The following is a 55,499-nucleotide window of genomic DNA, read 5'->3' as shown; positions in this document are numbered from 1 at the left end:
CCATCACATCCTCAAGCCGCGCCGGATCGCCTAGCGCAATCACCGATCCATCGCTTTCGGCATCAAGCGGGTTGCCCTGCCAATCGCTCATAATACCGCCAGCGCCCTCAACCACGGGGACCAATGCCGCGTAATCGTGGAGCTTGAGGCCGCTTTCCATCACGAGGTCGATCTGGCCGCTCGCCAAAAGCGCGTAATTGTAGCAATCGCCGCCATAGATCGGGAAAGGCATTTTGGGGTAGGCGTTAGTGACCACATTCAGCCATGCGTCCGCCTCTCCTGCGCTAAAGCAATGGGGCGACGTGGTGGCCATGCTCATGCCCTCTACCGCGCGGCACGGACGGGTCTTCACCGCCTTACCGTTGAGGGTCGTCACCTCGCCCACGCGCCCTGCCCAGCGTTCACGCTGGATCGGCTGGTCGATAATGCCCAGCACCGGCCAGCCATCCTGCATTAGAGCAATCAGAGTGCCGAAAATCGCTCGGCCTGCGACAAAGCTTTGCGTGCCATCGATGGGATCGAGCACCCATTGGCGGCCTGCGCCTTCGTTGGTGCGACCGTATTCTTCGCCAATAATGCCATCATCGGGGCGTTCTTCCTCGATCATCTTGCGCATGACCGCCTCGGCACCGCGGTCCGCCTCGGTAACGGCAGAGGAGTCATCTTTCGTTTCCGCCTCCCAATCGCCACGAAACAGCGGTCGGATAACGGAACCGGCGGCATCAGCGAGGCGGTTTGCGAAGTGTAGATCGGCTGGAGTCATGGGCGTTCTTTAGCGATCTTGCCAGTAATCAAAAGCCCGCTTTTGATGGAACGCAACATAGGCCTTCGCCTCGGCGCCCTCCCAATCGAGTGGCCAGGCCAGCCCGGTTTCTTTGGCCATTTCATCTGCAAGATGCGAGCGGTTTACAAACCAGCCCTGCCCCGGGAGCCCGTCGGACTGGCGCACAACCAGGACCGCCAAATCTGGCTCCCCATCCAGACGGCCATCTTGATCGATTGTATCGAGCGCAGCGCAAAGCGCCCTCATCTTGGGCCGCGTGAAGCGGTAACCGAGCAGTTGCAGCATCTGAGAGTAGGTGAGCGCATTACCAGCGCGCGCTGCGCCAATGAGGATTTCCCGGACTTCAGCCCGGTCGAACATCAGTCAAACAGGCTCGAGACGGAGCTTTCATCGGCAATCCGGCGGATTGCTTCGCCTACCAGCGGGGCGATTGGCAGCGCTCGGATTTTGTCCGAAGATTCGGCGGCCTCGGTCAGCTGGATCGAATCGGAGATAACAAGCTCCTTCAATTTCGAGCCGTCGATGCGAGCCACCGCGCCGCCTGAAAGGACGCCGTGGGTGATGTAGGCTGCGACAGACTTTGCACCGTTTTCGAGCAGCGCTTCGGCTGCGTTGCACAGAGTGCCGCCTGAATCGACGATGTCGTCAATCAGAATGCAGTGTCGGCCAGAAACATCGCCGATGATGTTCATGACCTCGGATTCTCCGGGGCGGTCGCGGCGTTTATCGACGATGGCCAGAGGGGCATTGTCGAGGCGTTTGGCAAGAGCCCGTGCGCGGACAACACCGCCTACGTCTGGAGAAATGACCATCAAATCATGATCGCCATACCGCGCCTGAATATCGGCGGCCATAACGGGCGCTGCGTAGAGGTTGTCTGTCGGGATATCGAAGAAACCCTGAATCTGCCCTGCGTGCAGGTCCACGGCAAGCACACGGTCAGCGCCAGCCTCTGTGATCAGGTTTGCAACCAGCTTTGCCGAGATTGGCGTGCGGGGGCCGGGCTTGCGGTCCTGACGCGCATATCCGAAGTAAGGGATCACAGCCGTAATCCGCTTGGCCGACGCGCGCCTTAGCGCATCGATGCAGATGAGAAGCTCCATCAGATTGTCATTGGCGGGATATCCGGTCGGTTGCACCAGGAACATGTCCTGTCCGCGCACATTCTCGTGAATTTCAACGAAGATCTCTTCGTCGGCAAACCGGCGAACGCTCGCATCGGTCAAAGGGATTTCGAGATAGGCCGCAATGGCCCGGGCGAGCGGCAGGTTCGAATTGCCGGACATGATCTTCATGTATGCGAATCCCCGTGTGTATGATGGTGTCACCCGCCTACTGGAGCGTCATTGAATTGCAACATGCGAGATGGGGCTTGTCGTCAACCAAGTGACAGCAGAAGAGCAATTACTCATCGTAAACGAATATCACCTGATCGGCATCATCGACCCTGATCCACACCTGATAGTAGCCCGCTTCGCGCTCGCCGCGTTTGTTCGCAACGGGCTTTGGAAGGCCAGTGCGCGCGTCAATCCATTGCAAACGCACTTCGCCATCAACCGCGATCCTCCGGCCACCTAGACGTTGAATCATTGTGAACATGTTGAGGTCGAAATTCGTGTCCTGGCGGCAGCCCTTCACATCAATTCGCCCCGGCGTAAAATCGCGGGTCTTGCAAACAGTTGCGCGGCGCAGGAGATTGTAGAGCGCGTCCGGCTCAATCGCGATGGTGAGCGTGCCAAAGCGCGCATAGTCGGTCCGCGAGCTTACGAAAAAGAGCTGCTCCAACGAGCCACTAATGCTTTGCCCGCCCCCTTTGATGTCGAGTAGGAACCGCCCGGCGCGCGCCTCGCCCTCGCCTGCCTCGAAGGCCATTTTCAAAGCTTCGCTGGGAGTGATGCAGCCTCCCTCGCAATCGGGCGAATGCTCCAAAGCAACTTTCAACGGGGCGTCTTGCGCGGCAAGTTCTGCCAAGCGGGCGTCAAACAAGGGGTCCGCCAACAATCTGGCGTTCTCGGCGCCAAGCATTGTGCTTTGCGCGAGGAATAGCGATGCCAGGAATACGCGGGCAGCAGACAAGGGAAAGGTCCGTTAGGTGTTTGCAAAGTCGGTCAAGCTTTCGCGCCCAAATAATGAACCCGCGCTGACCACAACAGCTCGCCCCTCTGACTTAACGTCGATTTAGGATCCAAGCTGCATAAGACCGAGCACACGCAAGGAGGACACGTCATGCGAACCATTACAATTCCTGCAACCATCGCCCTGACCTATATACTTGCGGCATGTGGTCCTCAAAGCCCTGAGGAAGTGCGCTTGGCCGGCATCGCCAAATGCGAACGCCAGTTTGGCCAGATGGCGCCTAACCCATCGCAGGGCAACGCCATGTGCACCTGCCTGGTAGACAGTCTGGCTGAACAAGGTTTGGAAATCACCGATATGCTTGGTCCGAACCGCGCACAGGTCGAAAGCACGACCCGCAGCTGCGCGGCCCGTGCAGGGATTTCAATTCCGGGTTAGAAATAAACTTGGCGCCGAGCAGGACTTTCCGGGTAAGTCTCAAAGCCGGCTATCGCAATCACCCCCTATGCGGCGTGATCCGGTGTTCGCCCCGGATCCAGCGCACTGTGCCGCTCGACGCGCGCATCACTACGCTGTCGGTGGTCATAATAGTCGCGCCGGTCGATTTCTTGCGCTTCTTGACACCTTCCAGAAGCGATCCGTCCGTCACACCTGTCGCAGCAAAGATGCAGTCCGACTTCGCAAGCTCTTCCAGCTTGTAGATCTTGTTGAGGTCAGTGATGCCCCATTTTTTGGCACGCGATCTTTCATCGTCATTGCGGAAAAGCAGGCGACCGTTGAACTGGCCACCGACGCATCGCAATGCAGCAGCGGCAAGAACGCCTTCTGGCGCGCCGCCCTGTCCCATGTAGATGTCGATGGTAGTGTCCTGGTCCGTCACAGCGATCACGCCTGCGACATCGCCATCACCGATCAAATGCACGCCGCAACCAATGCCGCGAAGCTCAGCGATGAGGTCGGCATGGCGCGGACGGTCGAGGACACAGACATTGATCTCGGAGGGCTTCACGCCCTTTGCTGCTGCCACCGATTCGACATTTTCCGTAGGCGTTTTGGCAAGGTCGATCACATCGGCTGGAAAGCCCGGACCAACCGCAAGCTTGTCCATGTAAACATCAGGCGCATTGAGAAGGCCGCCCTTCTCTGACGCGGCCAGAACGGCCAGAGCATTGGGGCCAGCTTTTGCCGTGATGGTGGTCCCTTCAAGAGGGTCCAATGCGATATCAATCTGGGGACCTTTGCCCGGCGCGCCGCCCACTTTCTCTCCGATGTATAGCATAGGCGCTTCGTCGCGCTCACCCTCACCGATGACCACCGTGCCATCCATATAAAGCGTATCGAACGCACGGCGCATGGCCTCAACCGCGGCTGCATCCGCAGCTTTCTCATCGCCGCGACCAATCAATTGCGCAGCAGCAACAGCGGCCGCTTCGGTCACGCGGACCATTTCAAGGACGAGCACACGGTCAATCGCGTTTTCGTCATCACCCTCTTTTGCGGCCAGAACATCTGTGTCAGAAGCTTGCGGGAGATTTGGAGTGTTCATGGGGAATTCAGTCCTTATGCGCCCATTAGATTGATCGGGGCCTTAATGTCCTTTTCGCGCTTAGCCATGAGGACACAGGCTTGTCGAGCACTGCAATGCAAAATCCGGAAAATGTGAGGCCCCTGAACCGGGTCAGCGCGGTGCGCTTTGGCGCGCTTTATTTGGGTGCATGCTTCGCTATTCTTGCAAGTCCTCTGGCAGCGCAGGATGAAGCCGGTGATACGGCGCAAGGCGAAGAAGCCGAAGAAGCTGCAGCTCCCGCTCCCCCTGAACCACAAGAGCGCCGCGTCCTTGACCTGATGATTACCAAGCCGCGCAGCCAGTCCGATCAATTGCTGATCGAGGACTGCGAGGAAGAAGCCGATGCCGCGCGCATTGCCAACGAGATTGTCGTGTGCCGCCAGTTGGGCGAAGACACAGACGGATCGTGGAACAAGGAAGAGTTCGAGCGTAGCTATGCGGAGCGAACCCAAGGCGAAAAGCCGGTTGATGTCGCCGGTGGCGGCATCTTCAAGGGCCCCGCAACGGTTGGGGGCCTTTGCGTAATCCCGCCTTGCCCGGGCGAAGCGGCGCTTATCATCGATATTGAAGCCTTGCCCGAAGCACCCGAAGGGTCGGATGCGGACCGGATTGCGCGGGGGCTTCCTCCATTGGGCAAGGATGAGGATTTGACCCCCGAAGAAATCCAGCGGCGCCGGCGCGCAGCAGGATTGGATGCACCCAAGCTCCCCGGTCAGTGACATTGCAGGCTAGAATAGCCCTCACAACCCTATCAGCATGTTTGCTGAGCGCGCAGGCAACAGCCCAAGACAGTCCGTTAACAACCGACCCCACAGAGGATCGCGTGCAGCTGGACTTATCACTGCCGGCCGATCGCGCTTCTCCAGACGAGCAATGCGAAGCGCAAATGGATGCAGCTCGTCTTGCAGGCGAAATTGTTGTCTGCCGCAGCTTGGGCGAAGTTACCGACGGATCATGGAACGCGAAGGCTTTCGAGCGCAGATATGCTCAGCGAACCCAAGGTCCAAAGGCTCCAAACGTGGATGGCAGCGGGCTTATCCTGCCAACCGAAGGCTCGATCTTCATGGTGACCTTCACCACCAGATTCGGCGAGGTTCGCGATCCGCCGATCATGGTCGACTTCGACGCTCTGCCCGAGGCGCCTGAAGGATCGGATGCGGATCGAATTGCGCGAGGGCTTCCTCCTCTGGGCGCAAACTAAGCAATAATCGGCAGGACCAGCGGCTCACCTGTAAGGCTGTCCGAGCCATCCAGCAATTCCACGGCGCGCGCGACACTGGCCTCGGGGCCTTCGTGGGTGACCATCGCGACCAGGACTTCGCCGTCGGCATTGCCGCGGCCCTGTTGGATAAGGCTCTCAATCGAGACGTCTGCATCGCGCATTGCAGCAGTAATCTCCGCCAATACGCCCGGACGGTCATTGACGGTAAAGCGCAAATAGGTGCGCTCCATACGCCCGCCGGGCTCTGCCGGACCAAGGGCTGCCAATTGGGCGACCGGCATGGAGAACGGCGCGCCCACTTCGCCGCGCGCGATATCGATAAGGTCCGCCACAACCGCGCTCGCGGTGGGGCCATCGCCCGCACCGGCGCCCTGGAATAACAAGCGGCCCGAAAAGTTCCCCTCCGCCACAACGGCGTTGGTGGGTCCATCGACCGGCGCGAGCGGGTGGTTCTTTGCAACAAGGCAAGGCCGCACACGCTGAAGGAGTTTGGGGCCATCGGCGTCATGTTGAACATCTGCCTCCGCGATCAGGCGGATCACAAAGCCCAAGGCGTCTGCCTGGGCGATATCGGCGGCCCGTACGGCCACGATACCGGTGGTCACAACATTGGCGAAATCGAGCTCTACCCCGAAACCGATAGTCGCAAGGATCGCAAGCTTGTGCGCCGCATCCACGCCTTCGATATCGAATGTCGGATCGGCTTCCGCATATCCAAGGGCCTGCGCCTCGACGAGCGTCTCTGCAAAGTCGGCGCCGGTCGATTCCATCGTCGTGAGGATGTAATTGCAGGTGCCGTTCAGAATGCCATAAACCTTGGTAAGCTCGTTTGCGCTAGTACCTTCGCGAAGGCCCTTAACCACCGGAATACCGCCTGCGACCGCCGCTTCAAATTTGAGCGCAAGGCCTCCTGCCTCTGCCGCTTTGGCAAGTTCAAGGCCGTGATGCGCCACCATTGCCTTGTTCGCGGTGACAAGGGCCTTCCCTCCTTTGAACGCTGCACGTGAAAGGGTAAGCGCTGGGCCGTCTGATCCACCGACAAGCTCCACGACCGCATCCACGTCATCGCGCGCGGCGAGAGCGGTCATATCGTCTTCCCAGGCAAAGCCACTTATGTCGACGCCCCGGTCCTTGCCGCGTTCACGGGCACTGACGGCAGTGACCTCGATCGCCCGGCCTGCGCGCGCAGCAATCAGCTCGCGGTTGGTTTCGAGCAAGCGAATAACGCCCGCGCCGACAGTTCCAAGACCAGCGATACCAATGCGAAGAGGTGCAGATTGCGGCGAGTTGTGGCCCAAGGGGACGCTCCGTCTGTGGTGTTCAGCCCGTCAAGGCCAAAAGAGAAGCGCCCCGCTTAAAAGCACCCGCCTGCAGGTCAAGCCCCACACTCACCAGAAAGTTAGTCCGTTAAGTTTCTTGCACCTCGGTAATCGCCCTTGAACAGGGGCCCAGCTCATCCCGCACATAACGGTAATCGGCCTCGGCCAGACGCCGCGCTTCAGGATCGCGGGCGAGATTGGCGCTTGAAGGCAGACGCTCGGGAAGCGAGCACGCAAGGCGGTACCATCGCAAAGTTTCGCGCGAAGGCGCGCGCGCGGCCGAATCGATGATCTCACCCCACGAAACGCCCCAGGTCGCTGGCTGGCCAGGTCGCCTGAGTACTGTGATGGATACAGGTGAGCGATCCTCGGTTGTAACGAAAATCTGGGTTTCCGATTCGCCCACCAATGTTCCCCGTACCGCCAACGCATCACCAATGCCTGTTACGACCGGCGGCACATCACGGCCCGCCAGATCCGATAGAATTGGGCGCAAACGCGCTTCAAGCGCAGGGGAATAATCAAGCATCGCCTGCTTACCTGTTAGCTGGATTGATCCGCGGCGACCTGGAACTGCATAGGCAAACAGCAGCATTTGTCGCTTTTTATATTTGTCCGGCTTGCCCCTCGCATTCAGCGGCACGTCAACAAGGAAGGCGAGCGATTCGCCAACAGCCGAAGACCCGGAGATGAGCGCCAGCGTACGCGCCTCTATGTAAAGCCTTGCAAATCCTGGCTCCAAACCCGGCGCACGCTCGGGCTTGACGACGATTTGGCGGCGAATCTCTGCCCGAATAACCATGTCGCTGCGCTCTGAAAGGTCGACAAGATCGGCATAAGTGGCACGTTCAGCCGCATTGATCGATTCTGGGACAGGCCCTTGCGCAACGGCTGGAACAGCGCCTGCAACCAAGGTTGTCGCCAAAATGGAGGAAGCCGCTAGTCGCTTGAAACAAGGGATTAAATTTCCGTTAACTGTTAGCTTCATCACCAAATCCTACCAAACAAACTCACAACATATTGGAGCATTTCCTATTGCAAGCCCATCGCAATGAATCGCTCCTGAATGGATAAAGCGTTTGATTGCCCGAAAGTTGACCGTTAAAGCGATCCGCTCGTGTTGAGGTTGGGGACAAAGTCAACACGTGGAGCGCCTTTGTGTTTTCGGTCCGTACTGGACCAAAATCGCAAGGTCGGTTGGGACGAATTTTGGCAAGCGCCGCACGGATTGTCGGGCGTAGCTATGTGAAAAATCTTCTCAATCGGAAGTTCAAGATTCTGGGAGTCACTACCTGGGACTGATTCAACGGGTCGCGCATTTTCACAGGCGCGAATCAGAATGCGACCGGTCTCAGGGTGTGAAAATGTGTGTCGGACGCCCCGGTTCGACCAAGACTATGGAGTGAAAGCGACTGGATGGCCTACGCTGACCAACAAATGGGTGGAAGTCGAGTTACTTCCATTATTTTCGTCGCGCTCATCCACGTAGCAGTCGGTTACCTGCTTATTTCCGGACTCGCCATTTCGGCGGTGAAGGAAATCGCCGAGCGGGTTACTGCGGTCAACGTGGAAGAAGAGCCCGAGGAACCCCCTGAGCCAGAGGAGGAGCCTCCTCCCCCTGAAGAGATTGTGGAGCCGCCACCCACCGTGCCTCCGCCACCGTTGCCTGACCTCAATCAGAACAACAATGTCGAGCGTGAACAGGATCCAGACCCTGAGCCACGGCCAACACCGGATCCAACTCCGCGTCCTACCGCAACGCCAACGCCGCAGCCGACACAGGCTCCGTCTCAGGCTCGCGGAGCGTCCACTCGCAACGAGCGTCGTTGGGCAAGCCGTATTCAAGAAAACTATCCTTCGCGTGCTCTTCGCGAAGAAGTTGAAGGTACGGTTGGTGTGAGTGTCGTTGTGACGCCAAATGGCCGAGCAACAAACTGTCAGGTTACCGCGTCAAGCGGCTCCAGTATCCTTGATCAAGCAGCATGTCGCGGAATGGAGCGTTACGCGCGCTTTAACCCGGCGCTTGACCGGGATGGCAACGAGACCACTGGCAGATACTCGACACGGATCACTTACCGTTTGAATTGATCGAATTGATAGCAAGCCCGGTGACGAGAGGGTCCACGGGCTTGCCGATAAAAAACTATTTCAAGAGGATTACTCGCAATGAACCTTTATTATCTTGCTGCGGCAGCTGCCGACACTGAAGCACCAGTCAACGAATTTGGCTTTTGGAAAGCCATGGAAGAAGGCGGCCCTGTCGCTTGGTCGATCCTTGCTGTCATGGTCATCATGTCAGTTGGCTCGTTCTACATCCTGTTCACCAAATACTTCGAACAAGCCAAAGTGATGCGTCAGTACAAAGGCGTGCAAACCGCGTTCTGGCGTACCGCTTCGCTCAAAGAAGGCGCAACCAAGCTTGAGAAGAACTCAGCATGGCGTCAGCTCGCTGACGATGCTGTCACTGCTCAAGACCACCACGCCAAGATGGAAGGCGCTGCAAACGAGATCCACTTCGTAGAAGAAGAACTCGCCCACTCGCAGAACACCATCAACCAGGCTCTGTCTGGCGGTCTTTCCTTCCTCGCATCGGTTGGTGCGACCGCACCGTTTATCGGTCTGCTCGGCACCGTGATCGGTATCTACCGCGCTCTGATCAACATCGGTATCGAAGGTTCTGCTTCGATCGATAAGGTTGCAGGCCCGGTTGGTGAGGCGCTCATCATGACCGCTATTGGTCTGCTTGTGGCTGTGCCTGCTGTGCTTGCCTTTAACTGGCTCCAGTCGCGTAACCGTCGCATCGACGCTTTGATGACCGACTTCTCGAACAACATCGTTGCGTACATCGGTTCGAACGGCGCGGTTAAGCCTGCCGTTAGCGCTGCTGCGCCTGCCAAGAAGCCTGTTGCGAAGCCGGCTGCTGCGCCAGCGAAGAAGTAAGTTTATCCCGGCCCGAACGGCGCAGAACCTCTGCTCTGATCGGGCCGGTAACTTACCCCTTCGTACAAGGCATCTTTTCGGAGTTTTTCGTAATGGTGCCTGAATTGAGAAACGCTCAAATTTGAGCAGATAAGGAATTCACAATGGCGATTTCGATGGGAGGCGGGGATACCCCAATGTCTGACATCAACACCACGCCGCTGGTGGACGTGATGCTGGTTCTCCTCATCATCTTCCTCATCGCGGTTCCGGTGGCGATCCAAACGATCGAACAGCTCGAAATCCCGGTCTTCGAATCCGTTGAGTCCAAGGACAAGGTGGAAAACCTGCAGCTCACCATCAGCACAACTGATGCTGAGGGAAAGACAGCAGGGACCATTCGTTCCGGTTTTACGGGCGCAACACGGGGCGGAGAATGCCGGGTGTATTGGAACAATATCACTCCGGTCGATTCGGAAGAGCTCCGCAAGCAGGCTTTTGACCGCCTCGATGCGATTGTTCAGCGTGCCGGCGGGGTTGATGCGATTTTGGCAGATCCCGAACTGATCCCGCAGGTGCACATCCGGGCAGACGTGGAAGCTCCATGGCGCTGTGTCGCTGGTGCAATCTACAACATTCAGGCAGCGGGCTATCCGACGGTTGGGTTCATCTCCAACCCGGTTGATCCCAACGGCTGATCGGCGATTATAAGGAGTAACTGACATGGGTATGGCTGGAGGTAAACTCGACGGCGAACCGATGATGGATATGAACATGACCCCGCTGATCGACGTTTTGCTCGTTCTGCTGATTATGTTCATCATCACCATTCCGGTGGCGACACACTCGGTTGATATCGACCTTCCATCAGGCGATCCGCCTGATAGCCCGGTTGATATCGATCCGATCAAGAACAAGCTGGTGATCACCGATGATGATCAGCTTCTTTGGAACGGTGACCCGATTACAGAAGGAAACCTGGTCTCATTGCTGGGTCAAACCCTTGCGATGGAAGTCGAACCAGAGCTGCAATATGAGCCATTTGGCCAAGCAAGCTATGACAAATCGGCCAAGACGCTCGACATCATCAAGAAGTCTGGCGTGAGCAAATTCGGTTTTGTCGGAAACGAGAGATATCGGGTGTTTGGCAAGTAACTCGCCTCAACCTGATTGGACGAACAAAAGGGCGCTCGCGGGAAACCGGGGCGCCTTTTTTGTTGTCCCTGAAGACGTTCAGTTGCTCTCCACATACCCGTGTGCGTTAGGCAACCTATTGGTTTTGCTGTAGACTTGAGCTCTGTCCTAACCCTGGAAGGAGAGTAACATGGCTTTCGCGCAAAAACTTACCGCCGATGATCCGGTCAGTTCAATGAACATGACGCCGCTCATTGACGTGTTGCTGGTGCTGCTTGTCATGTTCATCATCACCATCCCCCTTGCGTCGCATTCGATTGATGTGGACCTTCCAAACAGACCCGTCCCGGTCACCAAAACCCCGGATCCGGTAATCAACAAGCTCGTCGTTTCGCAATCCGATGCCATCCTTTGGAATGGCGATCCGGTCTCCAAAGCACAGCTCTCGGCGCTCCTTACCGCTTCAAGGCAAATGGTGCCCGAACCAGAACTCCAATATGAGCCAGAAGCACAGGCGAGTTATCAGACATCGGCAGAGGTCCTGCGCCAGATCAAGCTTTCAGGTGTGACCAAGTTCGGCTTTGTCGGGAATGAGAAATACCGAGCGTTCAATTAAGCAAGGAAATCGCTCGCTCGACAAACTGCTGCGCCAATTGGAGAGTTGGAGCTTTGGTGATGCGCCCGCTCCGGTGGTTCAAGGCCATAAGGACTACTTCATCTTGCGGCCCTTGATTAAGCCACCACTGCGCTCCTGCGGTTTTGGAGATGATCTTACCCGTCTCAGCAGCGTGCAATGACCGCGCTGCGTTCAACTCCGCATTGGTGATCGATTGGGCGCTGGGCCCTTTTCGCAAATCGTCGCGATGCCATTTCAGCTCACCCAAAAGGCCCTTGCGTAAGGTTGCGGCAGGGACATCGGCGAACAATTGGAAGGCAGGAGAACCGAAAAGAACAACACCAGCTTGCCTGCACAGCTTCATATGCACCAGAATATCGCTGGTTGCCCCCTCAATTTCGACTTGCACGCCCCATTCGCGCCCGGTGGACAATGCGAAATCGTAACGGACGGAAGCTGCCGAAGTACGCAAATCATCAAGCGTACACAGTATCAGTTCCAATCCATAAGCAGGCACTGGTAGCATTTCATGGTGCAATCTTGCGGCAAGCTCGCTACGCTTCTCAGTGGAGATCGGCCCCGCCGCCACGCCAAGAATATCAATATCGCTCAACTCTGGTTTGAAGTCGTCCTGCACGAGCGAGCCGTGGAGATATAGAGCGGTCAAATCCTTCTCGAGTATCTCATGATGAACTCGTAAAAGCTCTTCAAGATAGGCCCTAACGCGGGAGGTCGCTTGAATGGCTTTGAAACGCGCATCCATCGCTCAACCCCCCTCCAAAGGCGCATCAATCCGCATCGCCTCGCCCGCCAAGGTCTCCGCCTCTAGCAGCAGTTCGTCATCAACCTCGCCTTGAGGCACCGCCTCGCGCCCGATCATCGTCATCACTGGCACCGCCAAAGGCGACACCCGATCCAACTCTACATGCACCAGCTCGGATTGCGAGCGCTCAAGCAGATCAGCTAGCCTCCCCACATCGGTCATTCGCGCGCGCGCATCTGCCCATGCGGCCTCTAACAACACATGATCGGGCTCATATTTCTTGAGCACGTCGTAGATAAGGTCGGTTGAGAAGGTGACTTGCTTGCCGGTTTTGCGTTTGCCCGGGTGCTGGCGCTCGATCAGGCCACTGATTACCGCAACCTCCCGAAATGCACGGCGCAAAAGGTGACTTTCGGTCACCCAATCGGTGAACTCTTCGGTGAGGATGTCAGGCGACAATAGCGGCTTGGGATCAGTCACCGGCTTCAAGCCCCACACGGCCAGCGTGTAATCATTGGCGACAAATCCTGCGGGCATGAGGCCAAGGCTCTCCATCCGCCGCGTGATCAGCATGCCCAGCGACTGGTTCGCGTTCCATCCTTCAAAAGTGTAATAGGCGGTGTAGTGCTTCTTTGCATGCGGGAAGCTTTCAACCAGCAGCTCTCCGGGCTTTGGCAGGCGGCTGCGATAGTCCTGCACCTCCAGCCATTCGCGCACGTCATCGGGGAACCGCCCCCACCCTGCGCGGTCATCCAGCATCGCTTGCACACGGGTCGCAAGATGTGTGGTAAGAGGCAAACGCAAGCCCCCATAGGAGGGAATCGTCGCCGACTTTTTGGCCGCGCGCACGATCACATCCATGTCTTTAAGCGCTTCCACCTCAAGGCTCATGCCCGCAAAGAAGAAGGTGTCTCCGGCCGAGAGTTGCGCTGCGAAGCGCTCCTCGACCTTGCCCAACTGCCGCCCGTTCTTGAAGCGGACCTGCAGCATCTCGGAATCGACAATAATGCCTGCGTTCATCCGGTGACGCTGCGCCTGATTGGGATGGGTAAGCCGCCAAACCCCCGCCTTATCGCGGGTAATTCGCTTGAACTTGTCATAGGCTTTGAGCGCATAACCACCGCTTTCGACAAAGTGCAGGACCCGCTCAAACGCCGTCTTGTCGAGCCAGGCATAGGCCATTGAGCTACGGATTTCGGCGAGCAGATCGTCCTCGTGGAACGGTCCTGCGCAGGCACAGGCCATCACATGCTGGGCGAGCACATCGAGGCCGCCTGCACGGAAATCCTCGCCGTCGCGCATGCCTTCATCGACCGCGTCTTTGGCGGCCATGGCTTCGAGAAACTCGAACCGATTGCCCGGCACCAGAACCGCGCGGCTTGCTGTGTCGAGCCTGTGCCCTGCCCGCCCGATGCGTTGAAGCAGCCGCGAAGAGCCCTTGGGCGCTCCCATTTGCACCACCAGATCAATGTCACCCCAGTCTACGCCAAGATCGAGGCTTGCAGTGCACACGAGCGCGCGAAGCTCGCCTGCTGCCATGGCGTCTTCGACCTTGCGCCGCGCTTCCTTGGAGAGGCTCCCGTGGTGGACGCCGATAGGCAGGTTTTCCTCATTCACCTCCCACAGGCACTGGAAGATAAACTCAGCCAGAAAGCGTGTGTTGGTGAAGATAAGCGTTGTGCGATTGTCGCGGATCGCCTGCATCAGCTGATCCACAGCCCAGCGTCCCGCATGCCCGCCCCACGGCACGCGTTCCTCGATCGGCAGAAGGATGTCGACCTCGGCAGGGGCCCCGTTTTCGCCAAGCACCAGGTCCGCCGCATGGATCTCGCCTTCTGCATCAGCAGGCTGAGGCGCAAGCCACTCCTGAAAGCTTAAAGGATTCGCCAAGGTCGCCGAAAGCGCCACACGTTGCATATCGGGGGCAAGAGTTTGCAGGCGTGCGAGCGCTAACGCCAAAAGGTCACCCCGCTTGCCGGTTGCAAAGGCGTGCACCTCGTCGATCACCACGCGTTTGAGCGTGCGAAACATCTCGAGGCTCTCGGGGTAGGAGAGCAGCAGCGACAGGCTTTCCGGCGTGGTCAGCAGAACGTGGGGCGGTTTGCTACGCTGGCGTTTCTTGCGGTCCGAAGAGGTGTCGCCCGAACGCGTCTCCACCCGTATCGGCAACCCGATCTCCTCTATCGGAGTGAGCAAATTGCGCTTCACATCGTGGGCCAGCGCCTTCAATGGCGAGACATAGAGTGTGTGGAGCCCGTCCTCGGGAAGCGCACCCGATGAAGGCGCAAAATCGCACAGTGTAGGCAGGAAGCCAGCGAGCGTTTTGCCCGCGCCTGTATCAGCAACGAGCAGCGCATCGCGGCCTTCCCGCGCTTTGACGAGCATATCAAGCTGATGGCGCCGCACCCGCCACCCGCGCGCGTCAAACCAGCCCTCGATTTCGGCCGGAACCTCTCCGGCGGCCTGATCCATCAGAAGCCGTTGGGATCCGCTGTCGGTTCAGCCTCAGCCAGTTCCTCTTCGCTCAAACCCAGCAATTGCGCCAATTGGCTACGCTCTTCTGCGCTCAAGCTAGAAAAACGCCGTCCTTCGGGAAATTCGGATGCGGCTTGGCCGATCATCTCCATCATAGCGGGCATTCGCTGCATCATTGCAGGCATGATTTCATTCATCGAGGACATCACCTGCGGATCAGCAAAAATGAGAAAGCTCTCGGCTGCATATTTCTTGCCCACAGGCGTATCGAAATAGGCGCTAAGATCAGCAAGCTCTTCGGCAGTGAAGCGCACTGCATAAGCGCGCGCCAAGCCTGACCGATAGGCGGGCTCAATATCTACCACCACTTCGCTGATAAGGGCAAACATCGCCTCGCCCATCGCAGCATTGCGTTCAGCAGCTGCCGGGTCAAGGAGCGCAACCGCTGCCTCAAGCTTGTCACTCTCGACCGCACCCAGCGTGAGCGGATCAATGCCGGTCAAAGCAGTCAGGGTGAGAGCAGGAGAGCTGCCCAGTCCGCCCATCATACCCTCGAGCATCGGCGCCATGCTCTCTTCCATCATCTTGGCATAGGTGCCTTCGGGAAAGAGCTTGGTAACAACGACCATGGCAGAGCCAAGGCGCGCTTCTTCCTCGGGTGACAGTGGGTCGGCGCTACCGAACAAGTCGCCGAACAATGCGCCAATCGCTTCGAGTTCTTCGGCTGTCGGTTCACTCGAGGCCGAGGTCTGTGCCAAAAGCGGTGTAGAGCTCAGCGAAAGAGTTAGGCCTGCAGCAAAGGCTAAAGCCAAGCGTTTCATAATTGCGATCCTTCCAAAGTTGTGGGGCATTAATGCCCGACGCTCTCTCCGCGTTCCAGACCGGAGAGCTGCAATTGCTCGTCGATCTGCGCGATGAGGCGCTCGAGGCCTTGCTTGGTGTCACTTTCCGCGCGCGCCACCAATACGTCCTGCGTATTCGATGCGCGAAGAAGCCACCAGCCGTCCGCCGTATTCACACGCACACCGTCGGTTGCGTTGACCTCTCCAACGCCTTCGCCAGGGTTTGTGGTAAGCCGCTCGGTAATTTCCGCCATGGCCGGGAATTTGCGCGCCTCGTCCACTTGGAAACGCATCTCTGGCGTATTGAGCATATCGGGGATTGCGCTACGCAGTTCAGTCACCGACTTACCCAGCCGTGCAGACGCTGCAAGCAGGCGGACGCCGGCATAAAGCGCATCGTCAAAACCGTAATATGTGTCGGCAAAGAACACGTGCCCGCTCATTTCGCCAGCGAGCGGCGAACCGGTTTCCTTCATTTTGGACTTAATGAGCGAGTGGCCCGTCTTCCACATCAGCGGCTTTCCGCCATGCTTTGCAACATGGTCGAACAGCGCGCGGCTTGCCTTGACGTCGGCGATAATCGTTTGACCTTGATGGGTTTTTAGAACGTCCTCGGCATAAATCATCAAAAGCTGATCGCCCCAGATCACCCGGCCTTCACCGTCGATCGCGCCAATCCGGTCGCCATCACCGTCAAATGCAACTCCAAAATCGAGGCTCTTCTCAGCGACGAGCGCACGCAGATCCGCCAGGTTCTCTTCAACAGTTGGATCAGGATGGTGATTGGGAAAATGTCCGTCAACTTCAGTAAACAGCAAATGATGCTCACCCGGCAATCGCGCCGCCAACGCTTCGAGGGCAGGTCCGGCCGCACCGTTGCCCGCATCCCAACCGACCTTGAGGCCGCTGAGCTTGCTGTCGTCGATACCGGCCAATCCCTCGAGCATGCGCTCGACATACTCGCGCATGATGTCGCGAGAGGTGACTTCTCCGGCTCCATCGGTCCAGTCCCCCGCAGCCGCCATGGTACCGAGCCGCTGGATATCGGCCCCAAAAAAGGGTCGCCCCTGAAATACCATTTTGAAGCCGTTGTAATTGGGGGGATTGTGGCTGCCAGTTATCTGAATGCCGCCCTTCACGTCTTCGGCTGAGGCTTCCGCATAATAGAGCATCGGCGTTGCGCCCATGCCCACCTTCACCACATCGCATCCGCTTGCAGAAAGCCCTTCGACGAGCGCGTGTTCGAGCATAGGTGAGCTTACCCGGCCATCGTATCCCACGGCGACTTTAGGCGCGCCGGATGCTCCGTCCGCTTCTTCTGCGCGGCGCAGCAGCGTGCCGAAACTGCGGCCAATCGCGCGTGCATCATCTGGCCCAAGGGTTTCGCCAATAATCCCGCGAATGTCGTATTCGCGAAGAACGGTGGAATCAAATGTATGAGACATGGGAATTGAGGGCCTTATTCGTCTTGAATTTCAGAGGTGTCGTGCCTTCTAACACCGCTTCTCGCGGTGACCATACACAAGCTTCCTTACCCTCTTCCAGAAGAATTGCGTCAAGACCGTGTCTATTCCTTGGGCGTATCGCCTTTGGAATTGTCATCGAGATCCAGTTCAATGCCTTCATTCGGGAGTTCATCCAGCAACAGGTCACGTGCATCGTTCGCCTCATGGACCTGCCTGTTGCTGCCCCCCCGGTCAGGATGGACCATTGAGACCAAGCGCTTGTGCGCGGCCAGAATGTCCTTGCGGCTGGCGCGTTCCTGGACGGCCAACAGCTTGCGGGCCTTGAAGATGGCTTGCGAACGGGTCGGCTTGGACTGGAGATATTCCCAAGGCCATTTGCCAAGCGCCCAGCGCCAAAGAAGGCAAACCACTAACAGGATAATCGCAAATTTCATCATGGCTTAGGCAGGCTCCATCGGGGCTTTCGGCTTGGCAACATCGGGCAGCTGTAGCGCCATCACCAAAGTGCGCAATTCCTGACGCGCGACCAGATGGCTGGTTCCAAGGTCACCCAAATGCCCCTTGTCGAGCAGAGTGAGCCCAGAAGGGAAAAGTTCGCGAAAAATGACGCGCTCTGACAGGCCGTGCGTAACGCGAAAACCGACACGCTTCGACATTTCGGTAAGCGCCTTGTTGATACGCGCCATATTGCGCGCCTCGGTATGGCCGGTCCGGTTGCGCACGACGATCCAATCCATTTGCGGGCGCTCCCCTGAGGCCGTCGCCCGGCTGCGCTTCATGCGCGCCTCCCATATAAGCTCGGCAAAGAAGGACAGTTTCTTGACCTTGAAATTCTCTGGATCGACCTGTCCGATAAGGTCAAAATCGACAAAACTGTCATTCATTGGCGTGACCAGTGTGTCCGCCTGCTCCACCGCCGCGCGGGCCAGATCATCATCGCGTCCCGGATTATCGATGATGAGAAAGTCGCAGTCTTTTTCCAATTTTTCGATTTCGATCAGCAAGGACTCGGTGCTCCGACCCTTGAACACTTCGCACGCAGGAGTCGGCAAATGCAGCCCGCGTCGCTGCATCGTGTCATACCGGTTTTCCATATAGCGATGCGAGGTGCGCTGGCGCGGGTCGAGGTCGAGCATCGTCACACGCGCCCCCAGATAGGACAGTGCAACCACAACATGGACTGCGGTCGTTGACTTGCCTGTTCCGCCCTTTTCATTGGCAAAAACAATCCGGTGCGTGCGGTGTTTTGCAGGGGCGGCGACCATCGAGACTAATCCTTGTTGAGCTGACATATCCGTTGACCGATTGGGCGCCATGCATTGCTGGCTTTATGACTTGTTTGCCGATAGCGCGAGGGTCTATCGTTGTCCTACGCGCACTTTATCTAAGGGGACCCCCAGGTGCAAACGGCACACACTCTCGATGTGTTGAGAACAAGTGTTACCAGGCTGCGTAGCGGTGGAAACATGGGCGGCGCACGCATTGGTCTGGTGCCGACAATGGGCGCACTGCACGAGGGGCATTTGACGCTTGTTCGCCGGGCTTTGGAAGAATGCGATGCGGTGGTCGCCTCGATTTTTGTGAACCCTACCCAGTTTGGCCCCAATGAAGACCTCGATGCCTATCCGCGGCAATTGGCGCAGGATTCGGCCATGTTGGAAGCGGAAGGCTGCGCTCTTCTCTGGGCTCCGAGCGCGGAGGAAATGTATCCGCACGGCTTTGCCACCAATATTGCCGTCACCGGGGTGAGTGAGGGGCTGTGCGGTGCGGACAGGCCCGGCCATTTTGATGGCGTCGCAACGGTGGTGAACAAGCTTTTCAATCAGGTGCAGCCCGACATGGCCTTCTTCGGAGAGAAGGATTTTCAGCAGCTCGCCGTCATCCGGGCAATGGCGCGCGATCTTGATCTGACTTTGCCTCATGTGCATTCCATCATTGGTGTGCCTACAGTGCGCGAGGCGGATGGGCTCGCCATGTCGAGCCGAAACCGGTATCTGTCCGACGCAAACCGCCAAGCGGCCGCGACACTTCCGCGTGCAATGAAATCGGCAATCGCACAGATTGAGGCAGGCGGCGATGTCGCTTCCGTCCTTAGTCGGCTCAAAGACGCTCTCATTGAGGCTGGGTTTGACAGCGTAGATTATGCAGTGCTCGCCGATGCCACTTCCCTCGGCGCGATAGAGCGCCTAACGGGCTCCGCAGCGCGGCTTTTGGTGGCCGCCCGGATTGGCGGCACCCGCCTTATCGACAATATGGCCGTTTCAAGTTGAGCGGCCGCGAAGGACTGACACTGCGATGTTGAAGCACTTTTGGGGCTCACTCTTGTTCACTGCCATCTGCATGGCGCTGGGCGGATGGTATGGCTGGACGGTTTCCGGAACGGTCGAGGGCACGCTTTCTATCCTCTGGATCTGCGCGGTTCTGGCGGTGCTTGAGGTTTCGCTGTCCTTCGACAACGCGGCTGTAAACGCCTCGATCCTCAAAGACATGGACCCGGTGTGGCAGCAACGCTTCCTCACTTGGGGTATTGCGATTGCCGTGTTCGGAATGCGGATTGTCTTTCCCATTGTGATCGTAATGGTCGCCGCTTCCTTGGGGCCCGTCGATGCGGTGCGGCTCGCTTTGAGTGATCCGGGCGAATATCAACGGATCGTCAGCGATGCGCATATTGGGTTGATGGGCTTTGGCGGCGCGTTTTTGGGCATGGTGGGGCTCAAATTCTTCTTCGATGCAGACAAAGAGCACGATTGGATCGACATGATCGAGCGGCCGTTGGCAAAGGTCGCAGATATCGAAGCAATTTCGATCGGGCTTGTCCTCGCGGGCACTTGGGCCACATCAACGATGTTGGCAGAGGAAGACGCGCTGGGCTTTATCATTGCCGCAATCGGTGGGCTTTTGACCTATCTTGGTGTCGAGATCGTCAACCACGTGCTTGAACCGCCCACCCCTTCTTCCGGTGACGTCGCCAAAGCGGGGTTCGGCGCATTCCTTTACCTCGAGGTGCTCGATGCAAGCTTCTCCTTCGACGGGGTCATCGGGGCTTTTGCGCTCACCAACAATCTCATCATCATCGCCATTGGCCTTGGCATCGGCGCGATGTTTGTGCGGTCAATGACGATCTTCCTTGTTCGCCAAGGCACGATGTCGGAATACCGCTACCTCGAGCATGGCGCATTTTACGCGATCCTGGCGCTCGCGGTGATCATGTACATCAACACCTTCGCTCATATCCCGGAGGTTATTACCGGTTTGATCGGTGCGGTTTTGATCGGGATTGCCTTCTGGTCATCGGTTCGCGCGAATAGAACGGAGCGCAGTGCCCAGATTGCCTGAGCCCAAGTTGCCTGATCCCAAGCTGCTTGACGAAAGCGCGGCTTTAATGGCAAAGGCCGCGCCTATCGAGCGGGCGGGTATAGCATAGTGGTAATGCTCCAGCCTTCCAAGCTGGCTAGAGGGGTTCGATTCCCCTTACCCGCTCCAAAAATTTCCCATCATATAGCTTTTCTAGTTTTGCTTGACGCCGCTCAAGGCTTAGCTGCGCATTCATGACGACCCTAACGCACCTCCAGCGGCTTGAAGCCGAGAGTATTCACATCCTTCGCGAAGTCGTGGCTGAGGCTGAAAACCCGGTCATGATGTATTCGGTCGGGAAAGACAGCGCGGTGATGCTGCATCTCGCGCGCAAAGCCTTTTTCCCTGCTCCCCCACCCTTCCCGCTCCTCCATGTCGACACCACCTGGAAATTCCAGGAGATGTATAGGCTGCGCAACACCATGGCGGAGAAAACCGGCATGACGCTTCATGTCTGGCAGAATGAAGAAGCCAAGGAACGCGGCATCAACCCCTTCGACCACGGACCGCTCCACACCGACATGTGGAAGACGCAGGGGCTGAAACAGGCGCTCGACCATTATGGTTTTGACGCAGCATTTGGCGGGGCGCGCCGCGATGAGGAGAAAAGCCGCGCCAAGGAACGCGTTTTCTCCTTTCGCACCGCTAGCCATAGCTGGAATCCCAAGGATCAGCGCCCGGAGCTTTGGAACCTTTACAACGCCAAGAGAAACAAAGGTGAGAGCATCCGCGTCTTCCCGCTCTCCAATTGGACCGAGCTTGATATCTGGCAATACATCATGGCCGAGAATATCGAGATTGTGCCGCTCTACTTTGCTGCCGAAAGGCCCACATTTGAGTGGGAAGGCGGCCTGTTTATGGCGGATGATATCGATCGCCTGGAACGGGTCATGGGCAAAAAGCCCGAGATCACGATGAAGTCGGTACGCTTCCGCACACTTGGGTGTTTCCCGCTGACGGGCGCGGTTGAAAGCACTGCTGCGACGTTATCCGAAGTCGTGCAGGAGACCCTCCTCACCTCCACCAGCGAGCGGCAAGGCCGCGTCATCGACAAGGATGCTGGCGGTGCCGGGATGGAGAAGAAGAAACAGGAGGGGTATTTCTGATGAGCAAACACCCTTCATATGAAACCGACGCCCTTATTGCTCAGGACATCGACGCCTATCTGGAGATCCACCAGAACAAGAGCCTCCTGCGCTTCATCACCTGTGGCAGCGTGGATGATGGCAAGTCGACGCTGATCGGGCGGCTTCTTTACGATTCCAAAATGATCTTCGAAGATCAGCTGGCAAGCCTTGAGGCGGACAGCGCCAAGCACGGGACGCAAGGCGAAGAGATCGACTTTGCACTGCTGGTCGATGGCCTTGCCGCCGAGCGCGAACAGGGCATCACTATTGATGTCGCCTACCGCTTTTTCACGACGGAAAAGCGCAAGTTCATCGTCGCCGATACGCCAGGGCACGAACAATACACGCGCAATATGGTCACCGGCGCCTCGACTGCAGACCTCGCCGTAATCCTCGTTGATGCCCGCAAGGGCATGCTTCAACAGACACGGCGGCACTCGTTTCTTGTGCACCTTTTGGGCATCAAACACGTGGTTCTGGCGGTGAACAAGATGGATCTGGTCGACTACGATCAAGGCGCATTTGACGCCATCCTTGCCGATTACACAGCCTTTGCCAAAGAGGTCGGTATCGAGGCTTTCACCGCGATTCCGATTTCCGGCTTCAAGGGTGACAACATCACTTCAGCGCCATCTGCCAACACCCCCTGGTATCAGGGGCCATCGCTGATCGACCATTTGGAACGTATCGAAGTCGCGAATACGACCGCACAGGAGCGGTCTTTACGAATGCCCGTCCAATGGGTGAACCGCCCGAACCTCGATTTCCGGGGCTTTGCAGGGCAAATTGCAAGCGGCACGGTGAAACCGGGCGATACAGTGCGCGTGGTCCCTTCGGGCAAGACAAGCACGGTGAAAACCATCTCCACCTTCAATGGCGATCTGGACGAGGCGGTGGCGGGACAATCGGTCACACTGACCCTTGCAGACGAGGTCGATTGCAGCCGGGGCGATGTAATCGCTGCAGCCGATGATCCGCCAGAGGCCTCCGATCAGTTTTGCGCGAAGTTGGTGTGGCTGGATGAGACTGCGCTGAAACCGGGGCGCGGGTATTGGCTGAAGATCGGCTCGCGAACCGTCACCGCAACCGTGCAAAGTCCCAAGTTTGAAATCGATGTGAACAGCCTCGATCACCTTGCGGCAAAGACGCTGGAACTGAACGGCATCGGCGAAGTCGAAGTCACCACCGACAAGCCCATCGTGTTTGAGCCATACGCAGCTTCGCGCACGCTTGGCGGATTTATCCTGATCGACAAATTCACCAATGCGACCGTTGGCGCAGGGATGCTCGATTTCTCGCTACGCCGTGCGCAAAATGTGCATTGGCAGCCAACGACTGTGGCCAGAGAAGACCACGCAAACCTCAAAAACCAGCGCGCGCGCGTGCTTTGGTTCACGGGGCTTTCGGGTTCGGGCAAATCGACGATTGCCAATGAGGTGGAAAAGCAGCTTGCTTTGATGAACCGCCACACGTTCCTGCTGGACGGGGACAATGTGCGCCACGGCCTCAACAAGGATTTGGGCTTTACCGAGACCGACCGGATCGAAAACATCCGCCGGATTGGCGAGGTCGCCAAGCTAATGGCGGATGCGGGGCTCATCGTGCTCACCGCTTTCATCAGCCCTTTCCGCGCGGAGCGGCAAATGGTGCGCGATATGCTGCCCGAGGGTGAGTTTATCGAGATTTTCGTCGATACCCCGCTCGATGTGGCGGAAAAACGCGATGTGAAAGGCCTTTATAAAAAGGCGCGCAGCGGAGAGCTTAAGAACTTCACCGGGATCGACAGCCCCTACGAAGAACCCGAAATGCCCGAAATTCGCGTCAACACCGTGGATATGAGCGTTGAAGAGGCTGCGCATCACATCATTGCCCAGATATTGCCCCTCAAATGACGAGTGCAACCAACGTGACTGAACTTTCCGATGCAGAGCTTGCCGCGCATCTTGCTGCGGTTGCCGGCCGCATCGCTCTGAAGGTCCGTGAAAGCGGGTTGCTACAAGGGAAAGCGCTTGGCGATGCAGGGGACGAGACCGCGAACGCGTTTCTTTGCAACGCCCTGCGCGCTGCACGGCCCGATGATGGCCTTCTTTCGGAGGAGGAAAAGGACAGTCAGGCGCGCCTCGGCAAATCCCGCGTCTGGATTGTCGATCCCGTTGATGGCACGCGTGAATATGGCGAGGAACGCAGTGATTGGGCTGTCCATGTCGGGCTGGCCATTGACGGCGTCGCAACCACAGGCGCGGTGGCATTGCCGGACCTCAATGGCGGCGTAGTCTTGCACACCGGAGAAACTGCGCCGCTCGGCCCGACTGCCGAAAAACCCCGTTTCCTCGTTAGCCGCACCCGGCCCGCCAAGGAGGCTGTGGCAGTTTGCGAGGCGATGGGCGGAGAGCTGGTCGGCATGGGCAGCGCTGGCGCCAAAGCCATGGCCGTGGTTCGCGGCAAGGCGGAGGTTTATCTCCACTCAGGCGGGCAATATGAATGGGACAGCTGCGCGCCAGTGGCCGTTGCTTCTGCCCATGGCCTGCACTGTTCGCGCATTGATGGTTCGCCTATCCACTATAATCAGGCAGACACTTATCTACCGGACTTGTTGATCTGCCGGCCTGAATATGCCGAGCAAGTCTTAGCTCTCGTCGCCGGGCTCTGATTTCGCTTCGACGGGTGCTGGTTCCTGACCCGCAGGCGTAAGGATTTCCACGTCTACCCGGCGATTTGCAGCACGACCCGCTTCGTTGGGTGAGCCGTCAGGCAGAGCATTGGGTTCGAGCGGATTTTGCTCCCCAAAAACAATCACATCGATCCGCCGCGCATCGGCTCCTGCAGCGATAAGCCATTGCGCAACTGCAAGCCCGCGCTCCTGCGATGCGCGCTCGTTCGCCGCGTCACTTCCTGCGCTGTCACTGTGCGCACGAAGGACAATCGCACCGTTTTGGGAGAACTGCGCGGACGCCTTTATCTGTTCAAGCGCGGCAAGAGCGGCGGCATCAAGCTCGCTTCCTCCATCAGGAAACCCAACAGTCGCAACGAAACTCTCCACCGGGATCGCTGCCTCGATCACTGTCTCGGCCTCAACATCTGGTCGCAGGATCGAGACAGGTTCGGGAGAGCTCGTTTCATCGCCGGCGGGTGAGCTGGCCGGATCCTCCGGTTCTTGCGTCGTAGCATTACAGCCAGCCAGAAGCAGCGCCGGAAAAAACCAGAGAAACGAGGTGATCTTAACGCTCATGAACTGGCCCTCTCACCTCTCTTGGGTGGAACATAGGAAATGACGGTATCGCCCGCACGCGGCTTTGGCCGGACGGCGTGAGTGAAGAACCGCAAGGTGCCGTTTTCACGCACAATCAGCAAGAGGCTTGCATCATCGTGCAGCTTTTCGCGCGCGTCGCCAAAATCAAATTCTTCGGAAAGCTTGGTCTTCTTGAACACCCATCCCTTGCCGATCCTCTCATTGACCGCGCCAGCGTCATATCCATCGTCAAACAATGCGCGTCCGCGGATGCTTTCTGGCAAGGCCGTGCGGCTGTCCGATCCTTCGTTTTCGCCCAGCTGATAGACCATGTCCCGGCCAATCTCATGGGCGAATTCGTTGCAAACCAATGCGTTGTAGGCTTCGTTCTCGGTGGCGGCGACAAGGACCTGATAAGGGGTCAGATCAAGGTTGTGTTCGGTCGCCTCATTGAGGATTTCGCCGTGGTAATGCGGCAACCCTTCGAGCCGTGCACGGCCCAAACGCTGCCAGCTTTGGTCGACAATAAGAACCGGTGTGCCCACCGCCTGCATTTCTTTTGCAAGAGCAACCGTCCAAGGGGTTGAGCCGATGATCAAAAGACCGGGCCTTGTGTCGCCCTTCACCTTCAGCAAACGCGCGACGAAATCGATACTGAAGCCGTGAGCAATCACGGTGAGGACCACGACTGCAAAACTGAGCCCTGTCAGGATTTGCCCGCCTGCAATCCCGAGGTCACCGAGCCGCAACGCGAAGAGCCCCGAGATCGCAACCAGCACAATCCCGCGCGGGGCAATCCAGGCGACAAACAGTCGCTCGTTCCATGGGACATCTGTGCCGAGCAGGCTGATCAGGACGGTGGCAGGGCGAACCAGAAACAGCAGCACAACGAGAAAAGCCCACGGGCGCCAGCTCGTCTGGAGATAGGTCAATTCTTCCCATTTGAGGGAAGCGGCGAGCAATATGAAAATGCCGGAAACAAGGAGAACAGCGATATTCTCTTTGAAAGGATGGATCGAACGCATGCTCGACACATCGCGGTTGGCAAGGGTCACTCCCATTACCGTGACGGCGACAAGGCCGGCTTCGTGTTCGATCTGATTGGTCAGCACGAACACGGCGATGACCGTGATGAAGAGCACCGGAACTTTCAGGAATTCAGGGATCGCACCGCGCGGGAACAACCAGACGATCAAGCGCGCGGCCGCATATCCGACAAGCCCGGCAAGCACCGCTGCAAGGACGAGAGGCGGTGCGACGTCAAAGACGCTCGCGTCTGGAAACTCGTTGGCCCTGCGGAAGTATTCATAAGCCACCACGGCGCACAGCGCACCAGTTGGATCGTTGACGATGCCTTCCCATTTGAGGATCGAATTGGGCCGTGTCTGGATGTTTGCCTGGCGCAAAAGGGGGATGACGACAGTTGGGCCGGTCACAATCAGAATACCGCCGAACAACACCGCAACGGGCCAGACGAGCCCAGCGATGTAATATCCGGCCAGCGCGCCCAGGGTCCAGCCAATTGCGACACCCAAAGTCGCAAGCCGCCACACCGCTTTGCCCGAATGGCGCAGCTCGCGAAGGTCAAGGCTAAGGCCTCCCTCAAAAAGAATGAGGGCCACCCCGATACTGATCATAGGATCAAGCAATTCGCCGAATGCGGCCTCCGGATCGATAAGCCCAAGGACGGGTCCGGCAATAAAGCCCGCTGCCAACATAAGCACGATGGCAGGCCAGCCTGTGCGCCACGCGGCCCACTGCGCGCCAATGCCAAGTGCACCAACGGCCGCGATCGTTATGGCTTGAGTTTCAAGGGAGATGGGTCGGGGCCTTTGTCTTACTTGTGCGTTTTGCGGGGGGAGAGCTTTAGTCGCCTTCGAATCCCATGAGCGTTGTTACATCAACGCCTTGCTCGCGCAATCGATCCGCTCCGCCAAGATCGGGAAGGTCGATCACAAACAATGCGCCGTCCACCGAGGCTCCTGCCTGACGAAGAAGCTTTGCACTGGCGATGGCAGTTCCTCCAGTTGCGATCAGGTCATCGACGATTACCACACGTTCGCCCTGCGCGACCGCTTCGGGGTCGATCTCGAGCCGGTCGGTGCCGTATTCGAGGGCATAGTCGATCCCGATTGTTTCAATCGGAAGTTTGCCGGGCTTGCGCACTGGAACAAAACCAATGCCAAGCTGAACCGCGACCGCTGCTCCGAAAATGAAGCCGCGTGCTTCCATGCCCGCGATCTTCTGAGCGCCCTTTGCCCGCGCCATCTCAGCCAGATGATGTACGCTGGAGGCGAGGCCCTGACCATGGCCGATAAGCGTCGTGATGTCGCGGAACTGAATGCCCGATTTCGGAAAATCCGGCACGGTGCGCACCAACGCTTTGAGTGCATCTGGGGTCAGGGGCGGTGTATTCACTGGGACTCCTGGCGTTTCGGGATCAAATGCAAGGCGCCCCGCCATCCTGAAGCGGAAGGCGGGGCGCTTTCAAATTCTGTCGACTGTGATCAAACGAGATCAGCCGAACCTTTCTTCGCCTTCTTCGTAGCCCAGACTGTCTTGTAGGACATAAAGCCGAGGAAGGTTGCGAAAAGCAGGAAGCCGATCACGAACCAGCCGGTTTGCTTGCGCTTGATCAGCGAAGGCTCACCAGCCCAGGTCAGGAAGGCCGTAATGTCCTGCGCCATTTGCTCTTCGGTGGCTTCGGTACCATCAGAATAAGTGATGATGCCATCGAGAAGCTGCGGAGGCATGGCGATATTGATGTTGTAGAAATACTCGTTGAAATAGAGGCCCGGTGGGGTCTCGAAGTCAGGAGAGATTGCAACATCGGCTGGATCGGGCTCGTTATAGCCCTGCATCAGCGAGTAAACGTAGTGGACGCCGTCATTACGCGCCTTGGTGATCAGCGAGAGATCAGGCGGAAGAGCGTTGTTGTTGAAAGCACGCGCTTCGACTTCGTTCGCGTATGGTGACGGGAATTGGTCAGTTGGAAGACCAGGACGCTTGATCGCGGAACCATCCTTTGGGTCGATCCCGGGAACTTCCCAGCTGGCTGCCTCTGCGCGGACTTCCGCTTCGGTGTAGCCGATTTCCTGCAGGTTACGGAATGCGACAAACTTCAGGCTGTGACAGGCCGAGCATACCTCTTTGTACACCTGATAGCCGCGCTGCAGCTGCTGGTAATCCCACTTGCCCATAGGCCCATCGAAAGAAAAGCCGCCCTCAGGGGCGATATTCTCTTCTTGGAAGGCATAATAGTCTGGTTTCGTTGGAAACGCGAAGTTGAGGGCCCCGGGCAGAAGCGACCACAGGAGCAGAACCCCTGTAATTGCTAGACCGAAAAGGATGCCTCCAAGACGAATGGTCATGACCTAACTCTTTCTCGTTATCTGGTCAGTGGAACGGTTGTAGCCGCGCGATTACTCTGCCGGCTCTGGCATCGCACCAGCTGGCGGAGCAGATGGCGTTGCTGACTTAGGCGAACCTTCGTCTTTCCCGAGGACAGCCTCGGTAATCGAGAAGGGCAGCGCCTTGGGAACTTCGATCTGACTGATGATCGGCAGGATAACCAGAAAGTGAAGGAAGTACCAAGCCGTCGCGATCTGGCTCATGACGATATAGGGCTCTTCAGCCTTTGCGCCGCCAAGATAGAACAGCGCAGCCATATCGATGACGAAGATCCAGAAGAAGATCCGGAACAGCGGACGGTACGACCCTGAACGAACAGGGCTCTTGTCCAGCCACGGCAGGAAGAACCAAAGAAGGATCGAGCCGAACATCGCGATAACGCCAAGCAGCTTCGCCTCGACCAGAACAATACCGGTGAACGGAATGGTCAGATCGCCGGTGAACGCACGCAGGATCGCGTAGAACGGATAGAAGTACCACTCTGGAACGATCAGTGCCGGTGTCGAAAGCGGGTTGGCTTCGATCCAGTTTTCGGCGTGACCCAAAGCGTTTGGCGCAAAAAACACGACAAATGCGAAGAGCGAAAGAACCAGACCCAAAAACCAGCCGTCTTTGGCGGTGTAGTATGGGTGGAATGGTACGGTGTCGCTTTCTTTCTTCACTTCGACACCGGTCGGGTTTGACGAACCAGGGATGTGAAGCGCCCAGATGTGCAGGATCACTGCACCAAGGATCACAAACGGCATCAGGAAGTGCAGCGAGAAGAAGCGGTTGAGGGTCGAATCGTTTGGCGCATAACCGCCAACGAGCCAAACCTGCAACGGCTCACCGATGAAAGGAATAGCGCCAAACAGGCCGGTAATGACTTTCGCGCCCCAGAAGCTCATCTGGCCCCATGGCAACACGTAGCCCATGAATGCAGTCGCCATCATAAGCAGGAAGATGACCACGCCCAGAAGCCAGATCATCTCGCGCGGCGCTTTATACGACGAGTAATAAAAGCCGCGGAAAATGTGCAGGTAGATCACCATGAAGAAGAAGCTCGCGCCGTTGGCGTGAGCGTATTTCATGAGCCAACCATAGTTCACATTGCGCATAATGTGTTCGATTTGCCCAAAGGCCACCGCGGTGTTCGCTGCATAATGCATAGCGAGTACAATACCGGTGATGATCTGGAACATAAGGAAGAAGCCGGCGAGCACGCCGAAGTTCCACATGTAATTGAGATTGCGCGGAACCGGATAACCGGCGCCAACGGCGTTATAAACCAAACGTGGGAGCGGGAGTTTTTCATCCAGCCACTTGGTAAAATCGTTCTTCGGTTCGTAAGAATTTGCCCAGGCGAAGCTCATAATGCTCTCTTGCTCTTCTTAGCTAAAGTTCAGGTTGCTAATTCAGATATACGATCAATCAGCCAACGCGGATGACAGACTCAGAAGCGAATGCGAATTCAGGGACCGCCAGATTGGTCGGCGCAGGGCCTTTGCGAATGCGACCCGCCGCATCATAGTGTGAGCCGTGGCAAGGACAGAAATAGCCGTTGAATTCGCCCTTGTCTTCGCCTTCGCCAGCACCGAGCGGCACACAGCCGAGGTGTGTACAAACACCGAGCTGAACAAGAAACTCTTCGTTGCCTTCGCCCAGACGCTCTTCCAGTGTCTGTGCATCGCGAAGACCTGAAGCGTCAACCGCCTTCATCTCGGCAACTTCTTCAGGGGTCATGCGCTTAACGAAAAGCGGCTGATCGCGGAAAACGCCTTTGATCGACTGACCCGGCTCGAGCGAGGAAACATCCACATCGGTTGTGGATGCCGCGAGCACGTCAGCAGTCGGGGCCATCTGGCTTACCAGAGGAAACAGAATGGATGCGCCGCCAACACCTGCGGTGCTTACAGCGGCAATATGAATCCAGTCGCGGCGACGAACGCCATCTTGGGCGTCTTCCTGATTGGTCACATTTTCTGCAGTCGAAGCCATTATTCGAATACCCTGCTCTTTTGGCCGCAGCGGAGCTTCGCCCAGCGCGGCACATAATTTGCTCTAACGGACAACGCACATTGGCGTTTATAATCCCAATTACCGTGACACCATAACGTAGGACTCGAAATTCGGTTCCACGGATGGCGCCCCTATAGTCCGTTTGAGAATAAAGCCAATCCTGTTTTAAACACTTATGGTTCCGCTACGTGCAAGCCTCGGGGATGTTGAAGCCCCTAACCCACGGCAATCGCGCTCAATTGCCGGCCATAATCGGGCGCACCGCTCTGTACCGAGCGTCGGTAGGAATAGTAGCTTTCCGATTCGCTATGCGTGTCATGGCAAAGCACCGATATGGTGGTCAGACCGCATTGGCGTAAGGCTTTCAGAATATAACCCGGAAGATCAAACTGCCATCGCTCGACCCCTTCGCGGATACCGCTCGCCTTGAAATGAAGTTCATCCGCAGGAGAAAACTCGGCACGAAATGCTGCGTCCACTTCGTAACTGGATTGAGCAATGGTCGGCCCCAGAGCAGCTACAATGTTTGTACGGGCAGCCCCAAGGTGCTCCATTGCCTTCACTGTGTTTTCCAAAACGCCGCCATGCGCGCCGCGCCAACCGGCGTGCGCGGCCCCGACAACGCCTGCATCCCGGTCGGCAAAGAGGACGGGCCCGCAATCGGCAGTCACAATGCCGATCACGACATCGGTCCGATCGGTTACGACCGCATCAGCCACAGGTCGGTCGGTTGCATGGTCAGGCCACTTCTTGCTCGGCGGCTTGCTAAGTGTGATGACTTCGGGCGAATGCACCTGATGGGGCGCCTGCAACGGCGCTCCGGGTAAAATTGCACCGGCTGCCGCGTTTCGAAGCGCGCGGATTTCCTCTGCGTCCCCCGGACCGCCAAAGCCGAATTGATGCGTGCCGCCACCCGAGCCCAAGAAGCCGTGTGGTACGCCGCCCAGGATGGCGGCGCGTTCAATCGAGAAAGACGGTTCAGCCATCCAAGCTCCGGCTCACCTGCTCGAAAGTGTCGCGCGACAGATTGTCTTGCGCTGCAACCCTCTCAAGCTCGGCTTTCATCAACGCCGCCCGGCCCGGCTCAATCCTGCGCCAACGGCCGAGCGCCGGGACAAAGCGAGCAGCGGTCTGCGGGTTGATCGGATCAAGCTCTATGATGCAGTCGGCGATAATCCGGTAGCCTGCGCCGTCTGATGAGTGAAACGCAGAAGGGTTGCCCGCAAGCGCCATGTAAAGCGAGCGGACGCGGTTGGGGTTGGTCATAGTGAAGTCAGGGTGCTTAGCCAAAGTCTCCACATGTGCGAGCACATTGGGGTGGAGCGAAAGCGCCTGAAGGGTAAACCATTTGTCGATGACAAGGTCGTTGCCCGAATAGCGCTGATAGAAGGATGCAAGCCGTTCTTCGCGTGCGGGGTGCTCCAAGCCTGTCAGTACCATAAGCGCCCCCTGACGGTCCGTCATATTGTCGGACGCATCAAACTGGTGTGAGGCAAGCCCTGCTGCCTTTTGCGCATCAGTTGCCGCGATGTAGCCCAGCGCCAAAGTCTTGACCTTGCGCGCGCCAACGCCCGCAGGATCATCGAATGGCACCTTTGTACAGCGCTCATAAACGGCGAACATATCGGCGGCGAGATTGGTGCCAATGGCAGCTTTCAACGCCTCGCGCGCATTGTGGATTGCGCCCGGGTCGGCTTTGCGCGTCCCCGTTGCCATCGCCTCGAACAAATAGCTTTCGCTTGGCAAAATCATCAATTCACCGCGCATGGCATCGTCCAGCTTCGCATCTGTCAGAACCACGCCCATCGCTTTTACGACAGCTTCGCGGCCCTCTGAATCCGCCTCGCCGCTCGCCTCGGCGATTAAAACGCCCACGCTAAGCTCTTGCATCGCCTCGTAACGGGCGAAGGGATCATCGTCGTGCGCGGCCAAAAACATCAGCGCATCGCGGTCAAGCGAGCGCTCGATAATGACAGGCGCGGTGTAGCCCCGATTGATCGAGACCACAGGATTTGGCCCCACCAAAGGCAGGCGGAATTCATCCTGCTCCTGGGTCAGCACGATGGTTTGCTCCGCTCCGCGCGCCGCGCTCTCCTTGTCGTGAACCGCCACGCGTAACGGGATCACCATTGGCTCTTTATCAGTCTGGCCCGGGGTCGCGGGGAGCACCTGCTTGAGTGACAAGACCAATTCATCGCCCTCTACCCGCTCAACGACTTCGATACGCGGAGTGCCCGCTTGCGAATACCACAGGCGGAATTGTTCAAGGTCCAGCCCTGCTCCATCCTCAATCGCTTTGACAAAATCCTCGCATGTCGCAGCCTCGCCATCATGGCGGTCGAAATAGAGGTCGGTGCCTTCACGGAAACGCTCAGCCCCAGCCATTGAGCGCATCATGCGGATAACTTCTGCGCCTTTGTTGTAGACGGTGGCCGTGTAGAAGTTCGAGATTTCGCGGTAGCTATCCGGGCGGATCGGGTGCGCCAAAGGCCCCGCATCCTCGGGGAATTGCGCTGCGCGAAGGATGCGCACATCCTCAATCCGCTTGACCGCCTCCCCGCGCATGTCCTGACTGAACATCTGGTCGCGCAGGACGGTAAAGCCCTCTTTCAACGAAAGTTGGAACCAATCGCGGCAAGTGATGCGATTGCCCGACCAATTGTGGAAGTATTCGTGCGCGATCACGCCTTCCACGCCGTCGAAATCGGCATCGGTGGCGGTTTCTCTATCGGCCAACACGTACTTCGTATTGAAGACGTTGAGCCCCTTGTTCTCCATCGCCCCCATGTTGAAGTCGGAGACGGCGACGATGTTATAAAGGTCGAGATCATACTCGCGCCCGAACACCTCCTCGTCCCATTTCATCGAATTGTGGAGCGATGCGAGGGCGTGGTCGGTGCGATCAAGATCCTCGGCCCGGACCCAGATATTGCACTCAACTTCGCGGCCAGACATGGTTGTGAACGGCCCGCTCTTCGCGACGAGGTCGCCTGCGACGAGCGCAAAAAGGTAAGAGGGCTTTGGCCAAGGATCGAACCACTCTGCAAAGTGTCGGCCATCGGGAAGATCGCCAATGCTCTCCTGATTGCCATTGCACAAAAGGATCGGGAAATCGGCTTTGCTCGCTTCCATGCGAACGCGGTAGGTCGAAAGCACATCGGGCCGATCGGGGAAGAAAGTGATACGCCGGAACCCTTCCGCCTCGCATTGGGTGCAAAGCATTCCGTTTGACGCATAAAGCCCCATCAATGTGGTGTTGGCGCTCGGATCAATCGTGGTGGTGATCTCAATTGTGTGCGCAGCGCCGGAAAGCGGCAGGACAAGGTCAGCGCCGTCCATGGTCCAATCGGTAACTGCCTCGCCATCAACCTTTACAAGGTCAGCGGTCAGGCTGTCCCCGTTAAGTCTGATTGTGTCAGTGGTTTCAGCGTCGGGATTGCGCTCCACCAGCAGCGTCGCAACGACAATCGTCGCGTTAGGATCAAGAGTGAACGAGAGGTGCGTCTCGGGCACATTCCAGGCAAAGGGCATGTAATCCTCTCGCCGGATTACCGGCGGCTCTGCCGGAGTTGCGGGTGCGTCATTAGCGGTGATCGAGTCGTGAGCAATATCCATAGCCACAGATTTAGGTTGATTTGCACGGGCGTCCAGCGGCACTACGCCTGACATGTCGCATTTGTTGATCTTTGGCCTTGGCTACACCGCAAAACGCATCGCCGCTTGCCTGGAAACTCTTGGCTGGAGCGTCGAGGCAACAGGCAGCGATGGCGCACTTGATTTTGACGATGCCGAGGCGGTTCATGCAGCGCTTGATCGGGCCAGCCATATACTCTCTTCGGTGCCGCCAGATCGATCATCGGGCGAGGACCCCGTGCTGGCATCCTACGGCGAGAGCCTCAAAGGACGACAGCTCTATTATCTCTCCTCTACCGGAGTTTACGGCGACCAAAAAGGAGCGTGGGTGGACGAGGCAACGCCGACCGTGGCCGAGACTGGCGCGGGCCGCAGGAACGCACGGGCCGAGGCCGATGCCAAATGGATGGGCCTGGGCGCACGGGTTTTTCGCCTGCCGGGTATTTATGGTCCGGGCCGCAGTGCGCTGGACCGGGTGAAAGCCGGCAAAGCAAGGCGGATTGATCTGCCGGGCCAGGTCTTCAGCCGAGTCCATGTCGATGACATTTCGAGCGGCGTTGTTGCAGCTCTCACACAAAATGCGCCCTCCGGTGCTTACAATATCGGCGATGACCTCCCCGCAAGCGGCAATTGCGTGACAGAATATGCGGCAGCCCTTCTCGGGATAGATCCACCCAAACTCGAAACGCTTGAAGAGGCAAACCTCTCCGAGATGGCGCGCGGCTTTTATGCCGAGAACCGGCGGGTTGCGAACGGCAAGGCGAAGCGGGTGCTGGAATGGCGGCCTCGATACCCGACCTATGTCGAAGGGTTATCGAGCCTACTTTGACCGCATTTTTGATTTCAGAGCGATGACCATGCCGATCACGGCAAGAACCATCCCTGAAATGGTCATCGTGGTCCACTGATAGCCCTCGAATAGGGTCGATACCGCCATTGCCACAGAGATTGTCAGGATCGCATTATAGGCGGTCTTGCCTGCGCCAATCTCGCGCACGAGATTGTAGTGGAGCGGAAAGGTGATCACCGACCCGATCAGCGCTAGATAGACAATGCCTGCCCAATAGGATTCACTTGTGGGCAAGGGCGGCGGGCCAGCGGTAATCCACGCAAAGCCCAGATCGAACACGGTCCCGTAAAGCATCGCCCATGCCAGAAGGCTTACCATAGGCACCGCGCGGCCTGTCGGGTTGGCCTGGATCACATTGGCAACCGAAGCGGAAAGAATGCCCAGCATGGCGAGCGCAATTCCCAGCCCCACATTGCCTCCGATGACCCCCGCGTCGGGGTTTGAATTCCATTCGTGGAACAACAGGAACGAGACACCCGCGATCGCAACCGCGCTTCCCAGCATGAAGCCTGCCGGCACACGCTCACCGAGAAAAAAGCGCGCAAGCAGTGCGTTAGGCACCATCATCAGGCCAAACATCAAGGCAACGATGCCCGAGGTCACGTAAAGCTCTGAATGGTATACGAAGAGGAAGTTGCCGCTGAACTGGAAGAGCCCGACAAAGATAGCGAGCGTGTGTTCAGGCCGCGTCAGGCGAAGGCGGCGTTTCATCAAAAGCGCAACAAGAAACAGTGCCGGGGTTGCCAATGCAAAACGATAGAACACCGACCAGGCAGCTGGAACACCGTCGATCTGTCCCGTGATGACGAACCAGGTCGAACCCCAAATCGTGCCGGTGAGCACAAAGGGGGTGATCACCCGAAGGTTCAGCATGGTCGGGGCTGCAATACTCACTTGCGAGCGCTCACAACCCGGCGATTGCTTTGCCGAGGGCGGATGCCTGATCCTCGCGCGTGTCCCAAGCGGTTACAAAGCGCGCGGCATCTTCGCCCCAGTCGTAGAAGGCGAATTGTTGCGCTCTCAAGGCATCACGCTCCTGCGCTGAAAGTCGCACGAAGAGCTCATTTGCTTCCACCGGATGCATCAAGCGATCACCGCATCCGCTCGCAATATCTTGCGCTGCTGCATTGGCGTGGCGCGCATTGTCTAGCCAAAGATCATCTTCGAGCATCGCAAGTATCTGGGCTGCGAGGTATCGGCCTTTGCATTGCAAATGCCCTGCGCGCTTACGACGATATTTGACCATATCTGCCTGGCCGGGATCGAACAGTACCACGGCCTCTGCGCTCATCGCTCCGTTCTTGATAAAGCCGAACGCAAGGCTGTCGACGCCCCAAGACGCAATGCGCGCGGCGTCCGCCGCTGAGCCGCCCAGAAATGCCGCGGCATTGGCAAACCGTGCGCCGTCCATATGAAGGCCAAGGCCGCGCTTGTTTGCAAAATCGTGCAATGCGGCAAGCTCTTCGCGTGAATAAGCACAACCATATTCGCTCGCCTGAGTGATAGCAATCGCGTGGGGTTGTACCTGGTGCACGTCGTCGCGAATCGGGTCGATCAGGGCAGCAATGTCGTCGGGCGTCAGCTTGGCGCTCTCACCCGCACACAGCATCAGTTTTGCTCCGTGGAGGTAAAATCCCGGCGCACCGCCTTCGTCCACTTCGATATGCGCTTCTTCGTGGCACACCACACCGCCGTGCGGCTGAACCATAGTCGCAAGCGCCAGACAGTTCGCCGCCGTGCCCGTAGCCACCCAAAGCCCCGCGCACTCGCGCCCGAACAAGTCGCTGAACCGTTCATCAAGCTGCGCGGAGAGCGCATCGCCGTCGTAAGGGTTGTCGGCGCTGTCGGCGGCGCGCATCGCCGCCCATACTTGGGGGTGGACGGGCGCGGCATTGTCGGAGAGGAAGGGCATGAGATCAGGCATAGAAGACGCCTCTAATGTGCTTGGCCAACATGTCTAGCACCATGGACAACAGGAGCACCCTCTTGAGCGACATTGAAGACGACATCACCATTACGCACCGCCCTCATGGCGACGGCGGGAAATATGTTGCCGAGATCGCAGGCGAGAGTGCGACCGGTCACCTCGAATGGGAACCCCGCGGCAAAGGCGTCCGGGTGGCAACGCACACTATTGTGCCCAAAGAAATCGGTGGGCGCGGGGTGGCAGCAGTGCTTGTAAAGGCTCTTATTGCCGATGCGCGCAAGCAAGAATTCAAAGTGGTTCCGCAATGCTGGTACGTTGCCAAGAAGTTCGACGAAAACCCGGACTGGGCGGATCTGCGCGCCTAAGCGGTTTCGAGCTGCGAGAAATCGGTGGCGGCAATCGTCTCCATCACCTTCCGGCGGACTTCTTGCGCCCGTTCAAGCGGCACACCGGGGATCGCAAAGACTCCGCCGGCCTGTCCGAGGTGGACGGTCGCATAACCGCGCCATCTGGAAATCGGCCCTTGCGCGATCTCGACCGAATGCAGCTTTAGCCGGGTCGCAATTTGGCTGCGCGGAGAGAGGACCCCGCGCGCCGACACAATTTGCAAGGCATCCAGTGCGTGTCGCTGATACCGCCAAGCCAGCACATTGAGGATTGCAGAAATCCCTGCAAGCACCACCAAAGCGCCAACCACAACATAAGTCCACTCTGGGGAGTAGATATTCGATGCGATGCCGGCCACGACCGCAGGCACGAGGAAAAACAGCGCATCGCGAACCGCGCTGTCGAACAGGAATTTCTCGGAAGCCCGCCGCCAATCCGTACCTTCACCGGGCAAAGAAAAGCCTGCCGCCTCAGCGATGGGCGCAATCTCGTCGAGTTTGGCAAAAGGTGCAACCACGTGGCTCGATGCGCCCATATCTTGGGCAAGGCTCACAAAGCTCAAGGAGTGCCAGCCAAAGCGATAGCGGATAAGGCGCGTGCCAATTCGGATCCCCTGGACGCGGTGGATCGGCATAACCACATCGGTTTTGGTGAACAGGCCCCTGCGGCGGCGGAAACCCCTTGCCGTGCGCTCGAGAAGGAAGCCCCATTCGCGCATGAAAACGCGGACCATCCCTGTAAGCGATCCGACAGCAAAGAGTACGCCAACACTTGCAAGGATGCCGATGATCTGTGCCGTGCGATCTAACGCACCAATGTCCGGGGCATAATCGTCGATCAGGCCCTGCCACACATCGGGTTTCCAGAAATCGAAATCGATGAAGCTGTCGACATATTGGAAAAGACCAGCCAGCACCGCAAAAACGGCCAGCGAGAATTCGAACAGGCCAAAGGTCAAGAGCCGCTTTGGTCCCATGGTGAAAAGTGGCTCGGCCGCTTCATCAGTTACGCCCGAAGTAGGCGCGCCACCGGGTTCAGCGGCAACCCTTGCATCCTGATTATCGCGGCGTTCGCGTACCAATTGGCGCAGCTCGTCGCCGCGCTCTTCGGTGAGGTAGGAAAGGCTGAGGTCTTCTCCCCCGCCAGCGCCCGTCTCAAACTTAACCGCAACCAGGCCTAGAATCCTTGGCAGCAATTTCTGCTCAAGGCTCACATCCTGAATACGTTCATAGGGAACAGAACGCGCAGACCGGCTTAAAACTCCGCTCTCGACGCGGATATCTGTTGTGCCGATTGTGTAGGTGAGCCGTTTCCAGCTGATGTAGGCAAAAAGGGTCCCGATCGCGACAATCGCCGCGCCTACAGGAATGGCGATCAGCAATCCTGTGCCGCCCGTACCAAAGGTGATGGCTATGGTGGGCAGAATTGCGTTTTGCGCGCTCGCCAGCAGACCAACGAGCACCGTCTTGGGATCAGTATTGCGCGGCTCCGGTCCATCCGCAGACACCGCGCCTGACGCTGTTTCCAACTCTGCTTCAGCCACGTCGCTCACATGCTCTCGCGCTTGATATGGGCGCGGATTTCTTCGCGCATTTCAACGGCGAGCTCATGGCCAAGGCCCGGCAGGCTGACCGAGGCATTGTGGCTGCCCGCAGTGTGCAGTGTCATCGTCGCAAGCCCGAGAGCTCTTTCAATCGGGCCTTGATCGACATCGATGTGCTGAACACGGCCAAAGGGCACGATAGTGTCTGAGCGCCACATGATCCCGCGGACCACGCGCAAGCGGTCGCGGCTGATCTGATAACCGCGCGCATTGTACCGGGCGAGCGGGATACGGATAATTACGAAGAGAGCGAGCAAGGTCGCAAGGCCTGTGACAATTCCAAACGGTACGGGCACTTCCTCGGCCTGCATGGCTCCATCAATCGAAAGCCCCACGGCCAGGATAACAAAGCCGGCAATAACCGCGCCTACCCGCATCAAAAGCTTGTAATTGGGGTGAAGCTTTGTGAGCTCAGCTTCGTCATCCACATCGCTGAAGATTGTCGAGACCGGCTTAGAATTGGCTTGAGGCTCCTGCTCCTTTGGACGCGGCGCATATTGGGCATCGCGCGGATAAGGCGCCGAAACTGCGGCGGCGGGCCGGCTTGATTGTGCGGCAGCACCAGATCGCTGTCCTGGCTCCCACGGTTTTGCACCGGCCTTATGGCCAAACAATTGACTGGCAGATGCCCTGTCAGGCGCAGGTGCAGGCGCTGCCTTCGGAGCTGGTTTCCCGACCCCGTCATCGCCCTTGCCTGACTGCCCCTCGTTATCCCGATCATTCATGGGCGCGAGTCTGCGATAGAGCACTGCCTGGACGCAAGCAGAAACTCGCCGTGATGCCGATAATGTGCGCCTATCGCCGCGGCACATCCATGGAGTTGCGCGCAATCACCATTCGGTGGACCTCTGAAGGCCCATCATAAATGCGCATATTGCGGACACGCCCTGCCAAAACATGGAGCGGCATTTCCTTGGTCACGCCCATCCCGCCAAGGCATTGCATGGCGTTGTCGATGACTTCCTGAGCCATCTCGCTGCAATAGACTTTGATCATGGAAATTTCAGAGCGCACATCGCGCCCTTCGTCCAATTTCCATGCGCAATCATAGGCCATCAGGCGCGCTGCGTGGATTTTCATCTTCGCATCTGCCACCCACCATTGCACCGCTTGGCGCGAAGAGAGAGGTTGGCCAAAGGTCACGCGCTGGGGTGCGTGTTCGGTCATGATCGAAAGCGCACGTTCCGCAGCACCAATGCACCAGGCCGCCATTTGCATCCGCCTTGTGCCAAGCCGCAATTGCATCGGCGCAAAGCCATCGCCTTCCGATCCGAGCAGCTTCCAATCCTCGACCTCGCAATCTTCGAGAGCGATTTCATAGGTGTATTCGCCGCCCAGCATCGGCACTTGTTTCACCACATTGAACCCGGGCGCATCGCGGTCAACAAGAAAGCAGGACATGCCAGAAGACCCCTTGGCCTCTGGATCGGTGCGCGCGAGCAGGATCGTGAAATCAGCCTCTTTGGCAGAGGTGATCCAGATCTTGCGCCCGTTGATGATCCACTTGTCGCCTTCGAGCACCGCCTTGGTGCTCATCCCCGATGGATCGGCGCCCGCGCCCGGTTCCGAAATCCCGATCGCCGACAACGTGCCTTGCTCGACGTGGGGCACCAGATATTCGGCGCGCTGTCGCTCATCACAATAGCCAGCAAGCATCTTGAGGTTCGGGCTATCAGGCGGCAGATTGTATTTCGCAACCGTACTGCCCATGGCGATATTGACACCAACAAGAGCCACATGCGGCAAGCCCATGCCGCCCACATCCTCGGGGGCATCCAGAGCCCAAAGGCCCATATCTTTGGAAACGGTATCGAGATGCGCTTTTTCTTCGGGCGTAATGTAGCCGCCCTGCCCCTTGGCATCGCGCTCCAACACGCCTGTTTCCAATGGCATCAACTCATCACGCACGAATCTTTGCACAAGGTCTTCGAGCATCTGATACTCTTCAGGAAGTTCGAAATTGATAGCGGCACCTCTTGAGCGATTGTTTGAGCGCTTCGTATATTCAACCCGTCGATCTGCAAAGGGTTCAATTTGGTAGGTACGGCGCGAACGTCGCAAGAGACGTCAGCCCATGCCAAACCGGATGCGAACCCGAAAAGTTCGCAGGCAAGGGCCAAAAATTTCGCGGAATTCAAGAAATGGTGCTGCTGGAGAGAATTGAACTCTCGGCCTCACCCTTACCAAGGGTGCGCTCTACCACTGAGCTACAGCAGCCAACCGAGGCGCGCCTATTGTCGTAGGCTGCGCGAATGTCAAGATGGCTTTGCAGGGATTCTGCTAACCGCCGCTAGCCTCTTGAGCAAAAGCGTCACTACAGGCAGAGCGTTAGAGATGAGTGAAGACAAATCTGACAAAATGTCCCGCGAGGAGCGATTGGCGGCGAAATTGCGCGAAAACCTGCGCCGCAGAAAGGCGCAAACCCGGGAAATGCGGGATTCGCAAGAGGAAGACCTTCCCAATCGCCAAGCGGATAGCTAACGCCGGGGCTTCAGTTTTTTGGGCCAACGTCAGCCGGAGCAAAAATGCCAAAACTCATTCTCGTTCGCCACGGTCAAAGCCAGTGGAACCTTGAAAACCGCTTCACCGGTTGGTGGGATGTTGATCTCACAGAGAAAGGCGTAGCCGAAGCGAAGGCGGCAGGCACGCTGATGAAGGAAAAGGGCGTTTTGCCAACGGCCTGCTTCACATCGCTCCAGACCCGCGCGATCAAGACGCTGAACCTCGCTTTGGAAGAAGCAGGGCGCTTGTGGCTTCCTGTGACCAAAGACTGGCGTTTGAACGAGCGCCACTATGGCGGGCTGACGGGCCTTAACAAGCAAGAAACGCGCGAGAAGCATGGGGACGAGCAGGTTCACATCTGGCGCCGAAGCTTTGATACGCCTCCCCCGCCGATGGAGCCGGGCAGCGAATATGATCCGGGTGCAGACCCCCGCTATGACGGGATCGATGTTCCCAACACCGAGAGCCTGAAGCTCACGATTGAGCGCGTGCTTCCGTATTGGGAAAGCGATATTCTCCCCGTGCTTGCCAGCGGTGAAACGGTGATAATCTCGGCCCACGGCAACAGCTTGCGTGCACTGGTCAAACACCTGTCGCAGATTTCGGATGAGGATATCACGGGGCTCGAAATCCCAACGGGCCAGCCGATCATCTATGATTTTGACGACAATATGGTGCCTGGCGAACGGTACTATCTGAAGGATTCCTGATGGGAAAAGTCGCAATCGTAATGGGCAGTCAATCCGACTGGCCAACCATGAAGCTGGCGAGCGAAGTCCTCGACGAGCTTGAGGTTGAGCATGAAGCGCGCATTGTTTCTGCTCACCGCACACCTGACCGGATGAGCGCATTTGCGAAAGGTGCAGAGGGTGAAGGCTTTGATGTGATTATTGCAGGCGCCGGGGGCGCTGCCCACTTGCCCGGTATGATTGCGGCGATGACCCATCTGCCCGTTCTGGGCGTGCCAGTGCAGTCCAGGGCATTATCGGGCATGGATAGCCTCCTTTCTATCGTGCAAATGCCGGCCGGCATTCCGGTGGGGACGCTCGCGATTGGCGATGCGGGCGCGAAGAACGCAGCGCTTATGGCAGCTGCAATCCTTGCGCTGAACGACGAGGACCTGTCAGAGCGCCTGCAAGATTGGCGCGCGGCTCGTACCGGTGATGTAGGCGAAGTGCCTGTTGACTGATCTTGTGGAAACGCTGGCCATTCCATAAGGAACACCGGCACAAGAATAAGCTCTTGCCCAGAAGGGCCAAGGCAATTGGGGTAGGGAATTTTGGCTCTTAAACCGGGATCGACAATCGGCATTCTTGGCGGCGGCCAATTGGGGCGTATGCTTGCCCAAGCCGCATCGCAATTGGGATACCGCGCGATTTGCTTTGCGCCTCCGGGTGATAATGTCGCGGCTGATGTGTGCGTTGATCACTTTGAAAACGGTTGGGGCGACAAGGCTGCGCTCGCGGCATTTGCCTCCAAGTGCGATGTGATCACTTGGGAATTCGAGAACGTGCCTTTGTCTGCTCTCGATGCCCTGCCAGCGGAGCGCGTCGTGCCGGGCAAGCGCGCGCTCGAAGTCGCGCAAGATCGCCTCAATGAAAAGCAGTTTGTCGAAGAGCTTGGCGCGACCTGCGCACCTTACATGCGGGTCGACAACGAGGACGATCTGAAAAGAGCGGCCGACCATGTGGGCGCACCCGGCATCCTCAAAACAGCGCGCGATGGCTATGATGGCAAAGGGCAATGGCGCATTGGCTCGGCGCATGAAGCAGAAGGCATCCGCTTTCCGGGCAGAACATGTATTTACGAAGGGCTCGTGGATTTTGAAACCGAGTTTTCGGTTATCCTCGTGCGAGCAAAAAACGGCACAGTGCGGTTCTGGGATTCGACTGACAACAAACACGACGGCGGGATGCTGGTTCGTTCAGCCTTGCCTGCAGGCGAGTTAATCGAGGCGCAGGTCGAAAAGGCGCGAGATATTGCCCGTCAAACCGCCGATGCGCTTGCCTATGTGGGTGTGCTCACGCTTGAATTCTTCGCCACCAAACAGGGCCCCATCTTCAACGAAATGGCCCCGCGGGTGCACAATTCTGGCCACTGGACCATCGAAGGCGCTGCCACCAGCCAGTTTGAAAACCATATCCGCGCGGTCGCAGGCCTTCCCTTGGGCGGGACCGAGACGCGTTTCGTCCAGATCGAGATGCGCAATATCGTTGGCGAGGACGCTCTTACTGCCCACCAAATCCTCGCCGAAGAGGGTGAGCCGCACCTGCACCTGTATGGCAAGAAAGAAGCGCGCGATGGCCGCAAGATGGGTCACGTAACGCGGGTTTCGAACAAGGTCGCCTGAAGCCTCATGTCATCTCACGAAATTTTCCTGATTTACGCTCGCGCGGCCAATGGCACGATCGGATTTGAGAACCGCCTGCCTTGGCACATTCCCAAAGACTTCAAGCGCTTCAAAGCGATGACCATGGGCAAGCCCATGGTGATGGGGCGCAAGACCTTTGAAAGCTTGCCCGGCCTTCTTCCCGGTCGTCGGCACATTGTACTCACCCGGCATGACGATTGGGGAAGCGAGGGCGCAGAGGTCGTGCACTCGGTTGACGAAGCACTTGATGCAGCACGCAGCGACAATGACACTGGCGAAATCGCCGTGGTCGGTGGCTCGGCAATTTATGATGTGTTTCGCCCATTGGCCGCGCGCATCGAAGTCACCGAGATTCACGCGGATTTCGAGGGCGACGTCTTTATGAAGCCATTGGGGCCTGAATGGGTCGAAGTGGCGCGCGAAGACCACCCAGCCGAGGGCGAAAAGCCCGCCTTCTCCTTCGTCACTTACGCCCGCGCTGAAGGTGAGGCCTGATGCGCTGGCTCGATCACCGTGAAGACGTGACCGAGGCGCTGCGCGGTGCGATCATTGCGCTGGGCAATTTCGATGGCTTTCATAAAGGACACCAAGCGGTCGCTGGCGAAGCGATTCGCTGGGCGCAAGAGGAGGGCCGCCCTTCCATCATCGCCACATTCGACCCGCATCCAGTCCGCTTTTTCCGCCCCGATGTGCCGCCCTTCCGGCTCACCACTCTGGAGCAGCGGCAGGAACTCTACCTCGAGGCAGGGGCCACAGCGATGCTGGTCTTCCACTTTGATGCAGAGCTTTCCGGGACCAGCGCGGAAGATTTCATCACCGAAATCCTGATCAAACGCTTTGGCGCGCACGGCGTGGTCACTGGCGGCGATTTCAGCTTCGGCAAAAAAGCGCTCGGCAATGTCGAGCTGCTTCAAGGTTTTGGCGGGGGGCACGGACTCAAATCGCGCGTGGTCGAGGCCGTAGAGGAAGAGGGGGTCATCTCCTCCAGCCGCATCCGCGATGCCTTGCGTAATGGCGATCCTCAGCTTGCAGCCTCGCTCCTCACCCGGCCTTTTGCGATCCGGGGGATCGTCGAGCACGGCGACAAGAACGGGCGCAAACTCGGATACCCAACCGCGAACCTTGCCATCGACACTTATCTTCGCCCCAAATACGGGGTCTATGCGGTGACAGGAACGATCCTCTCGACCGGCGAGACGCTCAAAGGCGCGGCCAATATCGGGATTCGCCCGCAGTTTGAGCCGCCCAAAGAGCTGCTCGAACCCTATTTCTTCGACTTTTCCGGAGATCTCTACGGTCAGGAAATCGAGGTCGCATTCCACCATTTCCTGCGCGGTGAGGCAAAGTTCGACAGTCTCGATGATTTGATGGCACAGATGGAGAAGGATTGCGCCGAGGCCCGCCGCCTATTAAGCGCGCTCCCACAATGACAGACGACAGCACAAAACGCGACTATAAGGACACTGTCTTCCTGCCGAAGACGCCCTTCCCGATGAAAGCCGGCCTTCCGCAGAAGGAACCGGGCATTGAGGCGCGCTGGCGAGAGATTGATCTGTACGGGAAACTTCGCGAGGCGCGGCAGGGGCGCGAGAAGTTCATCCTCCACGATGGCCCGCCTTACGCCAATGGCGATATGCATATCGGCCATGCGCTGAACCATATCCTCAAGGACATGGTCTGCCGCACGCAGAACCTGATGGGCAAAGACGCGCCCTATGTGCCCGGCTGGGATTGCCACGGCCTCCCGATCGAGTGGAAGGTCGAAGAGCAATATCGCAAGAAAAAGAAGAACAAGGACGAGGTTCCGGCCAAGGAATTCCGCGCCGAATGCCGCGCTTACGCTCAAAAGTGGGTCGACACCCAGCGTGAGCAGTTGAAGCGCCTTGGCATTATGGGCGATTGGGACAATCCCTACCTCACTATGGATTTTCAGGCCGAGGCGACGATTGTTGCTGAGCTTTGCAAGTTTGCGGAAAGCGGCAATCTCTACCGCGGGTCAAAGCCGATCATGTGGTCGCCGGTTGAGAAGACCGCTTTGGCAGAGGCCGAGGTTGAGTATGAGGACCTGACCGACAGCCCGCAGATTGATGTGGCGTTCGAGATCACCGAGAGCCCGATTGAGGAGCTCGTCGGCGCTCACGCAGTGATCTGGACAACGACGCCTTGGACGATCCCGGCAAACCAGGCTTTGGCCTATGGGGCGGATGTTGATTACTCACTGTGCAGAGTTGAAATCTGGGCGACCGACGATGTCGGAGAAGTCGAAGAATTTCATTCGGCAATGAAGCAGGTTTTCCCTTACGACGGCGCGAAGCTGCTGGTCGCGCGGGACTTGAAGGGCGAATTCGCAAGCCGGTTGCAGGAACATGTTGAGGCAATCTCTGTGCCCGGATTCGAACAGGCTAAAATTGCTGCGGTCGTGCTCGACGAAGTGCCCATCGCTGGCGTGACGTCAGACGACCCGTGGCCCAGCTTCAAAGGCTCCGAGCTAGCGGGCACCAAAGCCCGCCACCCGATGCACCATCTCGGCGGGTTCTACGAAACGCCACGCCCTTTCCTCGAAGGCGATTTTGTGACCACCGGTTCAGGAACCGGCCTTGTCCATATGTCGCCCGACCACGGCGAGGACGACTTCGACCTGTGCAAAGCGAACGGCCTAAACCCCGTCTTCGCAGTGATGGACGATGGTCGTTACCGCGACGATTGGCCGTGGCTGGGCGCGGATGACAAGGACGGTGACGGCAAAGAACGCCGTCGTTCGGTCATCAACAAGCCCTTCAACTCGCCCGAAGGCCCGATCTGCTCGGACCTTCGCGAAGTCGGCGCGCTGCTCAGCGCGTCGGCCGATTACGCGCACTCCTACCCGCACTCATGGCGCTCTAAAGCCAAGGTGATCTATCGCTGCACGCCGCAATGGTTTGTGCCGATGGATAAAGAACTTGGCGGCAAAGGTGCCCCTTCATCGCTGCATTCTGCGAGCCTCGAGGATATCGAGGCCGCAGCAGGCGGTTCTCTGGCGCAATCAGGTGAAAGCGACACGCTCAGAACCCGCGCCATGTCCGAGATTGACCGGGTGGAATTCATCCCGCCCAAAGGCGAAAACCGCCTCGGCTCAATGGTCGAAGGGCGGCCCGATTGGGTGCTCTCTCGCCAACGCGCATGGGGTGTGCCGATCACGTTGTTCGTCCGGCCCGACGGTACCTATCTGCAAGACCCCGAAGTCAACGCACGCGTTGTCGCCGCGATTGCCGAAGAAGGCGTCGATGCCTGGGATGAGGCTCGCAAAGCAGAGTTTCTAGGATCAGATCACAATCCGGAAGAATTCGAGATGGTCAAAGACATCCTCGATGTCTGGTTCGATTCGGGCTGTACACATGCCTTCGTACTGGAATCGGGGCGCTGGCCCGATCTCACATGGCCCGCCAACCTCTATCTCGAAGGGTCCGACCAACACCGCGGCTGGTTCCAGTCTTCGCTTCTGCAAAGCTGCGCGACGCGGGGCCGCGCGCCATACGATCAGGTGCTGACCCACGGCTTCACCATGGATGCCAAGGGTAAAAAGATGTCGAAGTCGCTCGGCAACACGATCGACCCATTGAAGATCATGGAGCAAACCGGCGCGGATATCATCCGCATGTGGGCGCTCAGCGTCGATTTCACCGAAGATCACCGGATCGGCGATGAAATCCTTAAAGGTGTGGGCGATCAATATCGGCGTCTTCGCAACACCTTCCGCTATCTGTTGGGCGCGCTTGACGGATTTGTCGGCGATATGGGTGATGGCGGCGAGATTCCGGAGCTGGAGCTCTATGTTCTCTCGCTTCTGAGCGAGCTGGACGGCAAGCTCAGACAAGCGGCGACCGAATACGACTTCAACACCTACACGCGCCTTTTGGTGGACTTCTGCAATGAAGACCTCAGCGCTTTCTTCTTCGATATCCGCAAGGATACGCTTTATTGCGATGGCGATGACAGCACGACCCGCAATGCCTATCGCACGGTTCTAGACCTCTTGTTCCACGCGCTGGTCCGCTATGCCGCGCCGGTATTGGTCTTTACCGCCGAAGAAGTCTGGCAAACTCGATATCCCGAAGACGGCGATGCTGAGGGGAGCGTTCACCTCCTCGAATGGCCAAGCGTACCACAAGTGCCAGCCGACCGGGCCAAATGGGACGCGCTTCGTGCTCTGCGTGAACGTGTGAATGAGGCGATTGAGCCGCTGCGCCGTGAAAAAGTGATCCGCTCCAGCAATGAAGCGACCGTCACCGTGCCCGCAGCGGCTGTGCCAGCGGGCGTCACCGACGAGCAGCTCGCCGAATTGTTCATCACGGGGACAGTCACACGCTCTAGTGAGGGCGACGACGTGACTGTGACCAAATCATCCGACAACAAATGCGGCCGTTGCTGGCGCCTTCTTCCCGATGTTGTGGAAGACGGCGAACTGTGTGGACGCTGTGCGGAGGTGGTTGGTGAGTAACCCTTTCACCCGCAACCGACTGATCGGACTGGGCTTTGCAGTGTTCATCGCTGCGATGGACCAACTCGTGAAGTGGTATGTCGTGGGCCCGCTGAACCTGCGCAATGTGCGCAATATCGAGCTCGTCCCGTTCTTCGATCTTACCTATGTAGAAAATCGCGGGATTTCCCTGGGCATGCTTCAGGCGACCAATATGGAGATGCGCTGGCTTCTGGTTGGCATGACCGCGCTTATCGGTCTGGTCGTGCTGGTCTGGATGATGCGTGAAAAGATCCTCGGCGATATCCTTGGCCTCTCGCTTATCCTTGGTGGGGCAATTGGTAATATCTATGATCGTTATGTATTTGGCTATGTCATCGACTATGCCGACCTTCATATCGGCACCTTTCGACCCTTTCTTATTTTCAATATCGCCGATGCGGCTATCACCATTGGCGTTGTGATCATCCTTGCGCGCAGCCTGTTTGTGCGCGAAAAGGATGACGAAACGGAGGCGCAAGAGCCTCAAGCGGAGAATTCCTGATGCGTAACGTAAAGACCGCCATTCTTCTTGTGTCCGGCAGCGCGATGCTCGCCGCTTGCGGGGGCAGCGGGATTTTCAACCGTGATCGCCCTGATGAATTTGCAGTGCAGCGTCAGGCGCCGCTGGTGATTCCGCCAGACTTCACACTTTCTCCTCCTGCTCCGGGTGCACCGCGCGCAGCAGAAGGCACCGCTCAAGAGCAAGCACTCGATGCATTGTTCGGCGGTCCGGCTCCTCGTAGCGAGATCGAAACTAGCGCGCTTGACCGCGCAGGTGCGGCCGCTCCCAGCATTCGCTCACAAATCGGCGATGAGGACACCAACACCGTCGCCAAAGGCCGCGTGACCCGCGACATTATCGCAGCGCCAGAAGGCGACGGCCAGAACGCCAGCACGGTGATTCCTAGCTGATTTGCCTTATTGCGAGCAGGTGATCGCCCTTGCGACGCCTCAAAGCGTCGGGTGACTGACTACTCGGCGTCCTCGCTTTTGCGTACCAGGATCTTGTCGATCCGGCGGTTGTCCATCTCGGTGATGGTAAACTCCCAGCCTTGGTCAGTGAACTGGTCACCGGCCGCAGGTAGACGTTTGAGCACGTAGAGCACATAGCCAGCCGCCGTCCCGAATTCGCGGTCCTCGCCATAGGTCAGCCCCAATCGGTCCGACAGGCCATTGGCGGACAACGTGCCCGAAATCAGCATCGAACCATCAGAGCATTCGACAATCTCCGGCGTGTCACCTTCGTCCTGGTCGCTCACAAAGGTGCCGGCAATCGCGGTCAGCAGATCAACCGGGGTCACAACGCCTTCGAAATGCCCGTATTCATCATGCACCAGCGCCATCGCAATTTCCGCTGACTGCAGCACGCGCAGAGCGTCCATGGCGTCCAACTGATCGGGCACAACTTCGGCCTTGTGCATCATATCGCGCACGTTGACGGGGTCGCCTGCGACCATTGCGGCCAAAAGCTCGCGCACTTTTACCACGCCAAGAATACTGTCAGGCGAACCCTCGGCCACCGGCAGAAGCGAATGCGGGCTGTCCTCTATTCCCTGACGTATTGCCGAGATGTCGGCATCGGCATCCAGCCAATCAAGCTCGGTACGCGGGGTCATCAGCTCGCGCACGGGGCGCTCTGCCAAACGCACAACGCCTGTCAGGATTTGGTGCTGGTCATGCTCGATCACACCCGAACGGGTCGCATCGGCAAATATCATCTGAAGCTCTTCTGCGGTGACAGACGACGCGCCCTTGGAACGAACGCCGAAGAGGCGAATAATCCCGGCAGACGAACTATCGAGAAGCCAGACAAGCGGCGCAGCAATCGTTGCAAGCATCGCCATCGGACGCGCCATAACAACCGCAATCTGAACCGCTGCGCGCAAGGCCAATTGCTTTGGCACAAGCTCGCCCACAACCACGCTGAGATATGTCGTGAGGGCGATCACGGTCACAAAGGCAACTTCGCCCGACATATCCTCTGGCACGCCCAAGAGGGCCAGGCGCTCGCCTACAGGTGCCTCAAGGCTTGCCCCTGAATAGGCACCGGTGATGATGGCGATCAGGGTGATGCCGATCTGAACCGTGGACAGGAACTTCCCCGGGTCCGCTGCCAACCCCAAGGCAATACGTGCACCAGCAGAGCCCTCTTCCGCCTTTGTTTGAAGGCGGCGGGTCTTGGCAGAGACGATTGCAAGCTCGGACATGGCGAAAACGCCATTGAGCAAAATCAGCCCAAAGATGATGAAGAGTTCGGTCCAGGGAAAAGGTGTCACGCCTGTAGCGCTAGCACAATTCTCAAGGCTTGCCAGTCCTTCACATCACCTGTCGTGTGTGCGCGCAGCTGTTCAGCCTGTCGCAAGTCAATGAGGGTCAAGGAGAGACTGTATTGCGATCAACGATGTAAATTCCCGAAACGTGCGACTGGCGCTCAAGAAGCTTAGGCGTATAGTGTCCGAGAATACATCACGACGGGAGGATGATATGACTATTTCACGCATTTTGCTTTCGAGCACAGCAGCGGTTGCCTTGCTTGGCACAAGCGCCTGTGTGACCGACCCCAACACCGGCGAACAAAAAGTGTCACGCACCGGGATTGGCGCGGTTGCTGGCGGCATTCTGGGCACGGTTTTGGGCGGCGTTATCGGCGGTGATACCGCAAGGATTATCGGTGCAGGGATCGGTGGTTCGGCCGGCGCTGTAATCGGCAAGCAGTTCGACGATCAAATCCGCGAACTTGACGAAGAGCTCGAGGGCACTGGCGTCGACGTTGAAGAAGTCGGTGACCAAGACGCCATTCTTGTGCGCCTTCCCGACGGCGTTACCTTCGCGCGCGGCTCTGCCGATATCAATCCGGGCTTTTACAGCTCGCTCGACGCTATCGCGAACAGCATGGTACAATACCCCAACAGTCTGATTGACGTGTATGGCTTTACCGACACGACAGGGTCCGACGCCCTGAACCAGCGTTTGTCGGAACAGCGCGCCGAGTCTGTGGCGACTTATCTTGCAGCACGCGGCGTTGCCCGCAGCCGGTTTGCAACACGCGGCTATGGCGAAAGCTACGATTTCCTCCGCGTAAAGACAGCCGACGGCGTGGATGAACCGCTCAATCGCCGAGTCGAAATCAAGATTATCCCGATCAGCCAGGATCAGGTCGAGCAGGCACGCGCACAATAATACATCGAGGGCCGTGCACCAGCGCGGCCCTCGAACACCCTATTTGTTCAGTTTGAGTGCCTCGGCCCGCTCGGCAATCCGGGCAACAGCATCGCTGTGTATCGCAGGCGCACTCACCAGCACCCCAAAATCGCGCGGATCACGCTTGTTGTAAGCAAGCGGCTTTCCAAAAGCATCGGTAACGCGCGCTCCGGCCTCGCGAGCGATGAGGGCTGCCGCACCAATGTCCCATTCAAATCCCCATCGAAGGGTTGCAACAAGGTCAGCCTTGTCATTGGCAACCATCGCAATCCTCAGAGCAATTGAATTGGGCTTCTCGACAATGACCAGATCCGAATCGGCGCTCGGCAGCTGATCAACCGGAACCCGCGCGCCAGAGAATTCGTGGCGACTGCTCGCAATCAATGGCTTACCATTCAAAGTGGCACCGCGCCCTGCAACTGAAAACCACTCTTCGCCGCGCGCAGGCGCGCTGAGCATGCCGATAAGAGGTTTTCCTGCACTCACGAGAGCCACAGACACAGCCCAGCCGTCACGCCCGCGAACAAAATCGCGGGTTCCGTCAATCGGATCGACCAGCCAGATCAGGTCTTGCCCGACGCGGATCGCATCATCGGTTGACTCTTCGGAAAGCCAGGCAGCGGCGGGCAAAAGCCGACCAAGTTCGCGGCGCAGGAATTTATCAACGGCAAGATCGGCTTCGCTTACCGGATCGCCGGGCGTTTTCTCCCACGAATCAAGAGTATGCCCGGCACCCGGCCAGCGCCCATGGGCCATGCGGCCGGCCTCGCGGACGATCTCTTGAAAGTGGTTTTGATCAATCATGGAGCGAATTTCCTTAGCCCAACCCTCGTGTGCGACCTTTGGACACTTTTCAAGGGGCGCAATCCGTGCTTAGGGCACCGGCAAACAGCTTTTATCAAAGTAGCTTTTGTTACGGGATCAACACCAAAGGGATCATCCTCTCATGAACGTCCATGAATATCAGGCCAAGGAACTGCTCAAGGAACACGGGATCGCCATTCCTGCTGGCCACGCTGCACTGACAGTCGAAGAAGCCGTCGAAGGCGCAAAGAAGCTTCCCGGACCGCTCTATGTCGTGAAAGCGCAAATTCACGCAGGCGGCCGGGGCAAGGGCAAGTTCAAAGAGCTTCCCGAAGATGCAAAAGGCGGCGTTCGCCTCGCCTTCTCTCTCGATGAAGTCGAATCTCACGCCAAAGAAATGCTCGGCAACACTCTGGTGACAATCCAGACCGGTGCTGAAGGCAAGCAGGTCAACCGCCTCTACGTCACAGACGGCGTGGATATCGAAAGCGAATATTACCTCGCCATGTTGGTGGACCGTGCGACGGGCCGCGTTGCCATGGTGGCATCGACCGAAGGCGGGATGGATATCGAAGATGTCGCCCATGAAACGCCTGAGAAGATCACAACGATCACAATTGACCCTGCTCAAGGCTTTATGCCGCACCACGCGCGCTCGGTCGCTTTTGCGCTCGGCCTTTCGGGTGACCTGAACAAGCAGTGCCAGAAGCTCGCCAAGCAACTCTACGACGCGTTCACAGCAAGTGATTGCGACATGCTGGAGATCAACCCTCTGGTTGAGACAAAGCCTGACGCGGACGGCAATGCCTCGCTGCTGGTGCTCGACACCAAGATGAGCTTTGATTCCAACGCCCTTTATCGCCACCCTGCAATCGAGGCGATGCGCGATGAGACGGAGGAAGATCCTGCTGAAGTCGAAGCGTCAGAATATGACCTTGCCTACATCAAGCTTGATGGAAACATCGGCTGCATGGTCAACGGCGCAGGCCTTGCGATGGCGACTATGGATATCATCAAATTGAATGGCGCATTCCCGGCCAACTTCCTCGACGTAGGCGGCGGCGCGACGACCGAAAAGGTCACTGCGGCGTTCAAGATCATTCTCAAGGACCCGGCGGTCGAAGGCATTCTCGTCAACATCTTTGGCGGCATCATGAAATGCGACATCATCGCCAATGGCGTTGTTCAGGCCGCGAAAGACGTGAACCTTCAGGTTCCGCTGGTCGTGCGCCTTGAGGGCACCAATGTGGAAGCAGGCAAGGAAATCCTCGCCAATTCCGGTCTTGCGATTGTGCCTGCGGACGACCTTGGCGATGCGGCCAAGAAGATCGTCGCAGAGGTGAAGAAGGCGGCGTAACACGCCCACCTCAATTCAGTTAGAAAAGGCCGCGTCAGTTTGATCTGACGCGGCCTTTTTCTTGTCTCATTTGCTCTGGCCAGGTTCGGGCAAGATTGGCTCGCTCGAATCCTGATAGGTCAACCAATTGCGCCAGATCGTATGCGTCCGCTCGTCAATAAGTCGGATAGAGCAGCGCAGGCTCATCGCATTGCGGATGGAGCCTTCTTTCCACTGCTCGTAAACCGCGCCGCACTCCTGCACGCGATGTTCGAGAGCTGCGGCCTGAGCTTCACGCATCAGTTTCTGCAGGTCGGTATCGTCTTCCGCTCCGCCCGCCTTGCCTAAGGCTGTTTCGAAATACAATTGCTCACGCTCCTCGGCCTTGTTTCGGATGGCCGCAAGGCACTGATTGATCTCGTGTGTTGTCCCATCGCATTCATATGAAGGCATGCCGGGCGTTTTAAGGGCGCGAAACTCGAATAGCAGCTCCGAGCCCGATTGCATCCGCACCGCCGCAACCAGGCCTTCACCCGGTTGCGCGCTATCCGCACATCGCAGGGTGAGCCCGCTGAAATAGGCCGCGCATGGCTCCATAGCGACAAGGCGGAAGGTGAGCATGCCATCCTTCTCTTCCCACCCTGTCAGATCAGCGTTGAAGTGTTTGAGGCGCAACGCCAGTGAGCCTTCCTCTTGCATCAGGTAGAGGTGCTCGGTGAACATGATCCCGCCTTCATCCGTCTCCTGAACGAAGGTTCCCACCATTGTTTGACCCGTTGGAGGAAGCCAGCTTTCCATCGCAGGCGCTCCGCCAATACCGTTACCCACCCATTGCCCCACCAGCCAATCCATATCAGCCAGGGTCGCCTTCGCAGGCTCTGCGTCAGGTTCAGCCTGCCGTGTTTCCTGCGCGCTCAGCGAAGCTGGAAATGCGCAAAGGCACAGCGTCGCCAACGAGCTCAGCGTGAAACCGCGGATCAATTGAAACATAACAAACCTCCCTTGCACGAAAGATGATGGACGACGGCACGCGAACTTGGCAAGGCAGGAGAGGCTGAGGACCGCATTCAGTGGCCCGAACAAAGGCGAACCTGACTTGACGTTTACGTAAACGCGAGCTAGGGCGCTGCCACACAGTTTCACGCGCGTCCGGTGTTGTCCGAGGCGCGCGCCAATGGGAAAGGAACCGCCATGAAAATCCTCGTCCCCGTCAAACGGGTGATCGACTACAACGTCAAACCGCGGGTGAAAGCCGACGGCACAGGCGTTGATCTTGCGAACGTCAAAATGAGCATGAACCCCTTTGACGAGATCGCTGTCGAAGAAGCGATCCGCATCAAGGAAGCGGGCAAGGCAGAAGAGATCATCGCGGTCTCCATCGGACCGGCAAAGGCCCAGGAAACGCTGCGTACGGCGCTCGCCATGGGCGCTGACCGCGCGATCCTTGTTGAAACGGACGAAGAGGTTGAGCCTCTTGCCGTTGCCAAGATCCTTAAGGCGATTGCTGACGAAGAAGCGCCCGGTCTGGTGCTGCTCGGCAAGCAATCGATCTCTGACGATTCGAACCAAACCGGCCAAATGCTCGCCGCTTTGATGAACCGCCCGCAGGGCACCTTTGCCAACACCGTCGAAGTCGACGGCGACAGCGTTGTTGTGAAGCGCGAGATCGACGGCGGCCTTGAAACGGTCAAGCTCACCATGCCAGCGATTGTCACCACCGACCTTCGTTTGAACGAGCCGCGCTACGCTTCGCTTCCCAACATTATGAAGGCGAAGAAGAAGCAGCTCGACACCAAGACCCCTGCGGACTTCGGCGTCGACATCGCACCGCGCCTCAAAACCACCAACGTGGCCGAGCCACCCGTTCGCCAGGCTGGTGAAAAGGTCGAGGACGTTGCCGCTCTCGTCGCCAAGATCAAGGAGCTGGGGATCGCGTAAGCGGCCCGGCACAAAGGAAAAGGACAGACACTCATGAACACTCTGGTTCTGGTCGAACACGACAACGCATCGGTCAATGATGCAACGCTCGCAGTGGTCACCGCTGCGGCTAAACTCGGCGATGTGACCGCTCTGGTCGCGGGCTCC

General features: G+C 57.9%; 57 protein-coding genes and 2 tRNA genes (2 of these 59 running past the window's edge). 29 read left to right on the top strand and 30 right to left on the bottom strand.

Annotated features, from left to right (window positions below; genetic code table 11):
* From AC0V6Q_RS12225 to AC0V6Q_RS12210, 4 genes are all read right to left on the bottom strand, one after another.
* A protein-coding gene (locus tag AC0V6Q_RS12225) for an inositol monophosphatase family protein (RefSeq protein ID WP_486168651.1) crosses the window boundary here: on the bottom strand, positions 1 to 763 show its 5' portion. It extends 35 nt beyond the left edge of the window; 763 of the gene's 798 nt are visible here — the first part of the coding sequence; its start codon is at positions 761 to 763; its stop codon lies beyond the left edge, outside the window.
* A 9-nt stretch (positions 764 to 772) separates the two neighbouring features.
* Positions 773 to 1,144 carry a ribose-phosphate pyrophosphokinase gene (locus tag AC0V6Q_RS12220; RefSeq protein ID WP_486168650.1) on the bottom strand — a complete coding sequence of 124 codons (372 nt, stop codon included), beginning with the start codon at positions 1,142 to 1,144 and terminating at the stop codon, positions 773 to 775.
* Positions 1,144 to 2,079, bottom strand: coding sequence for a ribose-phosphate pyrophosphokinase (locus tag AC0V6Q_RS12215; RefSeq protein ID WP_486168649.1), 936 nt, complete (start codon positions 2,077 to 2,079; stop codon positions 1,144 to 1,146). Before AC0V6Q_RS12215 ends, AC0V6Q_RS12220 begins: the two co-directional genes overlap by 1 nt.
* 109 nt (positions 2,080 to 2,188) lie before the next feature.
* Positions 2,189 to 2,860: a hypothetical protein gene (locus AC0V6Q_RS12210; protein WP_486168648.1), complete on the bottom strand. Its 672-nt coding sequence runs from the start codon at positions 2,858 to 2,860 to the stop codon at positions 2,189 to 2,191.
* 150 nt (positions 2,861 to 3,010) lie between these two features.
* Between AC0V6Q_RS12210 and AC0V6Q_RS12205 the strand changes: the two genes are divergently transcribed.
* Entirely contained in the window at positions 3,011 to 3,298 is a 288-nt protein-coding gene (locus tag AC0V6Q_RS12205) for a hypothetical protein (RefSeq protein WP_486168647.1), read from the top strand.
* 58 nt (positions 3,299 to 3,356) lie between these two features.
* Here the strand turns inward: AC0V6Q_RS12205 and glpX are convergent, their stop codons facing one another.
* Positions 3,357 to 4,406, bottom strand: coding sequence for a class II fructose-bisphosphatase (gene glpX, locus AC0V6Q_RS12200; protein WP_486168646.1), 1,050 nt, complete (start codon positions 4,404 to 4,406; stop codon positions 3,357 to 3,359).
* Positions 4,407 to 4,486: 80 nt separating this feature from the next.
* Between glpX and AC0V6Q_RS12195 the strand changes: the two genes are divergently transcribed.
* Positions 4,487 to 5,146 carry a hypothetical protein gene (locus tag AC0V6Q_RS12195; RefSeq protein ID WP_486168645.1) on the top strand — a complete coding sequence of 220 codons (660 nt, stop codon included), beginning with the start codon at positions 4,487 to 4,489 and terminating at the stop codon, positions 5,144 to 5,146.
* 167 nt (positions 5,147 to 5,313) lie between these two features.
* The gene (locus AC0V6Q_RS12190) at positions 5,314 to 5,628 is read left to right on the top strand and encodes a hypothetical protein (protein ID WP_486168644.1); all 315 of its coding nucleotides are present in this window, start codon (positions 5,314 to 5,316) and stop codon (positions 5,626 to 5,628) included.
* Here AC0V6Q_RS12190 and AC0V6Q_RS12185 read toward each other — a convergent pair.
* Together AC0V6Q_RS12185 and AC0V6Q_RS12180 are read right to left on the bottom strand one after the other, a co-directional pair.
* Complete coding sequence (locus AC0V6Q_RS12185) at positions 5,625 to 6,947, bottom strand: homoserine dehydrogenase (RefSeq protein ID WP_486168643.1); 1,323 nt, start codon at positions 6,945 to 6,947, stop codon at positions 5,625 to 5,627. The genes AC0V6Q_RS12190 and AC0V6Q_RS12185 overlap by 4 nt on opposite strands.
* Before the next feature lie 109 nt (positions 6,948 to 7,056).
* Positions 7,057 to 7,893, bottom strand: coding sequence for a hypothetical protein (locus AC0V6Q_RS12180; protein WP_486168642.1), 837 nt, complete (start codon positions 7,891 to 7,893; stop codon positions 7,057 to 7,059).
* A 512-nt stretch (positions 7,894 to 8,405) separates the two neighbouring features.
* On the opposite strand from AC0V6Q_RS12180, the gene AC0V6Q_RS12175 reads away from it, so the two are divergent.
* The 5 genes from AC0V6Q_RS12175 to AC0V6Q_RS12155 all read left to right on the top strand — a co-directional run bounded on the left by AC0V6Q_RS12175 (position 8,406) and on the right by AC0V6Q_RS12155 (position 11,637).
* Positions 8,406 to 9,056, top strand: a complete 651-nt coding sequence (locus AC0V6Q_RS12175; RefSeq protein ID WP_486168641.1) for an energy transducer TonB — start codon at positions 8,406 to 8,408, stop codon at positions 9,054 to 9,056.
* A 78-nt stretch (positions 9,057 to 9,134) separates the two neighbouring features.
* The gene (locus tag AC0V6Q_RS12170; RefSeq protein WP_486168640.1) at positions 9,135 to 9,908 is read left to right on the top strand and encodes a MotA/TolQ/ExbB proton channel family protein; all 774 of its coding nucleotides are present in this window, start codon (positions 9,135 to 9,137) and stop codon (positions 9,906 to 9,908) included.
* Between the two features lie 143 nt (positions 9,909 to 10,051).
* Positions 10,052 to 10,585: an ExbD/TolR family protein gene (locus tag AC0V6Q_RS12165; RefSeq protein WP_486168639.1), complete on the top strand. Its 534-nt coding sequence runs from the start codon at positions 10,052 to 10,054 to the stop codon at positions 10,583 to 10,585.
* A 25-nt stretch (positions 10,586 to 10,610) separates the two neighbouring features.
* Entirely contained in the window at positions 10,611 to 11,042 is a 432-nt protein-coding gene (locus AC0V6Q_RS12160; protein ID WP_486168638.1) for an ExbD/TolR family protein, read from the top strand.
* Positions 11,043 to 11,211: 169 nt separating this feature from the next.
* On the top strand, positions 11,212 to 11,637 hold the full coding sequence (locus AC0V6Q_RS12155; RefSeq protein WP_486168637.1) for an ExbD/TolR family protein: 426 nt from the start codon (positions 11,212 to 11,214) through the stop codon (positions 11,635 to 11,637).
* On the opposite strand, the gene AC0V6Q_RS12150 is transcribed toward AC0V6Q_RS12155, so the two are convergent.
* The 6 genes from AC0V6Q_RS12150 to AC0V6Q_RS12125 all read right to left on the bottom strand — a co-directional run bounded on the left by AC0V6Q_RS12150 (position 11,630) and on the right by AC0V6Q_RS12125 (position 18,448).
* A complete protein-coding gene (locus AC0V6Q_RS12150; protein ID WP_486168636.1) occupies positions 11,630 to 12,400 on the bottom strand; it encodes an aminoglycoside adenylyltransferase domain-containing protein in 771 nt (256 codons plus the stop codon). The genes AC0V6Q_RS12155 and AC0V6Q_RS12150 overlap by 8 nt on opposite strands.
* Before the next feature lie 3 nt (positions 12,401 to 12,403).
* Positions 12,404 to 14,872, bottom strand: coding sequence for a ligase-associated DNA damage response DEXH box helicase (locus AC0V6Q_RS12145; RefSeq protein WP_486168635.1), 2,469 nt, complete (start codon positions 14,870 to 14,872; stop codon positions 12,404 to 12,406).
* A complete protein-coding gene (locus tag AC0V6Q_RS12140) occupies positions 14,872 to 15,696 on the bottom strand; it encodes a DUF2059 domain-containing protein (protein ID WP_486168634.1) in 825 nt (274 codons plus the stop codon). The genes AC0V6Q_RS12145 and AC0V6Q_RS12140 overlap by 1 nt, the downstream gene beginning before the upstream one ends.
* Before the next feature lie 29 nt (positions 15,697 to 15,725).
* Positions 15,726 to 17,162 carry a phosphoglucomutase/phosphomannomutase PgmG gene (gene pgmG, locus AC0V6Q_RS12135; protein WP_486168633.1) on the bottom strand — a complete coding sequence of 479 codons (1,437 nt, stop codon included), beginning with the start codon at positions 17,160 to 17,162 and terminating at the stop codon, positions 15,726 to 15,728.
* A gap of 122 nt (positions 17,163 to 17,284) precedes the next feature.
* A complete protein-coding gene (locus AC0V6Q_RS12130; protein WP_486168632.1) occupies positions 17,285 to 17,620 on the bottom strand; it encodes a J domain-containing protein in 336 nt (111 codons plus the stop codon).
* A 3-nt stretch (positions 17,621 to 17,623) separates the two neighbouring features.
* On the bottom strand, positions 17,624 to 18,448 hold the full coding sequence (locus AC0V6Q_RS12125; RefSeq protein WP_486168631.1) for a division plane positioning ATPase MipZ: 825 nt from the start codon (positions 18,446 to 18,448) through the stop codon (positions 17,624 to 17,626).
* Between the two features lie 135 nt (positions 18,449 to 18,583).
* On the opposite strand from AC0V6Q_RS12125, the gene panC reads away from it, so the two are divergent.
* The 6 genes from panC to AC0V6Q_RS12095 all read left to right on the top strand — a co-directional run bounded on the left by panC (position 18,584) and on the right by AC0V6Q_RS12095 (position 24,314).
* Positions 18,584 to 19,453 (top strand): pantoate--beta-alanine ligase, encoded by an 870-nt coding sequence (gene panC / locus AC0V6Q_RS12120; protein ID WP_486168630.1) that lies wholly within the window; start codon positions 18,584 to 18,586, stop codon positions 19,451 to 19,453.
* A gap of 25 nt (positions 19,454 to 19,478) precedes the next feature.
* Positions 19,479 to 20,519 (top strand): DUF475 domain-containing protein, encoded by a 1,041-nt coding sequence (locus AC0V6Q_RS12115; RefSeq protein ID WP_486168629.1) that lies wholly within the window; start codon positions 19,479 to 19,481, stop codon positions 20,517 to 20,519.
* Positions 20,520 to 20,592: 73 nt separating this feature from the next.
* A tRNA-Gly gene (locus AC0V6Q_RS12110) sits at positions 20,593 to 20,666 on the top strand.
* A gap of 65 nt (positions 20,667 to 20,731) precedes the next feature.
* Positions 20,732 to 21,643 (top strand): sulfate adenylyltransferase subunit CysD, encoded by a 912-nt coding sequence (cysD, locus tag AC0V6Q_RS12105; RefSeq protein WP_486168628.1) that lies wholly within the window; start codon positions 20,732 to 20,734, stop codon positions 21,641 to 21,643.
* On the top strand, positions 21,643 to 23,556 hold the full coding sequence (cysN, locus tag AC0V6Q_RS12100) for a sulfate adenylyltransferase subunit CysN (protein ID WP_486168627.1): 1,914 nt from the start codon (positions 21,643 to 21,645) through the stop codon (positions 23,554 to 23,556). The genes cysD and cysN overlap by 1 nt, the downstream gene beginning before the upstream one ends.
* A complete protein-coding gene (locus AC0V6Q_RS12095) occupies positions 23,553 to 24,314 on the top strand; it encodes a 3'(2'),5'-bisphosphate nucleotidase CysQ (RefSeq protein ID WP_486168626.1) in 762 nt (253 codons plus the stop codon). The genes cysN and AC0V6Q_RS12095 overlap by 4 nt, the downstream gene beginning before the upstream one ends.
* Here the strand turns inward: AC0V6Q_RS12095 and AC0V6Q_RS12090 are convergent.
* From AC0V6Q_RS12090 to pepN, 8 genes are all read right to left on the bottom strand, one after another.
* Positions 24,291 to 24,893: an OmpA family protein gene (locus AC0V6Q_RS12090; RefSeq protein WP_486168625.1), complete on the bottom strand. Its 603-nt coding sequence runs from the start codon at positions 24,891 to 24,893 to the stop codon at positions 24,291 to 24,293. The two genes, AC0V6Q_RS12095 and AC0V6Q_RS12090, sit on opposite strands and share 24 nt — an antisense overlap.
* Positions 24,890 to 26,713, bottom strand: a complete 1,824-nt coding sequence (locus AC0V6Q_RS12085; RefSeq protein ID WP_486169310.1) for a cation:proton antiporter — start codon at positions 26,711 to 26,713, stop codon at positions 24,890 to 24,892. The genes AC0V6Q_RS12090 and AC0V6Q_RS12085 overlap by 4 nt, the downstream gene beginning before the upstream one ends.
* 46 nt (positions 26,714 to 26,759) lie before the next feature.
* A complete protein-coding gene (locus AC0V6Q_RS12080; RefSeq protein ID WP_486169309.1) occupies positions 26,760 to 27,296 on the bottom strand; it encodes an adenine phosphoribosyltransferase in 537 nt (178 codons plus the stop codon).
* A 104-nt stretch (positions 27,297 to 27,400) separates the two neighbouring features.
* The gene (locus AC0V6Q_RS12075; protein WP_486168624.1) at positions 27,401 to 28,264 is read right to left on the bottom strand and encodes a cytochrome c1; all 864 of its coding nucleotides are present in this window, start codon (positions 28,262 to 28,264) and stop codon (positions 27,401 to 27,403) included.
* A gap of 51 nt (positions 28,265 to 28,315) precedes the next feature.
* The gene (locus AC0V6Q_RS12070) at positions 28,316 to 29,656 is read right to left on the bottom strand and encodes a cytochrome b (protein ID WP_486168623.1); all 1,341 of its coding nucleotides are present in this window, start codon (positions 29,654 to 29,656) and stop codon (positions 28,316 to 28,318) included.
* A gap of 58 nt (positions 29,657 to 29,714) precedes the next feature.
* Positions 29,715 to 30,281: a ubiquinol-cytochrome c reductase iron-sulfur subunit gene (gene petA, locus AC0V6Q_RS12065; RefSeq protein WP_486168622.1), complete on the bottom strand. Its 567-nt coding sequence runs from the start codon at positions 30,279 to 30,281 to the stop codon at positions 29,715 to 29,717.
* Positions 30,282 to 30,517: 236 nt separating this feature from the next.
* On the bottom strand, positions 30,518 to 31,288 hold the full coding sequence (pgeF, locus tag AC0V6Q_RS12060; protein WP_486168621.1) for a peptidoglycan editing factor PgeF: 771 nt from the start codon (positions 31,286 to 31,288) through the stop codon (positions 30,518 to 30,520).
* Positions 31,281 to 33,917: an aminopeptidase N gene (pepN, locus tag AC0V6Q_RS12055; RefSeq protein ID WP_486168620.1), complete on the bottom strand. Its 2,637-nt coding sequence runs from the start codon at positions 33,915 to 33,917 to the stop codon at positions 31,281 to 31,283. The genes pgeF and pepN overlap by 8 nt, the downstream gene beginning before the upstream one ends.
* A gap of 52 nt (positions 33,918 to 33,969) precedes the next feature.
* Here pepN and AC0V6Q_RS12050 point away from each other — a divergent pair, with 52 nt between their 5' ends.
* Complete coding sequence (locus AC0V6Q_RS12050; protein ID WP_486168619.1) at positions 33,970 to 34,764, top strand: NAD-dependent epimerase/dehydratase family protein; 795 nt, start codon at positions 33,970 to 33,972, stop codon at positions 34,762 to 34,764.
* Here the strand turns inward: AC0V6Q_RS12050 and AC0V6Q_RS12045 are convergent.
* The gene (locus tag AC0V6Q_RS12045; protein ID WP_486169308.1) at positions 34,756 to 35,658 is read right to left on the bottom strand and encodes a DMT family transporter; all 903 of its coding nucleotides are present in this window, start codon (positions 35,656 to 35,658) and stop codon (positions 34,756 to 34,758) included. The two genes, AC0V6Q_RS12050 and AC0V6Q_RS12045, sit on opposite strands and share 9 nt — an antisense overlap.
* A 31-nt stretch (positions 35,659 to 35,689) precedes the next feature.
* Positions 35,690 to 36,709, bottom strand: a complete 1,020-nt coding sequence (locus AC0V6Q_RS12040) for a threonine aldolase family protein (protein ID WP_486168618.1) — start codon at positions 36,707 to 36,709, stop codon at positions 35,690 to 35,692.
* A gap of 62 nt (positions 36,710 to 36,771) precedes the next feature.
* Here AC0V6Q_RS12040 and AC0V6Q_RS12035 point away from each other — a divergent pair, with 62 nt between their 5' ends.
* The gene (locus tag AC0V6Q_RS12035) at positions 36,772 to 37,077 is read left to right on the top strand and encodes a GNAT family N-acetyltransferase (RefSeq protein WP_486168617.1); all 306 of its coding nucleotides are present in this window, start codon (positions 36,772 to 36,774) and stop codon (positions 37,075 to 37,077) included.
* Here the strand turns inward: AC0V6Q_RS12035 and AC0V6Q_RS12030 are convergent.
* The 4 genes from AC0V6Q_RS12030 to AC0V6Q_RS12015 form a co-directional block, all read right to left on the bottom strand.
* Entirely contained in the window at positions 37,074 to 38,651 is a 1,578-nt protein-coding gene (locus AC0V6Q_RS12030) for a PH domain-containing protein (RefSeq protein WP_486168616.1), read from the bottom strand. The genes AC0V6Q_RS12035 and AC0V6Q_RS12030 overlap by 4 nt on opposite strands.
* A complete protein-coding gene (locus tag AC0V6Q_RS12025; protein WP_486168615.1) occupies positions 38,648 to 39,427 on the bottom strand; it encodes a PH domain-containing protein in 780 nt (259 codons plus the stop codon). The genes AC0V6Q_RS12030 and AC0V6Q_RS12025 overlap by 4 nt, the downstream gene beginning before the upstream one ends.
* Before the next feature lie 70 nt (positions 39,428 to 39,497).
* On the bottom strand, positions 39,498 to 40,637 hold the full coding sequence (locus AC0V6Q_RS12020) for an acyl-CoA dehydrogenase family protein (RefSeq protein WP_486168614.1): 1,140 nt from the start codon (positions 40,635 to 40,637) through the stop codon (positions 39,498 to 39,500).
* Positions 40,638 to 40,844: 207 nt separating this feature from the next.
* A tRNA-Thr gene (locus tag AC0V6Q_RS12015) sits at positions 40,845 to 40,919 on the bottom strand.
* Positions 40,920 to 41,036: 117 nt separating this feature from the next.
* Between AC0V6Q_RS12015 and AC0V6Q_RS12010 the strand changes: the two genes are divergently transcribed.
* The 9 genes from AC0V6Q_RS12010 (at position 41,037) to AC0V6Q_RS11970 (ending at position 48,985) form a co-directional block, all read left to right on the top strand.
* A complete protein-coding gene (locus AC0V6Q_RS12010) occupies positions 41,037 to 41,183 on the top strand; it encodes a hypothetical protein (protein ID WP_486168613.1) in 147 nt (48 codons plus the stop codon).
* Positions 41,184 to 41,227: 44 nt separating this feature from the next.
* A complete protein-coding gene (gene gpmA / locus AC0V6Q_RS12005) occupies positions 41,228 to 41,914 on the top strand; it encodes a 2,3-diphosphoglycerate-dependent phosphoglycerate mutase (protein WP_486168612.1) in 687 nt (228 codons plus the stop codon).
* Entirely contained in the window at positions 41,914 to 42,393 is a 480-nt protein-coding gene (gene purE / locus AC0V6Q_RS12000) for a 5-(carboxyamino)imidazole ribonucleotide mutase (RefSeq protein ID WP_486168611.1), read from the top strand. The genes gpmA and purE overlap by 1 nt, the downstream gene beginning before the upstream one ends.
* A 90-nt stretch (positions 42,394 to 42,483) precedes the next feature.
* Positions 42,484 to 43,554: a 5-(carboxyamino)imidazole ribonucleotide synthase gene (locus tag AC0V6Q_RS11995; RefSeq protein WP_486168610.1), complete on the top strand. Its 1,071-nt coding sequence runs from the start codon at positions 42,484 to 42,486 to the stop codon at positions 43,552 to 43,554.
* A gap of 6 nt (positions 43,555 to 43,560) precedes the next feature.
* Positions 43,561 to 44,070, top strand: a complete 510-nt coding sequence (locus AC0V6Q_RS11990) for a dihydrofolate reductase (protein ID WP_486168609.1) — start codon at positions 43,561 to 43,563, stop codon at positions 44,068 to 44,070.
* A complete protein-coding gene (locus AC0V6Q_RS11985) occupies positions 44,070 to 45,005 on the top strand; it encodes a bifunctional riboflavin kinase/FAD synthetase (RefSeq protein WP_486168608.1) in 936 nt (311 codons plus the stop codon). Before AC0V6Q_RS11990 ends, AC0V6Q_RS11985 begins: the two co-directional genes overlap by 1 nt.
* On the top strand, positions 45,002 to 48,052 hold the full coding sequence (locus tag AC0V6Q_RS11980) for an isoleucine--tRNA ligase (protein ID WP_486168607.1): 3,051 nt from the start codon (positions 45,002 to 45,004) through the stop codon (positions 48,050 to 48,052). The genes AC0V6Q_RS11985 and AC0V6Q_RS11980 overlap by 4 nt, the downstream gene beginning before the upstream one ends.
* Positions 48,045 to 48,575 carry a signal peptidase II gene (lspA, locus tag AC0V6Q_RS11975; RefSeq protein ID WP_486168606.1) on the top strand — a complete coding sequence of 177 codons (531 nt, stop codon included), beginning with the start codon at positions 48,045 to 48,047 and terminating at the stop codon, positions 48,573 to 48,575. Before AC0V6Q_RS11980 ends, lspA begins: the two co-directional genes overlap by 8 nt.
* Positions 48,575 to 48,985, top strand: a complete 411-nt coding sequence (locus AC0V6Q_RS11970) for a DUF3035 domain-containing protein (RefSeq protein WP_486168605.1) — start codon at positions 48,575 to 48,577, stop codon at positions 48,983 to 48,985. The genes lspA and AC0V6Q_RS11970 overlap by 1 nt, the downstream gene beginning before the upstream one ends.
* Positions 48,986 to 49,044: 59 nt before the next feature.
* On the opposite strand, the gene AC0V6Q_RS11965 is transcribed toward AC0V6Q_RS11970, so the two are convergent.
* Positions 49,045 to 50,349 (bottom strand): hemolysin family protein, encoded by a 1,305-nt coding sequence (locus tag AC0V6Q_RS11965; protein ID WP_486168604.1) that lies wholly within the window; start codon positions 50,347 to 50,349, stop codon positions 49,045 to 49,047.
* Positions 50,350 to 50,557: 208 nt separating this feature from the next.
* On the opposite strand from AC0V6Q_RS11965, the gene AC0V6Q_RS11960 reads away from it, so the two are divergent.
* Positions 50,558 to 51,253: a YiaD family glycine zipper/OmpA-like lipoprotein gene (locus AC0V6Q_RS11960; RefSeq protein ID WP_486168603.1), complete on the top strand. Its 696-nt coding sequence runs from the start codon at positions 50,558 to 50,560 to the stop codon at positions 51,251 to 51,253.
* Positions 51,254 to 51,292: 39 nt separating this feature from the next.
* Here AC0V6Q_RS11960 and AC0V6Q_RS11955 read toward each other — a convergent pair whose 3' ends face one another.
* The gene (locus AC0V6Q_RS11955; protein ID WP_486168602.1) at positions 51,293 to 52,078 is read right to left on the bottom strand and encodes a 3'(2'),5'-bisphosphate nucleotidase CysQ; all 786 of its coding nucleotides are present in this window, start codon (positions 52,076 to 52,078) and stop codon (positions 51,293 to 51,295) included.
* A gap of 142 nt (positions 52,079 to 52,220) precedes the next feature.
* Here AC0V6Q_RS11955 and sucC point away from each other — a divergent pair, with 142 nt between their 5' ends.
* The gene (gene sucC, locus AC0V6Q_RS11950; RefSeq protein ID WP_486168601.1) at positions 52,221 to 53,435 is read left to right on the top strand and encodes an ADP-forming succinate--CoA ligase subunit beta; all 1,215 of its coding nucleotides are present in this window, start codon (positions 52,221 to 52,223) and stop codon (positions 53,433 to 53,435) included.
* Between the two features lie 66 nt (positions 53,436 to 53,501).
* Here the strand turns inward: sucC and AC0V6Q_RS11945 are convergent, their stop codons facing one another.
* The gene (locus tag AC0V6Q_RS11945; RefSeq protein WP_486168600.1) at positions 53,502 to 54,404 is read right to left on the bottom strand and encodes a DUF6265 family protein; all 903 of its coding nucleotides are present in this window, start codon (positions 54,402 to 54,404) and stop codon (positions 53,502 to 53,504) included.
* A gap of 201 nt (positions 54,405 to 54,605) precedes the next feature.
* Between AC0V6Q_RS11945 and AC0V6Q_RS11940 the strand changes: the two genes are divergently transcribed.
* Both AC0V6Q_RS11940 and AC0V6Q_RS11935 read left to right on the top strand, forming a co-directional pair.
* Positions 54,606 to 55,352 carry an electron transfer flavoprotein subunit beta/FixA family protein gene (locus AC0V6Q_RS11940; RefSeq protein WP_486168599.1) on the top strand — a complete coding sequence of 249 codons (747 nt, stop codon included), beginning with the start codon at positions 54,606 to 54,608 and terminating at the stop codon, positions 55,350 to 55,352.
* Positions 55,353 to 55,385: 33 nt separating this feature from the next.
* A protein-coding gene (locus AC0V6Q_RS11935) for an electron transfer flavoprotein subunit alpha/FixB family protein (protein ID WP_486168598.1) crosses the window boundary here: on the top strand, positions 55,386 to 55,499 show its beginning. Its footprint extends 816 nt past the window's final position; only the first 114 of its 930 coding nucleotides appear in the window; the start codon lies at positions 55,386 to 55,388; its stop codon lies off the right edge, out of view.

The sequence above is a fragment of the Erythrobacter sp. S227 genome, from assembly GCF_057364925.1.
Note: the sequence above shows the minus strand (reverse complement) of the source record. Positions and strands in the feature narration are given on the sequence as shown.

Bases quoted from the DNA above. Each gene is read 5' to 3' on its own strand.
- AC0V6Q_RS12220 (WP_486168650.1), bottom strand. From the start codon at position 1,144: ATGTTCGACCGGGCTGAAGTCCGGGAAATCCTCATTGGCGCAGCGCGC.
- AC0V6Q_RS12215 (WP_486168649.1), bottom strand. From the start codon at position 2,079: ATGAAGATCATGTCCGGCAATTCGAACCTGCCGCTCGCCCGGGCCATT.
- AC0V6Q_RS12205 (WP_486168647.1), top strand. From the start codon at position 3,011: ATGCGAACCATTACAATTCCTGCAACCATCGCCCTGACCTATATACTT.
- glpX (WP_486168646.1), bottom strand. From the start codon at position 4,406: ATGAACACTCCAAATCTCCCGCAAGCTTCTGACACAGATGTTCTGGCC.
- AC0V6Q_RS12190 (WP_486168644.1), top strand. From the start codon at position 5,314: ATGGATGCAGCTCGTCTTGCAGGCGAAATTGTTGTCTGCCGCAGCTTG.
- AC0V6Q_RS12175 (WP_486168641.1), top strand. From the start codon at position 8,406: ATGGGTGGAAGTCGAGTTACTTCCATTATTTTCGTCGCGCTCATCCAC.
- AC0V6Q_RS12170 (WP_486168640.1), top strand. From the start codon at position 9,135: ATGAACCTTTATTATCTTGCTGCGGCAGCTGCCGACACTGAAGCACCA.
- AC0V6Q_RS12165 (WP_486168639.1), top strand. From the start codon at position 10,052: ATGGCGATTTCGATGGGAGGCGGGGATACCCCAATGTCTGACATCAAC.
- AC0V6Q_RS12160 (WP_486168638.1), top strand. From the start codon at position 10,611: ATGGGTATGGCTGGAGGTAAACTCGACGGCGAACCGATGATGGATATG.
- AC0V6Q_RS12155 (WP_486168637.1), top strand. From the start codon at position 11,212: ATGGCTTTCGCGCAAAAACTTACCGCCGATGATCCGGTCAGTTCAATG.
- AC0V6Q_RS12150 (WP_486168636.1), bottom strand. From the start codon at position 12,400: ATGGATGCGCGTTTCAAAGCCATTCAAGCGACCTCCCGCGTTAGGGCC.
- AC0V6Q_RS12145 (WP_486168635.1), bottom strand. From the start codon at position 14,872: ATGGATCAGGCCGCCGGAGAGGTTCCGGCCGAAATCGAGGGCTGGTTT.
- AC0V6Q_RS12140 (WP_486168634.1), bottom strand. From the start codon at position 15,696: ATGAAACGCTTGGCTTTAGCCTTTGCTGCAGGCCTAACTCTTTCGCTG.
- pgmG (WP_486168633.1), bottom strand. From the start codon at position 17,162: ATGTCTCATACATTTGATTCCACCGTTCTTCGCGAATACGACATTCGC.
- AC0V6Q_RS12130 (WP_486168632.1), bottom strand. From the start codon at position 17,620: ATGATGAAATTTGCGATTATCCTGTTAGTGGTTTGCCTTCTTTGGCGC.
- AC0V6Q_RS12125 (WP_486168631.1), bottom strand. From the start codon at position 18,448: ATGGTCGCCGCCCCTGCAAAACACCGCACGCACCGGATTGTTTTTGCC.
- AC0V6Q_RS12115 (WP_486168629.1), top strand. From the start codon at position 19,479: ATGTTGAAGCACTTTTGGGGCTCACTCTTGTTCACTGCCATCTGCATG.
- cysD (WP_486168628.1), top strand. From the start codon at position 20,732: ATGACGACCCTAACGCACCTCCAGCGGCTTGAAGCCGAGAGTATTCAC.
- cysN (WP_486168627.1), top strand. From the start codon at position 21,643: ATGAGCAAACACCCTTCATATGAAACCGACGCCCTTATTGCTCAGGAC.
- AC0V6Q_RS12095 (WP_486168626.1), top strand. From the start codon at position 23,553: ATGACGAGTGCAACCAACGTGACTGAACTTTCCGATGCAGAGCTTGCC.
- AC0V6Q_RS12090 (WP_486168625.1), bottom strand. From the start codon at position 24,893: ATGAGCGTTAAGATCACCTCGTTTCTCTGGTTTTTTCCGGCGCTGCTT.
- AC0V6Q_RS12075 (WP_486168624.1), bottom strand. From the start codon at position 28,264: ATGACCATTCGTCTTGGAGGCATCCTTTTCGGTCTAGCAATTACAGGG.
- AC0V6Q_RS12070 (WP_486168623.1), bottom strand. From the start codon at position 29,656: ATGAGCTTCGCCTGGGCAAATTCTTACGAACCGAAGAACGATTTTACC.
- petA (WP_486168622.1), bottom strand. From the start codon at position 30,281: ATGGCTTCGACTGCAGAAAATGTGACCAATCAGGAAGACGCCCAAGAT.
- pgeF (WP_486168621.1), bottom strand. From the start codon at position 31,288: ATGGCTGAACCGTCTTTCTCGATTGAACGCGCCGCCATCCTGGGCGGC.
- pepN (WP_486168620.1), bottom strand. From the start codon at position 33,917: ATGGATATTGCTCACGACTCGATCACCGCTAATGACGCACCCGCAACT.
- AC0V6Q_RS12050 (WP_486168619.1), top strand. From the start codon at position 33,970: ATGTCGCATTTGTTGATCTTTGGCCTTGGCTACACCGCAAAACGCATC.
- AC0V6Q_RS12045 (WP_486169308.1), bottom strand. From the start codon at position 35,658: ATGCTGAACCTTCGGGTGATCACCCCCTTTGTGCTCACCGGCACGATT.
- AC0V6Q_RS12040 (WP_486168618.1), bottom strand. From the start codon at position 36,709: ATGCCTGATCTCATGCCCTTCCTCTCCGACAATGCCGCGCCCGTCCAC.
- AC0V6Q_RS12025 (WP_486168615.1), bottom strand. From the start codon at position 39,427: ATGAATGATCGGGATAACGAGGGGCAGTCAGGCAAGGGCGATGACGGG.
- AC0V6Q_RS12020 (WP_486168614.1), bottom strand. From the start codon at position 40,637: ATGCTCGAAGACCTTGTGCAAAGATTCGTGCGTGATGAGTTGATGCCA.
- AC0V6Q_RS12010 (WP_486168613.1), top strand. From the start codon at position 41,037: ATGAGTGAAGACAAATCTGACAAAATGTCCCGCGAGGAGCGATTGGCG.
- gpmA (WP_486168612.1), top strand. From the start codon at position 41,228: ATGCCAAAACTCATTCTCGTTCGCCACGGTCAAAGCCAGTGGAACCTT.
- purE (WP_486168611.1), top strand. From the start codon at position 41,914: ATGGGAAAAGTCGCAATCGTAATGGGCAGTCAATCCGACTGGCCAACC.
- AC0V6Q_RS11990 (WP_486168609.1), top strand. From the start codon at position 43,561: ATGTCATCTCACGAAATTTTCCTGATTTACGCTCGCGCGGCCAATGGC.
- AC0V6Q_RS11985 (WP_486168608.1), top strand. From the start codon at position 44,070: ATGCGCTGGCTCGATCACCGTGAAGACGTGACCGAGGCGCTGCGCGGT.
- AC0V6Q_RS11980 (WP_486168607.1), top strand. From the start codon at position 45,002: ATGACAGACGACAGCACAAAACGCGACTATAAGGACACTGTCTTCCTG.
- AC0V6Q_RS11970 (WP_486168605.1), top strand. From the start codon at position 48,575: ATGCGTAACGTAAAGACCGCCATTCTTCTTGTGTCCGGCAGCGCGATG.
- AC0V6Q_RS11960 (WP_486168603.1), top strand. From the start codon at position 50,558: ATGACTATTTCACGCATTTTGCTTTCGAGCACAGCAGCGGTTGCCTTG.
- AC0V6Q_RS11955 (WP_486168602.1), bottom strand. From the start codon at position 52,078: ATGATTGATCAAAACCACTTTCAAGAGATCGTCCGCGAGGCCGGCCGC.
- sucC (WP_486168601.1), top strand. From the start codon at position 52,221: ATGAACGTCCATGAATATCAGGCCAAGGAACTGCTCAAGGAACACGGG.
- AC0V6Q_RS11945 (WP_486168600.1), bottom strand. From the start codon at position 54,404: ATGTTTCAATTGATCCGCGGTTTCACGCTGAGCTCGTTGGCGACGCTG.
- AC0V6Q_RS11940 (WP_486168599.1), top strand. From the start codon at position 54,606: ATGAAAATCCTCGTCCCCGTCAAACGGGTGATCGACTACAACGTCAAA.